Annotated in this window: 47 protein-coding genes and 1 pseudogene (1 of these 48 running past the window's edge); 14 read left to right on the top strand and 34 right to left on the bottom strand. The window is 73.8% G+C overall.

Going from position 1 to position 57,671, the window contains the following annotated elements; translation table 11 throughout:
- A protein-coding gene (locus ACZ6O5_RS14405; protein WP_465977324.1) for a CHAT domain-containing protein crosses the window boundary here: on the top strand, nucleotides 1-820 show its 3' portion. 2,621 nt of this gene lie to the left of the window's left edge; only the last 820 of its 3,441 coding nucleotides appear in the window; its start codon lies off the left edge, out of view; it ends in the stop codon at nucleotides 818-820.
- A gap of 47 nt (nucleotides 821-867) precedes the next feature.
- Here the strand turns inward: ACZ6O5_RS14405 and ACZ6O5_RS14400 are convergent, their stop codons facing one another.
- The 4 genes from ACZ6O5_RS14400 to ACZ6O5_RS14385 all read right to left on the bottom strand — a co-directional run bounded on the left by ACZ6O5_RS14400 (nucleotide 868) and on the right by ACZ6O5_RS14385 (nucleotide 4,082).
- Nucleotides 868-2,007 carry a tetratricopeptide repeat protein gene (locus ACZ6O5_RS14400; RefSeq protein WP_465977322.1) on the bottom strand — a complete coding sequence of 380 codons (1,140 nt, stop codon included), beginning with the start codon at nucleotides 2,005-2,007 and terminating at the stop codon, nucleotides 868-870.
- Nucleotides 2,008-2,136: 129 nt separating this feature from the next.
- A complete protein-coding gene (locus tag ACZ6O5_RS14395; RefSeq protein ID WP_465977320.1) occupies nucleotides 2,137-2,370 on the bottom strand; it encodes a DUF5522 domain-containing protein in 234 nt (77 codons plus the stop codon).
- Nucleotides 2,371-2,466: 96 nt separating this feature from the next.
- Nucleotides 2,467-3,444 (bottom strand): asparaginase, encoded by a 978-nt coding sequence (locus ACZ6O5_RS14390; protein WP_465977318.1) that lies wholly within the window; start codon nucleotides 3,442-3,444, stop codon nucleotides 2,467-2,469.
- Entirely contained in the window at nucleotides 3,441-4,082 is a 642-nt protein-coding gene (locus tag ACZ6O5_RS14385) for a class I SAM-dependent DNA methyltransferase (protein ID WP_465977316.1), read from the bottom strand. The genes ACZ6O5_RS14390 and ACZ6O5_RS14385 overlap by 4 nt, the downstream gene beginning before the upstream one ends.
- A 232-nt stretch (nucleotides 4,083-4,314) precedes the next feature.
- On the opposite strand from ACZ6O5_RS14385, the gene ACZ6O5_RS14380 reads away from it, so the two are divergent.
- The gene (locus ACZ6O5_RS14380; protein ID WP_465977314.1) at nucleotides 4,315-4,851 is read left to right on the top strand and encodes a hypothetical protein; all 537 of its coding nucleotides are present in this window, start codon (nucleotides 4,315-4,317) and stop codon (nucleotides 4,849-4,851) included.
- Nucleotides 4,852-4,875: 24 nt separating this feature from the next.
- Here ACZ6O5_RS14380 and ACZ6O5_RS14375 read toward each other — a convergent pair whose 3' ends face one another.
- From ACZ6O5_RS14375 to nrdR, 3 genes are all read right to left on the bottom strand, one after another.
- Entirely contained in the window at nucleotides 4,876-5,811 is a 936-nt protein-coding gene (locus ACZ6O5_RS14375) for a DUF2332 family protein (protein WP_465977312.1), read from the bottom strand.
- 209 nt (nucleotides 5,812-6,020) lie between these two features.
- Nucleotides 6,021-8,885, bottom strand: coding sequence for a vitamin B12-dependent ribonucleotide reductase (locus tag ACZ6O5_RS14370; RefSeq protein WP_465977310.1), 2,865 nt, complete (start codon nucleotides 8,883-8,885; stop codon nucleotides 6,021-6,023).
- 65 nt (nucleotides 8,886-8,950) lie between these two features.
- Complete coding sequence (gene nrdR, locus ACZ6O5_RS14365; RefSeq protein ID WP_465977308.1) at nucleotides 8,951-9,451, bottom strand: transcriptional regulator NrdR; 501 nt, start codon at nucleotides 9,449-9,451, stop codon at nucleotides 8,951-8,953.
- 465 nt (nucleotides 9,452-9,916) lie between these two features.
- Between nrdR and lexA the strand changes: the two genes are divergently transcribed.
- Nucleotides 9,917-10,699, top strand: coding sequence for a transcriptional repressor LexA (gene lexA / locus ACZ6O5_RS14360; protein WP_465977306.1), 783 nt, complete (start codon nucleotides 9,917-9,919; stop codon nucleotides 10,697-10,699).
- Between the two features lie 75 nt (nucleotides 10,700-10,774).
- Here the strand turns inward: lexA and ACZ6O5_RS14355 are convergent, their stop codons facing one another.
- Both ACZ6O5_RS14355 and hflX read right to left on the bottom strand, forming a co-directional pair.
- Nucleotides 10,775-12,532 carry a hypothetical protein gene (locus ACZ6O5_RS14355; protein WP_465977304.1) on the bottom strand — a complete coding sequence of 586 codons (1,758 nt, stop codon included), beginning with the start codon at nucleotides 12,530-12,532 and terminating at the stop codon, nucleotides 10,775-10,777.
- Nucleotides 12,533-12,581: 49 nt separating this feature from the next.
- Nucleotides 12,582-14,045, bottom strand: a complete 1,464-nt coding sequence (hflX, locus tag ACZ6O5_RS14350; RefSeq protein ID WP_465977302.1) for a GTPase HflX — start codon at nucleotides 14,043-14,045, stop codon at nucleotides 12,582-12,584.
- 200 nt (nucleotides 14,046-14,245) lie between these two features.
- Between hflX and ACZ6O5_RS14345 the strand changes: the two genes are divergently transcribed.
- Complete coding sequence (locus ACZ6O5_RS14345) at nucleotides 14,246-15,718, top strand: NAD-dependent malic enzyme (RefSeq protein ID WP_465977300.1); 1,473 nt, start codon at nucleotides 14,246-14,248, stop codon at nucleotides 15,716-15,718.
- A gap of 689 nt (nucleotides 15,719-16,407) precedes the next feature.
- Here ACZ6O5_RS14345 and dapF read toward each other — a convergent pair.
- From dapF to ACZ6O5_RS14330, 3 genes are read right to left on the bottom strand one after another with little or no spacing between them, the layout of a single operon-like run.
- Entirely contained in the window at nucleotides 16,408-17,253 is an 846-nt protein-coding gene (dapF, locus tag ACZ6O5_RS14340) for a diaminopimelate epimerase (RefSeq protein ID WP_465977298.1), read from the bottom strand.
- 7 nt (nucleotides 17,254-17,260) lie between these two features.
- The gene (gene miaA / locus ACZ6O5_RS14335) at nucleotides 17,261-18,166 is read right to left on the bottom strand and encodes a tRNA (adenosine(37)-N6)-dimethylallyltransferase MiaA (RefSeq protein ID WP_465977296.1); all 906 of its coding nucleotides are present in this window, start codon (nucleotides 18,164-18,166) and stop codon (nucleotides 17,261-17,263) included.
- Between the two features lie 49 nt (nucleotides 18,167-18,215).
- On the bottom strand, nucleotides 18,216-18,935 hold the full coding sequence (locus ACZ6O5_RS14330) for a class III extradiol ring-cleavage dioxygenase family protein (RefSeq protein WP_465977294.1): 720 nt from the start codon (nucleotides 18,933-18,935) through the stop codon (nucleotides 18,216-18,218).
- A 200-nt stretch (nucleotides 18,936-19,135) separates the two neighbouring features.
- On the opposite strand from ACZ6O5_RS14330, the gene ACZ6O5_RS14325 reads away from it, so the two are divergent.
- Together ACZ6O5_RS14325 and ACZ6O5_RS14320 are read left to right on the top strand one after the other, a co-directional pair.
- Nucleotides 19,136-20,344, top strand: coding sequence for a DUF349 domain-containing protein (locus ACZ6O5_RS14325; protein WP_465977292.1), 1,209 nt, complete (start codon nucleotides 19,136-19,138; stop codon nucleotides 20,342-20,344).
- Nucleotides 20,345-20,703: 359 nt separating this feature from the next.
- A complete protein-coding gene (locus ACZ6O5_RS14320) occupies nucleotides 20,704-22,335 on the top strand; it encodes a cellulase family glycosylhydrolase (RefSeq protein WP_465977290.1) in 1,632 nt (543 codons plus the stop codon).
- A gap of 101 nt (nucleotides 22,336-22,436) precedes the next feature.
- Here ACZ6O5_RS14320 and miaB read toward each other — a convergent pair whose 3' ends face one another.
- The 3 genes from miaB to selD all read right to left on the bottom strand — a co-directional run bounded on the left by miaB (nucleotide 22,437) and on the right by selD (nucleotide 25,678).
- Nucleotides 22,437-23,936 (bottom strand): tRNA (N6-isopentenyl adenosine(37)-C2)-methylthiotransferase MiaB, encoded by a 1,500-nt coding sequence (miaB, locus tag ACZ6O5_RS14315; RefSeq protein WP_465977288.1) that lies wholly within the window; start codon nucleotides 23,934-23,936, stop codon nucleotides 22,437-22,439.
- A 76-nt stretch (nucleotides 23,937-24,012) separates the two neighbouring features.
- A complete protein-coding gene (locus ACZ6O5_RS14310; protein WP_465977286.1) occupies nucleotides 24,013-24,492 on the bottom strand; it encodes a hypothetical protein in 480 nt (159 codons plus the stop codon).
- A gap of 202 nt (nucleotides 24,493-24,694) precedes the next feature.
- Entirely contained in the window at nucleotides 24,695-25,678 is a 984-nt protein-coding gene (selD, locus tag ACZ6O5_RS14305) for a selenide, water dikinase SelD (protein WP_465977284.1), read from the bottom strand.
- Between the two features lie 208 nt (nucleotides 25,679-25,886).
- Here selD and ACZ6O5_RS14300 point away from each other — a divergent pair, with 208 nt between their 5' ends.
- From ACZ6O5_RS14300 to ACZ6O5_RS14285, 4 genes are all read left to right on the top strand, one after another.
- The gene (locus ACZ6O5_RS14300; protein WP_465977282.1) at nucleotides 25,887-26,633 is read left to right on the top strand and encodes an amino acid ABC transporter ATP-binding protein; all 747 of its coding nucleotides are present in this window, start codon (nucleotides 25,887-25,889) and stop codon (nucleotides 26,631-26,633) included.
- 52 nt (nucleotides 26,634-26,685) lie between these two features.
- Nucleotides 26,686-27,552 (top strand): glutamate ABC transporter substrate-binding protein, encoded by an 867-nt coding sequence (locus tag ACZ6O5_RS14295; protein WP_465977280.1) that lies wholly within the window; start codon nucleotides 26,686-26,688, stop codon nucleotides 27,550-27,552.
- Between the two features lie 80 nt (nucleotides 27,553-27,632).
- On the top strand, nucleotides 27,633-28,307 hold the full coding sequence (locus ACZ6O5_RS14290) for an amino acid ABC transporter permease (protein WP_107159098.1): 675 nt from the start codon (nucleotides 27,633-27,635) through the stop codon (nucleotides 28,305-28,307).
- Complete coding sequence (locus ACZ6O5_RS14285; protein WP_465977278.1) at nucleotides 28,307-29,182, top strand: amino acid ABC transporter permease; 876 nt, start codon at nucleotides 28,307-28,309, stop codon at nucleotides 29,180-29,182. The genes ACZ6O5_RS14290 and ACZ6O5_RS14285 overlap by 1 nt, the downstream gene beginning before the upstream one ends.
- A 73-nt stretch (nucleotides 29,183-29,255) precedes the next feature.
- Here the strand turns inward: ACZ6O5_RS14285 and rny are convergent, their stop codons facing one another.
- From rny to ACZ6O5_RS14250, 7 genes and pseudogenes are all read right to left on the bottom strand, one after another.
- Nucleotides 29,256-31,022 (bottom strand): ribonuclease Y, encoded by a 1,767-nt coding sequence (gene rny / locus ACZ6O5_RS14280; RefSeq protein WP_465977275.1) that lies wholly within the window; start codon nucleotides 31,020-31,022, stop codon nucleotides 29,256-29,258.
- Between the two features lie 469 nt (nucleotides 31,023-31,491).
- On the bottom strand, nucleotides 31,492-32,205 hold the full coding sequence (locus ACZ6O5_RS14275) for a 3-keto-5-aminohexanoate cleavage protein (RefSeq protein WP_465977273.1): 714 nt from the start codon (nucleotides 32,203-32,205) through the stop codon (nucleotides 31,492-31,494).
- 72 nt (nucleotides 32,206-32,277) lie between these two features.
- Nucleotides 32,278-32,970: a regulatory protein RecX gene (locus ACZ6O5_RS14270; protein WP_425790637.1), complete on the bottom strand. Its 693-nt coding sequence runs from the start codon at nucleotides 32,968-32,970 to the stop codon at nucleotides 32,278-32,280.
- 11 nt (nucleotides 32,971-32,981) lie between these two features.
- A complete protein-coding gene (recA, locus tag ACZ6O5_RS14265; protein ID WP_107159085.1) occupies nucleotides 32,982-34,031 on the bottom strand; it encodes a recombinase RecA in 1,050 nt (349 codons plus the stop codon).
- 185 nt (nucleotides 34,032-34,216) lie between these two features.
- Nucleotides 34,217-34,417, bottom strand: coding sequence for a DUF3046 domain-containing protein (locus ACZ6O5_RS14260; protein WP_018785963.1), 201 nt, complete (start codon nucleotides 34,415-34,417; stop codon nucleotides 34,217-34,219).
- Nucleotides 34,408-35,726, bottom strand: a pseudogene (locus ACZ6O5_RS14255) (MFS transporter). The gene ACZ6O5_RS14260 and the pseudogene ACZ6O5_RS14255 overlap by 10 nt, the downstream one beginning before the upstream one ends.
- Nucleotides 35,727-35,793: 67 nt before the next feature.
- Nucleotides 35,794-36,936: an acyl-CoA dehydrogenase family protein gene (locus ACZ6O5_RS14250; RefSeq protein ID WP_465977270.1), complete on the bottom strand. Its 1,143-nt coding sequence runs from the start codon at nucleotides 36,934-36,936 to the stop codon at nucleotides 35,794-35,796.
- 91 nt (nucleotides 36,937-37,027) lie between these two features.
- On the opposite strand from ACZ6O5_RS14250, the gene ACZ6O5_RS14245 reads away from it, so the two are divergent.
- Complete coding sequence (locus ACZ6O5_RS14245; RefSeq protein ID WP_465977268.1) at nucleotides 37,028-37,684, top strand: 4a-hydroxytetrahydrobiopterin dehydratase; 657 nt, start codon at nucleotides 37,028-37,030, stop codon at nucleotides 37,682-37,684.
- A gap of 226 nt (nucleotides 37,685-37,910) precedes the next feature.
- Here the strand turns inward: ACZ6O5_RS14245 and ACZ6O5_RS14240 are convergent, their stop codons facing one another.
- Together ACZ6O5_RS14240 and ACZ6O5_RS14235 are read right to left on the bottom strand one after the other, a co-directional pair.
- The gene (locus ACZ6O5_RS14240) at nucleotides 37,911-38,609 is read right to left on the bottom strand and encodes a UdgX family uracil-DNA binding protein (protein ID WP_465977266.1); all 699 of its coding nucleotides are present in this window, start codon (nucleotides 38,607-38,609) and stop codon (nucleotides 37,911-37,913) included.
- An 85-nt stretch (nucleotides 38,610-38,694) separates the two neighbouring features.
- Nucleotides 38,695-40,032 carry an aminotransferase class I/II-fold pyridoxal phosphate-dependent enzyme gene (locus ACZ6O5_RS14235; RefSeq protein ID WP_465977264.1) on the bottom strand — a complete coding sequence of 446 codons (1,338 nt, stop codon included), beginning with the start codon at nucleotides 40,030-40,032 and terminating at the stop codon, nucleotides 38,695-38,697.
- A 38-nt stretch (nucleotides 40,033-40,070) separates the two neighbouring features.
- On the opposite strand from ACZ6O5_RS14235, the gene ACZ6O5_RS14230 reads away from it, so the two are divergent.
- Nucleotides 40,071-41,300: a bifunctional pyridoxamine 5'-phosphate oxidase family protein/GNAT family N-acetyltransferase gene (locus tag ACZ6O5_RS14230; protein ID WP_465977262.1), complete on the top strand. Its 1,230-nt coding sequence runs from the start codon at nucleotides 40,071-40,073 to the stop codon at nucleotides 41,298-41,300.
- A gap of 4 nt (nucleotides 41,301-41,304) precedes the next feature.
- Here ACZ6O5_RS14230 and ACZ6O5_RS14225 read toward each other — a convergent pair whose 3' ends face one another.
- From ACZ6O5_RS14225 to ACZ6O5_RS14180, 10 genes are all read right to left on the bottom strand, one after another.
- Complete coding sequence (locus ACZ6O5_RS14225; RefSeq protein ID WP_465977866.1) at nucleotides 41,305-42,231, bottom strand: sporulation protein; 927 nt, start codon at nucleotides 42,229-42,231, stop codon at nucleotides 41,305-41,307.
- A 137-nt stretch (nucleotides 42,232-42,368) separates the two neighbouring features.
- On the bottom strand, nucleotides 42,369-43,433 hold the full coding sequence (locus tag ACZ6O5_RS14220; RefSeq protein WP_465977260.1) for a hemolysin family protein: 1,065 nt from the start codon (nucleotides 43,431-43,433) through the stop codon (nucleotides 42,369-42,371).
- Nucleotides 43,430-44,788, bottom strand: coding sequence for a hemolysin family protein (locus ACZ6O5_RS14215; protein ID WP_465977258.1), 1,359 nt, complete (start codon nucleotides 44,786-44,788; stop codon nucleotides 43,430-43,432). The genes ACZ6O5_RS14220 and ACZ6O5_RS14215 overlap by 4 nt, the downstream gene beginning before the upstream one ends.
- Before the next feature lie 165 nt (nucleotides 44,789-44,953).
- Nucleotides 44,954-45,283, bottom strand: a complete 330-nt coding sequence (mnhG, locus tag ACZ6O5_RS14210; protein WP_465977256.1) for a monovalent cation/H(+) antiporter subunit G — start codon at nucleotides 45,281-45,283, stop codon at nucleotides 44,954-44,956.
- On the bottom strand, nucleotides 45,280-45,543 hold the full coding sequence (locus tag ACZ6O5_RS14205) for an MrpF/PhaF family protein (RefSeq protein ID WP_107156066.1): 264 nt from the start codon (nucleotides 45,541-45,543) through the stop codon (nucleotides 45,280-45,282). The genes mnhG and ACZ6O5_RS14205 overlap by 4 nt, the downstream gene beginning before the upstream one ends.
- Complete coding sequence (locus ACZ6O5_RS14200) at nucleotides 45,540-46,157, bottom strand: Na+/H+ antiporter subunit E (RefSeq protein WP_465977254.1); 618 nt, start codon at nucleotides 46,155-46,157, stop codon at nucleotides 45,540-45,542. The genes ACZ6O5_RS14205 and ACZ6O5_RS14200 overlap by 4 nt, the downstream gene beginning before the upstream one ends.
- On the bottom strand, nucleotides 46,154-47,659 hold the full coding sequence (locus tag ACZ6O5_RS14195; RefSeq protein WP_465977252.1) for a Na+/H+ antiporter subunit D: 1,506 nt from the start codon (nucleotides 47,657-47,659) through the stop codon (nucleotides 46,154-46,156). Before ACZ6O5_RS14195 ends, ACZ6O5_RS14200 begins: the two co-directional genes overlap by 4 nt.
- 114 nt (nucleotides 47,660-47,773) lie before the next feature.
- A complete protein-coding gene (locus ACZ6O5_RS14190) occupies nucleotides 47,774-48,241 on the bottom strand; it encodes a Na(+)/H(+) antiporter subunit C (protein WP_465977250.1) in 468 nt (155 codons plus the stop codon).
- Nucleotides 48,238-51,069: a Na+/H+ antiporter subunit A gene (locus tag ACZ6O5_RS14185; protein ID WP_465977249.1), complete on the bottom strand. Its 2,832-nt coding sequence runs from the start codon at nucleotides 51,067-51,069 to the stop codon at nucleotides 48,238-48,240. The genes ACZ6O5_RS14190 and ACZ6O5_RS14185 overlap by 4 nt, the downstream gene beginning before the upstream one ends.
- A 222-nt stretch (nucleotides 51,070-51,291) precedes the next feature.
- Entirely contained in the window at nucleotides 51,292-51,645 is a 354-nt protein-coding gene (locus tag ACZ6O5_RS14180; RefSeq protein WP_107156090.1) for a hypothetical protein, read from the bottom strand.
- A gap of 177 nt (nucleotides 51,646-51,822) precedes the next feature.
- Here ACZ6O5_RS14180 and ACZ6O5_RS14175 point away from each other — a divergent pair, with 177 nt between their 5' ends.
- The gene (locus ACZ6O5_RS14175; RefSeq protein ID WP_465977248.1) at nucleotides 51,823-56,478 is read left to right on the top strand and encodes an Lhr family helicase; all 4,656 of its coding nucleotides are present in this window, start codon (nucleotides 51,823-51,825) and stop codon (nucleotides 56,476-56,478) included.
- A 294-nt stretch (nucleotides 56,479-56,772) separates the two neighbouring features.
- Nucleotides 56,773-57,585, top strand: coding sequence for an SAM hydrolase/SAM-dependent halogenase family protein (locus ACZ6O5_RS14170; RefSeq protein WP_465977247.1), 813 nt, complete (start codon nucleotides 56,773-56,775; stop codon nucleotides 57,583-57,585).
- The last annotated feature ends 86 nt before the right edge of the window (nucleotides 57,586-57,671 follow it).

The raw sequence follows: 57,671 nt of genomic DNA, 5'->3' as shown, positions 1-57,671 counted from the left end.
GGTCGCCGTGCGGCCGGTCCTCGATCATCTGGGCTTCGACGCCGTCGCCGACGGGTCCGGTGTCCGGCCCCGGCTGTGGTGGTGCCCCACCGGCCCGACGGCGTTCTTCCCGCTGCACGCCGCCGAGCCCGCCGCCGCGGTCCGCGACGGCGCACTGGATCGGGTGGTCTCCTCCTACACCTCGACGGTCGAGGCGCTCCGCAGGCTGCGGTCGACCCCTCCGACGGGTCGGGGCGGGACCCGCACCTATGTGGTGGCCATGCCCGAGACCCCCGGGGGGTTCACGGCGTTGCCCGCCGCCTCACGGGAGGCGGCGACCGTCGCCGCCAACCGGCCCGACGTCGAGATCGACACGGGTGTGGCGGCGACCCGCGAGCGGGTGCTCCGCGGCCTGTCGTCCGCCACCCACGTCCATCTCGCCTGCCACGCGCTCGGCGACCCGCACGATCCCGCGATGGGCCGGCTGCTCGGTCACGACCACGCCGAGCATCCGCTGACCGTCGACGACATCGCCAACCTCGGGCTGGAACACAGCCAGCTCGCGTTCCTGGCCGCCTGCTCCACCACCCGGTCCACCCTGGAACTCGCCGACGAGGCGGTGCACATCACCGGCGCGTTCCAGATCGCCGGCTTCCGGCACGTGATCGGCACGCTGTGGGAGACCGACGACGCCGCCTCACTGGAGATCGTCCGGCGTTTCTACTCGGTGCCGGCGGGCCGGTCGCCGGCGTACGCGCTGCACGAGGCGGCACGCGCGCTCCGCGACCGGTATCGGCTCGCCCCCACGCTGTGGGCCACGCACGTCCACCTGGGCCCGTGACCGCCCCCGGGCCGACCACGCGCAGGGGGTCGTGCCCGGGAGCGTCGTCACCGGCCGCCGGCGACCGCCGCGACCAGTTCCCGCGCCTGCCCGGTCTGCGGGTGCCCGGGTCCGAGCGCCCGCTCGCAGGCGGCGAGGCACTCGCGGGCCTCCTGTCGGGCCCGCGCCCGCGGTCCTTCGTGCACGAGCAGCTCCACCAGCCCGATCCGGGCGGCGAGGGTCAGCGGATGCTCGGCGCCGAACGTCCGGACGAAGTCGGGTACCGCCGCGTCCAGCGTCCGTACCGCCTCCGCGGTCCGGCCGTTCCGGCTCAGCGCGTTGGCCAGCCCGTGCCGGGCGTGCAGGGTCGCCGGGTCGCGCGGACCGAGCGCCTGCTCGGCGTCCGCCGCCACCTCCGTGACGACGCGGAGCGCGTCGCGGACCCGGTCGAGGCTCAGCAGCAACGTGGCCTGGTTGCTGCGGGCCTGGAGGGTGACCCGGGCCCGCCGTCCCTCGGTGCGGCGCAGCCCGGCCACCACTTCGGCGCAGAGCCGTTCGGCCTCCGCCAGCTCGCCCAGCGAGTGCAACGCGCTCATCAGGCTCATCTTGCTGAGCAGGGTGCGGGAGGCGGTCGGCCCTTCGGACCGGACCAGGCTCTCGGCTACCGCGCGGTGGGTCCGCTCCGCCTCGCCCGGCCGGCCGAGCCGGTGCAGCATCTCCCCCAGGTTGGTGCCGCTGGCGAGCGTGTCGGGATGGTCCGGGCCGAGGACCTCGCGTCGGCGGTCGTACACCTCCCGCTGCACCTTCGCCGCCTCGGCGTCCCGACCGAGCGTCTGCAGGGCGAACCCGAGGCTGTGCTGGGTGGCGAGGGTGTCGGGGTGCTTCGGCCCGAGAGCGGCCCGCTGCACGCCGAGGACGGACCGGTACGCCGACACCGCCTCCGCCACCTCGCCCTGTGCCATCAGGGTCTGTGCGTAGGCGCGGCCGGCCGCGATGGTGCGCGGGTCGTCGTCGCCGTACTCCTCGGCGGCGTGGTCACGTCTCAGCGCCGAGCTGATCGTCGGCCCGAGCGTGATCTCGATGACGGGATGTCCGTCCGGCGCCGTCCTGGAGGTGACCGTGAACGGCTTGTCCGGGCCGTCGCGGCGCGGTGGTTGCCGGTCGTCCGCCCGGGCGGACGACCACAGCCGCCTCCAGAACCCACTCATGTGACGTCCCTCCGACAGCCCGGATCGGCCGGGTCTCGACGTCTCTCGATGTTCGCACGCGGGCGCAACCCCTGGTGTTCAGTCCGGCACGCTGCGGATCCACACCGTCCACGCGCCGGAACGGCGGCCCTAGTCGGCCACGTACGGGCAGTGCCGGCATCCTCGCCCGCAGCACGTGCCCCGGCGGGCCAGGAAGCCGGCGCTGAGCACGAAGAGGCCGGTCTCCGGGTCCGGGTAGCCGGCCTCCCCGGCGGCCAGCGCGGCGGCGTGCGCCGCCAGGATCCGCGCCCGCCCCGGGTGCGCGGGCGGCAGCCGCGACGGGTGCGGCTCGGTCAACGGACGGTCCGCCAGCTCGTCACTCACCGCTGGAGTGTAAGGAGGGGCCCCCGGTTAACGTCTCCCGCATAGGCGGGGCCCCTTGTTAACGGCAGGTGTTAAGAAGGGGCCCGGCCTTACACCTCAGCCGTGCCGCGCGAACGCCTCGGCGACGGCGCCGGAGTCCGCGCCGGCGGCGAGCAGCAGCCGCAGCAGCACCTTCGCCTTGTACGGGTGGAGCAGCCCGCCGTCGACCAGCCCGCGCCGCCGCAGGTCCCGCTCCGAGCCGACCGCGCCGTAGGTGTCCCGCAACACCGACCCGGCCCCGGTGCGCGAGGTCAGCACCACCGGCATCCGTCCGGCCAGTGCGCCCAGCGCCGGGGCGAACGCCGGCGGCACGTGCCCGACCCCGAACCCGGCCACCACCAGCCCGTCCCGACCGGCGGCGAGCGCGTCGAGCAGCGCCACGTCGTCGTCGAGCGTGACCGTGTGCAGCGCCACCCGGACGGCGGCCAGCCGGTCACGGCCCACCGCCGGCAGCGGCGCGTGCCGGGGCGGCCGGGTGAGCACGCGTACCCGCCCCTCGATCACGTGCCCGAGCGGCCCGGCGTCCGGCGAGGCGAACGTGGCCGTACCGGTGCTGTGGGTCTTGCGGACGAACCGCGCGGCGTGGATCTCGTCGTTCATCGCGACCAGCACGCCGAGGTCCCGCGCGGCCGGCGCGGCGGCGACCCGGGCCGCCGCGAGCAGGTTCGCCGGCCCGTCCGGGCCGGCCAGCGTCGGGTTGCGCATCGCGCCGGTGAACACCAGCGGCGCGGCGCGCGCCCAGACCAGGTCGGCCAGGAACGCGGTCTCCTCCAGCGTGTCGGTGCCCTGGGTGACCACCACGCCGGTCGCCCCGCCGTCGACCGCGGCGGCCGCCGCGTCCACCAGATCGAGGATCTGCCGGTACGCGAGCGCGGCGCTGGGCACCGCCTCGACGTCGCGCACGTCGAGCGGGATGTCGGCGAGCCCGGGTACGGCGGCGGTGAGGTCGGCGCCGGTGAGCCGGGTGACCACTCCCCCGGCGCCGGTGCCGGCCATCGCGATGGTCCCGCCGAGGGTGAACAGCGCGACGGTCATCCGTCGGCCCGCCGCGCGAGCAGGAATGCCTGGGGCTGGCGCTCCGCGCCGACCGGCGCCCGGAGCAGCGTGGCGGTCACCGCGAGCCCCGCGGCGGTGAGCTGCGCGGCCAGGCGTTCCGGCGGCAGCCAGTGCACGTCGTACGCGACCGCGTGCCCGTAGGCCTGTGCCCGCCGGTCGACCCGGTCGCCGACCTTCACCGCGAGCAGCAGGTGGCCGCCCGGGACGAGCGCCCGGTGGAAGCCGGCGAAGACCTCGGGCAGCAGCTCCGGCGGGAGGTGGATGATCGAGTACCAGGCGACGAGCCCGGCCAGGGACGCGTCGGCCGCGACCGGTTCCGTCATCGAGCCGATTTCGAAGCGCAGCTCCGGGTGGGTCCGGCGGGCCACCGCCACCATGCCGGGCGACAGGTCGACGCCGGCCACGTCGAGGCCGAGGCGGCGCAGGTGGGCGGTGACCCGGCCGGTGCCGCAGCCGACCTCCAGCACCGGTCGACCCGGGCCCACCGTCTCGGCGAACGCGGTCAGCACGGCCCGGTCCAGCGGCGGCTCCACCACGTCGGGCAGCAGCCGCGCGTAGTCCTCGGCGACGGTGTCGTAGGCGTCCCGGTTCTCCACCAGCCAGCGCGGTTCGACCACCCCGCGACCCTACCGGCCCCGCTCCGCCCCACCCCGTCCCTCCACCCCCACGCTCGCCTTCCCGGAAAGCGTGGCCATTCGGGCCCCGGATGACCACCCTTTCCGCGAAACAGGGCGGACGGGTGGTGGGGTGGTGGAGGTGGTGGTGGGTCGGGATGTGGACGGGGGCGGACCGCGAGATCCGGGGTGGCGTGGCGCTGTTACCGTCGCCGCGACCGTCCAAGGAGGACAGATGACGAGATCGGCCGCGGCGATCGTGGTTACCGGCGCGCTGCTGGCCGTCGCCGGCTGCGGCACCGACGAGACGGCGACGCCTGACGAACTGCGCGACCCCTGCGCGCTGCTCCCGGCCGACCTGCTGACCCGGCTCGCGCCGGGCGCGTCGCCCAGTGCCTCGGCGAACCTCGGTGACCGCAGCGGCTCCCGGGAGTGCGCGGTCGACCTGACCAGCGGCACCACCATGCGCGGCGACCTGGTCGTCACCGTGGCCGTCGACGCCGAGGGCATGTACGACGACCGGTGGCGACGGGACCGGTGCGCGCGGATCGGGAGCGACCTGACCGGCGACGGGCCGGGCGACAACTCCTGCGTGGCGGTGCGCCCGTGGGACGGCGGGGAGACCCGGTTCGACGGCTGGGCCTGGCGCGGTGACAGGTACGAGGTGCGCGTCGCGTACCAGGTGGTCGAGCCGAAGACGCTGCCGGCCGGCGCGGAGGCCGACCTGCGCGGGGTGCTCGCCGCCGCGGTCGACTCGCTGCCCACGGGCTGACCGTCGGGCCGGCCGCGGCGGCCGTCAGCCGAACCAGGTGGCCGCCTGCCCGTGGCCCCGCGTCCAGGCCAGCGGTCGGCCGTCGAGCGCGAGCAGGTTGTGGAAGCCGCCGTCCGGCGGGTCGGGGACGCCCGCCGGCGGCAGCACGGTCGGGTCCTCGTTGGCGAGCCAGTGCCCGGGCAGCGTCCGGACCAGCTCGGTGAAGGCCGTCCGGCGGACCGGCGGCACCTGGTAGAGCACCGAACTGTGGAAGATCACCAGCGTCGCGCCGGCCGGGGCGCGGGCCGCCAGCGCCGGCAGGTCGTCGACCAGGTCACCGCGGACCAGCAGCGGTGGGTCGGCCCCGGCGACTGCCGCCGCCGCGCGCAGCCGTTGGCGCCGGTGCGTGTGTTCGGGCCAGATCAACGCGTCCAGCCAGGCCAGGTCCGACGGGTCGGTGACGTCGAGCGGGTTCATGTCGAGCCCGGCCCGCCACACCACCTCCGGCCGCCGGTCGGGCGGGGCGACGCCGGTGAGCGTGCAGTCGAGCGCCGGCTCGCCGTCGCCGATCCGTCGGTCGCCGTAGCGGTAGGCGTACCGGTCCGGGTAGAGGCACAGGCCGGCGGAGGCGCCCACCTCCAGCAGCGCCAGCGGCTGCGGCAACGCGGCGAGCGCCGGCAGCAGCACCGCGCAGCGGCCGGCCTCGTTGGTCTGCGTGGCCCGGACCCGCATCTGCGCCGCGATCTCCGGCCAGTGCGCCAGCACGTGCGCGCGGAACGCCGCCGGGTCGTCCACCGGGCCGCCGCGCAACCGGACCACACCGAAGAGCAGGTTCGGCTGACGCTTCGCCGGCGGCAGCGTGTCGAGCATCGCGAGCAGTTCCGGGTCGCGCGCCACGGCCCGCGACAACCGTTCGTACGCCGGAGACACGCCGCGTGCCTCGCGGTCGGCGAACATCCGGTAGGTGTCGGCGGTACTCATCCCCCGAGCATCGCAGTTCGCCGCGCGCCCGGGGTCTGTGACGGTGCCCACTGCCGGGTGGGATCGGGCCGGGCGCCGGTGAGTCGTTTCCGCTCTCAGCTCGACAGGCGTCCCCGGCCAGGTGCTCCCCGACCGCGCGGGCGGGGCACGAACGCCGCGAGCGCGGCAGGGAAACCCCTGCCGCGCTCGCCGGACGTGCGGTGGAACTCTCAGCTACAACCGCTGGTGGAGCCGCAGCCCTCGCAGACGTAGCAGCTACCGGCCGGACGCATCTTGGTGCCGCAGGTGAAGCAGAGCGGCGCGTCCGCGGCCTTGCCGATCACGGCCTCCAGCAGTTCGGTGCTGGAACCCACCGCCGGCGCCGGCTTGGCGGCGGCGACACTCGCCGTCTCCTGTGCCGGCTGGGCCACCGGGCCGGTCTTCGGCTCGGGCGCCTCGACCGGGGCGGAGGCGGCCATCGCGGTGAGGTCCGCACCGCTCGCCTCCGCCTCCGCCTCGGCCCGGAGCTGGGCGGCCCGCTCCTTGGCGGTGAAGATGCCCAGCTCCGCGCGGCGCTCGTACGGCAGGAAGTCCAGCGCCAGGCGACGGAAGATGTAGTCCATCACCGAGGCGGCCATCCGCACGTCCGGGTCGTCGGTCATGCCGGCCGGCTCGAAGCGCATGTTGGTGAACTTGCTGACGTACGTCTCCAGCGGGACGCCGTACTGGAGACCGATGGAGATGGCCACCGAGAAGGCGTCCATCACGCCGGCCAGGGTCGAGCCCTGCTTCGACATCTTGAGGAAGACCTCGCCGAGGCCGTCGTCCGGGTAGGACGAGGCGGTGAGGTAGCCCTCGGCGCCGCCGACCGAGAACGAGACCGTCTGCGACGGGCGCTTCTTCGGCAGCCGCTTGCGCACCGGGCGGTACTCGACGACCTTCTCCACGACCTTCTCGGCCTCGGCCACCCGGGCCGGGGTCTCGGCGGCGCCCTTGTTCGGCTTGGCGACCGACAGCGGCTGGCCCACCTTGCAGTTGTCCCGGTAGATCGCCAGCGCCTTGAGGCCGAGCTTCCAGCCCTCGTAGTAGATCTTCTCGACGTCCGCGACGGTCGCCTGCTCCGGCATGTTGACCGTCTTGGAGATGGCGCCGGAGATGAACGGCTGGACCGCCGCCATCATCCGCACGTGCCCCATCGGCGCGATGGACCGCTCACCCATGGCACAGTCGAAGACCGGGTAGTGCTCCGGCTTCAGGCCGGGGGCGTCCACCACGTGCCCGTGGTCGGCGATGTGCTCGACGATCGCCTCGACCTGCTCCTCGGGGTAACCGAGGCTGCGCAGGGCGCGCGGCACGGTCTGGTTGACGATCTGCATCGAGCCGCCGCCGACCAGCTTCTTGAACTTGACAAGCGCCAGGTCCGGCTCGACGCCGGTGGTGTCGCAGTCCATCATCAGGCCGATGGTGCCGGTCGGGGCGAGCACGCTGGCCTGCGAGTTGCGCCAGCCGTTCCGGTCGCCGAGCTTGTTGCCGAGCGTCCACTGCTTCGTCGCCTCGCGCTGCACGGCGGTGCCCACGGTGCCGGTCGGCTTGATGCTGTCGTTGGCGGCGGCGTGCTTGCGCATGACGCGCTTGTGCGGCTCGGCGTTGCGGGCGTAGCCGTCGTACGGGCCGACAATGCCGGCCAGCTCGGCGGAGCGGCGGTAGGCGGTGCCGGTCATCAACGAGGTGATCGCCGCGGACACCTCCCGTCCCTGCTCCGAGTCGTACGGCAGGCCGGAGGCCATCAGCAGGGCGCCCAGGTTGGCGTACCCGATGCCGAGCTGCCGGTAGGCGCGGGTGGTCTCCCCGATCTTCTCCGTCGGGAAGTCGGCGAAGCAGATCGAGATGTCCATCGCGGTGATGACGAACTCGACCGACCGGACGAACTTCTCCACCTCGAAGCCGCCGTCGGCGCGGAGGAACTTCATCAGGTTCAGCGAGGCCAGGTTGCACGAGGAGTTGTCCAGGTGCAGGTACTCCGAGCACGGGTTCGACGCGGTGATCCGCCCGGTCTCCGGGCAGGTGTGCCAGTCGTTGATGGTGTCGTCGTACTGGAGGCCGGGGTCGGCGCACTCCCAGGCGGCCTGGGAGATGGTGTGGAACAGCTTCTTGGCGTCGATCGTCTCGATGGTCTGCCCGTCGAGCCGGCCGCGCAGGTCGAAGCCGCCGCCGTTCTCCACCGCGGTCATGAACTCGTCGGAGACGCGGACCGAGTTGTTGGCGTTCTGGTACTGCACGCTGACGATGTCGGCGCCGCCCAGGTCCATGTCGAACCCGGCGTCCCGCAGCGCGCGGATCTTGTCCTCCTCGCGCGCCTTGGTCGCCACGAACTCCTCGATGTCCGGGTGGTCCACGTCGAGGATGACCATCTTGGCCGCGCGCCGGGTGGCGCCACCGGACTTGATGGTGCCGGCGGACGCGTCCGCGCCGCGCATGAAGCTGACCGGACCGGAGGCGGTGCCGCCGGAGGAGAGCAGCTCCTTCGAGGACCGGATGCGGGAGAGGTTCACCCCGGCGCCCGAGCCGCCCTGGAAGATCCGCCCCTCCTCCTTGTACCAGTCGAGGATCGAGTCCATCGAGTCGTCGACGGCCAGGATGAAGCAGGCGCTGACCTGCTGCGGCGACGGCGTGCCGACGTTGAACCAGACCGGCGAGTTGAAGCTGAACACCTGGTGCAGCAGCATCCAGGTCAGCTCGTGCGCGAACACCTCCGCGTCGGCCGGGGAGGCGAAGTAGCCGTACTCCTCACCGGCGGTGCGGTAGGTGTCGACCACCCGGTCGATCAGCTGCTTGAGCGACCACTCCCGCTCCGGGGTCCCCACCGCGCCCCGGAAGTACTTCGTGGTCACGATGTTGGCCGCGTTGACCGACCAGGACTCGGGGAACTCCACCCCGCGCTGCTCGAAGTTGATCGAGCCGTCCCGCCAGTTCGTCATGACGACGTCGCGGCGCTCCCAGGCGACCTCGTCGTAGGGATGCACCCCCTCGGTCGTCCAGACGCGCTCGGTCTTCAGCCCCGCCCCGGCCTTGTTCCGTGACTTGCTGGTCGTCACGCCCTCGCCCCCTCGTCGGCACGGTCACCCACCGCGCCTGGTCGAACCTGTCAGAATCAGAGATGTCAGTTGATCGCGCCGGCGGTGTCGCCCGCCGGCATGTCCGCGCCCCCCCGGGCGCGCGCGGCGGCCCGCAGCGTCTCGATCTCCCGCTCGAAGTCGGCGAGCGAGTCGAACGACCGGTAGACGCTGGCGAACCGCAGGTAGGCCACCTCGTCGAGGTCACGCAGCGGGCCGAGGATGGCCAGCCCCACGTCGTGGCTGGGAATCTCCGCCGCCCCCTTGGCGCGTACGGTCTCCTCGACCTTCTGTGCCAGCAGCGCGATCGAGTCGTCGTCGACCGGCCGGCCCTGGCACGCCTTGCGCACCCCACCGATGATCTTGGTGCGACTGAACGGTTCGGTCACCCCGCTGCGCTTGACCACCGCGAGCACCGCCTCCTCGACGGTGGTGAACCGCTTGCCGCACTCCGGGCAGGACCGCCGCCGCCGGATGAGCTGGCCGTCGTCGGCCTCCCGCGAGTCGACGACCCGGGAGTCGGCGTGCCGGCAGTACGGACACCGCATCGCCCGACCTCCTCCATCGACCACGGGCACAGCTACCGACTCCCGGGCACGCGTCGACCCGGCGGAGCCATCGTGGATGGCCGTCGCCGGATGTGCGGTGCGGGAGTGCGTTCGGTAGTGGAAACCCAACCTGTAGGCAACTTACGCCCATGTGACTACTACATCTAGGGGTTGACCGTATGCCGTCCCCCCAGCGAGGTCAAGTTGGTCGGCGTGTCCGGCGCGTCACCCGTCGAGGAGACCAACGCCGACCCGGCACCCCCGGTCACGGGGCGTCGGGATGGAACACCCGTTCGAGTGCGGCGTACCATTTATCAGAACAAGCGTTCGGAAATCCAGGATTTCGGCGCGACACGCCGACAGCAGGTCGTACAGATGTTTGAAAATGGCCGATCTCACCTATACGGTCGGACCACACGCACCACGAGCCGACGAGGCACCCAGCGCCGACCAGGGAGGACGGACGTGACCGAGGACCGGGCCAGCCGGCAGAAGAACCCGCAGCCGATCGACGGGGCGGGGCCGCCGGCGACCCGCCGACCCCGCGCCGCGCGCAGTCGGGCCACCCAGCCCGCCGTGCGTCCGGTCACACCGGTGGTCAGCGCCTTCCCCGACCCGGCCACGGTCGACCTCACCGCCCGGCAGCGCCGGATCCTGGAGTTCATCCGCACCTGGGTCGAGCGCCACGGCTACCCGCCGAGCGTCCGCGAGATCGGCGAGGCGGTCGGCCTGGTCTCCCCGTCCAGCGTCGCCTACCAGCTCAAGGAGCTGGAGAAGAAGGGCTTCCTGCGCCGCGACCCGAACCGGCCGCGCGCGGTCGACGTCCGAGCCCCGAGCGACGTCGACGACGAGGCCGCCCGCGCGCAGCGTCCCGCCCCGGCGTACGTGCCGATGCTGGGCCGGATCGCCGCCGGTGGGCCGATCCTCGCCGAGCAGGCCGTGGAGGACATCTTCCCGCTGCCCCGCGAGCTGGTCGGTGAGGGCGAGGTCTTCATGCTCCAGGTCAAGGGCGACTCGATGCTCGACGCGGCGATCTGCGACGGCGACTGGGTGGTCGTCCGGCAGCAGCCCAACGCCGAGGTCGGCGACATCGTGGCGGCCATGCTCGACGGCGAGGCGACCGTGAAGACCTACCGCCGCCGCGACGGACACGTCTGGCTGATGCCGCAGAACCCGGCCTTCGACCCGATCCCGGGCGACGACGCCACCATCATGGGCCGCGTGGTGGCGGTGCTGCGCCGGATCTGACCGGCCGACTGACGCACGAGGGGTGACCGGTGGCCGGTCACCCCTCGTTCGCGTCGTGCTCAGGAGCGGTCGTGCTCAGTAGCGGTCGCCCCGGGGTTCCCGGCCACCGGGGACCGGCCCGTACTGACCGCGCTCGCCGTAATCGTCGTCGCGGCGCCCGCCGCGCGGATCCCGGGGATCGCGCCGCGGCGGCTCGGCCCGGCCGCCGTCACCCCGCCGGCCACCACCGGGCTGCCCGCGGTGACCCGCGCCACCCGGGCCGCCACCCCGGCCGGCCGGACGCGCACCACCCTGGCCGCCTCCTGCACCGCCGTAGACGCCGCCACCCGAACCGCCCCGCTCACCGCCGGTGCCACCGCCCGCGCCGCCACCGCCGTAGACGCCACCGCCCGGTGCACCGCCACCGCCCTGCGGCCGGCCACCCTGGGGACGGCCCCCACCCGACCGGCCGCCGCCGCCCGGCGCAGCGCCACCGCCCGGAGGCCGACCGCTGCCCTGGGCACCGCCTCCGTACACGGCGCCGCCCTGGGGCCGGCCCCCGCCGTACACCCCGCCGGCCGGGCGCTCCCCGGCCGGGGCACCGCCGTAGACGCCACCGCCCTGCGCGCCGCCGTAGACCCCGCCGCGTGGCGGTGCGTCCGGCCGGTTGCCGGGCGGGGCGCCGCCGCTCACCGGGAACTCGTCGCTGCGCTCGGACTCGTCGGCCGGCGCGACGGGCGCCGGCTTGCGCCGGGCCCGCAGGATGCCGAAGACGCCGGCGCCGACCAGCAGCGCACCGAGCACCCCGACCGCGGCGATCAGGTACGTGATCTCGTCGAGCGACAGCCCTTCCAGCCAGGACTTCTCGGCGGCCGGCCGGGTCTCGACCTTGCCGCCGTTGGGCAACGCCTCCACCCCGGTGGTGGCCGGCGTGTAGCCGAGGATGTCGATCGGGTCGGTCGGGTCGAGCGAGCCGCCGTCGGAGACGGTGACGAACGACTTGCCGTCGGAGGTGTAGGAGATCGCCTCGCCGAACGGGTCGGCCAACGGCGTCACCCGGGGCTTACCGCTGGTCAACGCCTTGAGGATGTCGCCGCCGGCCACGTCGAACTCGAACGCGTCGGCGTACGTGCGCAGCACGACCCTGGCGCCGTCCGGTGAGCGGGCGGCGCCGGTGACCAGCGCCCGCCCCGGCGAGCCGAGCTTGTTCTCGGTGTTGGTCTTCGGCAGCGTGACCTCGCCGACCTTCTTCATCGGGATCGGCTCGGGGTCGCCGCCGGCCTTCAGCTTCGCGGTCGGCGTGAACACCTCCGACTTGCCGGAGAGGTCCTTCGTGATCACCAGCGGCAGGTTGTCGTCGCCGACCAGCAGCGCCTCGGCGTCGTGCGGCTCCTTGCCCGGGTAGGCGAGCCGGTGCAGCACCGGATCCTTCGACCCGGACAGCGGCATCGTCCAGACCGCGACGCGTTCCCGCCGGGTCTTCTTCTCGATGTTGTCGCCGGTGTCGGCGACCCAGAGCGTCTTGCGGTCCGGCCCGAGCGCCAGGTCCTCGGTGTCTAGCGGGCCGTCCCCGGAGTATCGGATCTCCTTGTCGACCTTGCACTTGGCGTCCAGGTAGAAGACGCGCTTGCGACTCGGGTCGTCGGAGCCGTCGTTGATGACGACGTACCCGTTGCCGGTGGCGACCAGGCCGGACAGCTCGCGGAGCCGGTCGTCGGCGACCGTGCACTTCTTCTTGGGAGCCGCGGCCAGCACCGGAGCCGCGGCGGGGGCCGCCGGGGCCGGCCCGGCCGGCGCCACGACCGCGCCGACCAGGCCGAGCGCGAGCGTGACCGAGGAGACAACGTGCCGCATGGCGCTCAGTGTCGCACGAGCCGGGTTTCGGGCGGGTGACGCCGGACGGTCACCGCCCGGCGCCCACCCGATCGTCGTTGGTGAGCCGGTCACCCGCGCGGTAGGGCGCCAGCTCGGCGGCGAGCGCCTGACCCACCCGCACGTGCAGCAGCGTGCCCTCGGGCAGGTGCGCGGTGCTCAGCACCTCGCCCTGACGGTGCACCCGGGCCACCAGGTCACCCCGGTCGTACGGGAGCACCGCGCGGACCTCGACCGCCGGCCGGGGCAGCCGACGCTCGACCGCCTCGCGCAGCTCGTCGACCCCGCGCCCGTTGTGCGCGGAGACGAAGACCGCCTCCGGCCAGAGCCGCTTGAGCCGCAGCATCGTCTCCTCGTCGGTGGCGTCGGTCTTGTTGACCACCAGCAGCTCGGGCAGCCGGTCGGCGCCCACCTCGGCGAGCACCTCGCGGACCGCCCGGACCTGCTCCTCCGGATCCGGGTGGGTGCCGTCGACCACGTGCACCACCAGGTCGGCGTCGCCGACCTCCTCCAGCGTCGAGCGGAACGCCTCGACGATCTGGTGCGGCAGGTGCCGGACGAAGCCCACCGTGTCGGAGAGCGTGTAGAGCCGCCCGTCGGAGGTGGTCGCCCGGCGGGTGGTCGGGTCCAGCGTGGCGAACAGCGCGTTCTCCACCAGCACGCCCGCCCCGGTGAGGCGGTTGAGCAGGCTGGACTTGCCGGCGTTGGTGTAGCCGGCGATGGCCACCGCGGGCACCGCGTTGCGGGAACGCCGGGCGCGCTTCGTCTGGCGTACCGTGGTCATGCCCTTGATCTCGCGGCGCAGCCGCGCGATGCGGTGCCGGATCCGACGGCGGTCGGTCTCCAGCTTGGTCTCACCCGGGCCACGCAGACCCACGCCGCCGCCGGCGCCACCGCCACGACCGCTACCACCGGTCTGCCGGGAGAGCGTCTCACCCCAACCGCGCAGGCGCGGCAGCAGGTATTCGAGCTGGGCCAGCTCGACCTGCGCCTTGCCCTCCTTGCTCTTGGCGTGCTGGGCGAAGATGTCGAGGATCAGCGCGGTGCGGTCGACCACCTTGACCTTGGTGCGCTGCTCCAGGTTGCGGAGCTGCGACGGGGACAGCTCACCGTCGCAGATCACCGTGTCGGCGCCGGTGGCGAGCACCACCGCCCCCAGGTCGTCGACCTTGCCCCGACCGATGTACGTCGCCGGGTCCGGTCGGCTGCGGCGCTGGATCAGCCCTTCGAGCACCTGCGAGCCGGCCGTCTCGGCCAGCGCCGCCAGCTCGGTGAGGCTGTTGTCCGCGTCGGACTGGGTCCCCTCCGTCCAGACGCCCACCAGGACGACCCGCTCCAGCCGGAGCTGGCGGTACTCGACCTCGGTGATGTCGGTCAGTTCGGTGGAGAGGCCAGGGACCCGCCGCAGTGCCTGCCGCTCCGACAGCTCGTACTCACCGGTGGTGGTGTCGAGCTCGTCGTCCTCGTAGGGGTGGAAGGTCTCCTGCTCGCGCAAACCGCGTCTCCTGTCCGTTATGTGCATCGCCGAGCACTTTCGGCGCGTGACAGCAATCCTGACACGTGTCAACGCCGGGCGCACCCGCGTTATGCCCGTGGCGCTACCCACCGGTAGTGGGGCCGGATGCCGGTCGGCCCGGGTGGGCGGGTAGAAATGCCAGTCGAGCCGCTCAGCGTCGACGGAGGAGTTGTTTTCTCGTGGCCATCACCCGACTGCCGAGTGCCGGATTCTCGATCACGATCCGGATCGCGGTGCCCGCCGACGCCTCCTCCATCGGTCGACTGACCACCGCGGCGGGCGAGGCCGGCGCCATCGTCACCGCGCTGGACGTGGTCGACTCCGACCCGACCAACGTGATCGTCGACCTCACCTGCGACACCGCCGACGCCGGCCACGCCGACCAGGTCGTCGACGCGCTCACCGCGCTCGACGGGGTGGACGTGCGCAAGGTCTCCGACCGGACGTTCCTGCTGCACCTGGGCGGCAAGATCGAGGTGACCCCGAAGGTCGCGCTGCGCACCCGCGACGAGCTGTCCCGGGCGTACACCCCGGGGGTGGCCCGGGTCTGCATGGCGATCGCGGAGAACCCGGCCGACGCCCGACGGCTCACCATCAAGCGCAACACGGTCGCCGTGGTCAGCGACGGCTCGGCCGTGCTCGGCCTGGGCAACCTCGGGCCGGCCGCCTCGCTGCCGGTGATGGAGGGCAAGGCGGCGCTGTTCAAGCGCTTCGGCGGCGTGGACGCCTGGCCGGTGGTGCTGGACACCCAGGACACCGACGAGATCGTGGCGATCGTCAAGGCGATCGCGCCGGCGTACGGTGGGATCAACCTGGAGGACATCGCCGCGCCGCGCTGCTTCGAGATCGAGGCCCGGCTGCGCGAGGCGCTGGACATCCCGGTCTTCCACGACGACCAGCACGGCACCGCGATCTGCGTGCTGGCCGCGCTGACCAACGCGCTGCGCGTGGTGGGCAAGCAGCTCGCGGACGTCCGGGTCGTGGTCTCCGGCGCCGGCGCGGCCGGGACCGCGATCATGAAGCTGCTGCTGCGTCAGGGCGTGGGCGACATCATCGCGTACGACCGGCAGGGCGCGCTGCACCGCGGGCTGCCCGACCTGAACCCGGCCTGGCAGTGGCTGGCCGAGAACACCAACCGGGAGAACTACACCGGTGACCTGGCCGGTGCGGTGCGCGGCGCGGACGTGTTCATCGGGGTGAGCGCGCCCAACCTGCTCACCGGCGACGACGTGGCCGCGATGGCGAAGGACGCGATCGTCTTCGCGCTGGCCAACCCGGACCCGGAGGTGGACCCCCGGGAGGCCCGCAAGCACGCCGCCGTGGTCGCCACCGGCCGCTCGGACCAGCCGAACCAGATCAACAACGTGCTCGCCTTCCCGGGCGTGTTCCGCGGCATGCTCGACGCGCACGCCGAGGAGTTCACCGAGGAGATGGCGATCGCGGCGGCCCGCGCCATCGCCGACGTGGTCGGCGAGGAAAAGATCAACCCCACCGTGATCGTGCCGAGCGTCTTCGACTCGCGGGTCGCCCCGGCGGTGGCCGCCGCGGTACGCGCCGCCGCGCAGAACCCGGCCGTCACGCCGCCGCCCGCCGCCGACCCGGGCCCGGCCGACCTTCCCGAGATCGCCGCCAACGCCAGCGCCACTCCCTGACGGCGCCACCCGACCGCGGGCCCACCGCCCGCCTTAGCTGCCACCCACCCTTGGCCGCCCGCCTCCGCCGCCGCCCCCACCGCCTCGCCACCCGCCTTCGCGGCATGCCACGCCCGCTCGCTGCATGCCGCGCCATCTCTGGCCGCCCGCCCTTCGCGCCGCCGCCCTCACCGCCTGGCCGCCCGCCCTCGCTGCATGCCGCGCCATCTCTGGCCGCCCGCCCTTCGCGCCGCCGCCCTCACCGCCTGGCGGCCCGCCCTCGCTGCGTGCCGCGCCATCTGGCCGCCCGCCTTCGCTGCATGCCGCGCGCTGTCTGGTCGCTTGCCTAAGCTGCCGCCGGCGTGTCGCGGGCCGGCGTGTCGCGGCCGGCAGAGGTGCGACTGTGCAGCGATATACCGCTGCGTCATAAATATGACCAGGTGGTATATCGCTCCTGAGCCCATCCGTCTCCCGGGCCGTTACCCGGCGTCACCAATGCCGCCCCCAGGGGGCGACGCAGCCGAGGGCGACGCCCCGGCGGGCGACACACCCTGGCTGGGGCGACGCCCCCTGGCTGGGGCGACGCACCCTGGCGAGACAGACGCTCCCGGCTGGGCAACGCCCCGTGCGAGGCAAGCGCCCCGGCTGCGGCGACACCCCGCGTGCGGGGCAACGCCCCGTGCGACCGGCGCCGGACGGCGAGGCGCGGGTCAGGGACGCAGTGCGGCGCGGGTCAGGGTGCCGGTGGCGACCAGCACGGCAGGGCCGGCCAGCCAGCAGGAGTCGGCGGTCACGGTGACCGTCAGGCGGCCGCCCGGGACGTCCACGGCCACGACGCCGTTCTCCCGACCCATGTCCCGCAACGCCACCGCCGCCACCGCGCACGCGCCGGTGCCGCAGGAGAGCGTCTCGGCGGAGCCCCGCTCGTGGACCCGCATCAGCACGTGCCCGTCGGTGCCGTCGACCGGCTCGCCGGGCGTGGTGAACTCGACGTTGACGCCGGCCGGGAACGTCGCGGCATCGACCTCGGGGGCGCGGGTGAGGTCGAGGGCGGCCAGGTCCAGCGCGGCGTGCAGCGCACACACCAGGTGCGGGTTTCCGACGTCCACCGCCGCGCCGGTCAGGGTCAGCCCGCCCAGTGTCGCGGTGGCCGCGTCGTGCAGGCGTGGCCGGCGCATCTCGACCGCCACGTCCGCGCCCTCGACGCGGGCCCGGACCAGACCGGCCCGGGTGGCGATCGGCAGCGTCCCGCCCGACGGGGCGACAAGTGACCGCTCCAGCAGGTAGCGCACGAAGACCCGGGCCCCGTTGCCGCACATCTCCGCGAACGAGCCGTCGGAGTTCCAGTAGTCCATGAACCACTCGGCCTCGCCGGCAAGCGCGGCGCCGTCGGGGTGCTTCGCGGCGCGCACCACCCGCAGCACGCCGTCGCCGCCCAGCCCGCGTCGTCGGTCGCAGAGCGCGGCGACCAGGCCGGGCGTCAGGTCGAGCGTGCCATCCGGGTCGGGCAGGATGACGAAGTCGTTGCCGGTGCCGTGCCCCTTGCTGAACTCCACGGTCCCATCATCCCCGATGCCCGTCGGCGATCCGCAGCGCCGTGTCGACGAACCCGGGGGCGGCCGAGTCGAGCCAGTGCACGCGCGGATCGCGCCGGAACCACGAGCGTTGCCGGCGGACGAAGCGGCGGGTGGCTCGGATCGTCTCCTCGTACGCCTGCGTCTCGGTCAGCTCACCGGCCAGGAACCGCAGCACCTGCTGGTAGCCGAGGGCCCGGCTGGCCGTCCGGCCCGCCGGCAGCCCCGCGCCGACCAGCGTGCGCACCTCGTCGACCAGGCCGTCGGCCCACATCCGGTCCACCCGCAGCGCGATCCGCTCGTCCAGCGTCGCGGTGTCCAGGTCCACGCCGAGCTGCACGGACGGGTAGTACGGCGTGGGCGCCGGCAGCGACGCGGTGAACGGCGCGCCGGTCAGCTCGATCACCTCCAGCGCCCGGACGATCCGCCGGCCGTTGCCGGGCAGGATGCCGGCCGCCGCCACCGGGTCCGCCGCGGCGAGCCGGGCGTGCAGCGGGGCCGGGCCGACCTCGGCCAGCTCCGCCTCCAGCCGCTCCCGCAGCGCCGGGTCGGTGCCGGGGAACTCGAACTGCTCCAGCACCGCCCGCACGTAGAGCCCGGAGCCGCCGACCAGCAACGGCACCCGCCCCCGGGCGAGGATGTCGTCGACCGCCGCGCGGGCCAGCTTCTGGTACTCGGCGACGCTGGCCGGCTCCGTCACCGGCCAGATGTCCAGCAGGTGGTGCGGCACGCCCTCCCGCTCGGCCGGGGTCAGCTTGGCGGTACCGACGTCCATACCCCGGTAGAGCTGCATCGAGTCGGCGTTGACCACCTCGCCGTCGAGCGCGTGCGCCAACGCGATGCTCAGCGCCGACTTGCCGGCCGCGGTCGGCCCGACCACCGCGACGACGGTCACGACAGCTCCCCGTTCCCGACTGCGGGGCTCGCAACCTCACTCCTCGCGCTCACACCTGCTCCCAGTTCGCCACGAAGTACGCGACGCCGTAGGGCGCCCGGTGGTAGCTCAGCTCGCCGCGCCAGTCGCCGCCCGCCGCGCCCACCGCGCCGGCCAGCGCCTGCCAGGGCGCCCGCCCGGCGACCCGCAGCTCGGCGGAGAGCACCGGGTCCAGGCCGCGCAGGGCGTCGGCGTCCGCGCCGGCCAGGGCCGCGGCGACCACCTCGTCGTACGCGGGCGCGCGCGGGTCGTCGTACCCCGGCGCGGTGACGCCCCGGCAGGCGGACCCGTCGCCGAGCACGAGCAGCGCGACCCGCGGATCGTCGTCGGCGATCAGGCTCGCGCCGAACGCCGCGCACTCCGCCGGTGCGGCGTCGTGGGCCACCGACCGGGCCAGGCGGGGCAGCCCGGTGCCGGAGCGGTTCAGCAGCCAGGCGCCGATGGTCAGGCTCAGCGGCAGGATCTCTCCGCCGGAGCAGGAGATCTTCCACAGCCGCACCGGCCTGTCGAGCCCGAAGCCGCGCAGAGAGCCCGAGTCGGCGGCGTTGAACCGGACGGTCCCCGGTCCCCCGCCGACGAGCAGGATCGCGTCGGGCTCGGCGGCGAGCAGCCGGGCGACCGCCGCGTCGGCGGCGGCCCGCAGGTCGTCCAGCTCGGGCGCGGCGGCGCCGGCCAGCTCGGGCACGAGCAGCGGCGGATGGGGGCAGACGGCGGCGGCGACCAGGGGCACGACCCCAACCTAGCGGGACACCCCGGTGCGTCCCGCGCCGATCCGGTCATCGAGGGCGTACGACACCGTATGGTCACGGTCGACGACAGGCGCTCGACACGGACGGGGGCGGACCTGTGACAATGCCGGGAGAAAGTTTGCTGCGCCGTGGCGGCGACCGAGGGCTGTTCCCTCGGCGCCGGGAGAACGAGGATGGGCACATGAGCGACTGGACTGCCTTCGGACGGGTCGACGAGGACGGCACCGTCTACGTCAAGACCGCCGAGGGCGAGCGGGTGGTCGGATCCTGGCAGGCGGGGGCCCCGGAGGAAGGGCTCGCCCACTTCGCCCGGCGCTTCGCCGACCTGGTGACCGAGGTGGACCTCACCGAGGCCCGGCTCAACTCGGGCGCGGCCGATGCCGGCCACTCGCTGACCACGATCCGCCGGATCCGCGCGTCACTTCCCGAGGCGCACGTGGTCGGGGACATCGACGCCCTGGCCGCCCGGCTGGACAAGCTGGCCGCCGTCGCCGAGGAGAAGGCCGACGAGGCCAAGGCGGCCCGGGAGGCCGCCCGGGGCGAGGCGCTGACCCGCAAGACCGCCCTGGTCGAGGAGGCCGAGAAGCTGGCCGCCGAGTCGACCGGCTGGAAGACCGCGGGCGACCGGCTCAAGGAGATCCTCGACGAGTGGAAGACCATCCGCGGCGTCGACAAGAAGACCGACGGTGAGCTGTGGAAGCGGTTCGCCGCCGCGCGGGACGGCTTCACCCGGCGCCGGGGCGCCCACTTCGCCTCCCTCGACCAGCAGCGCAAGCAGGCGCAGACGGTCAAGGAGGAACTGGTCGCCGAGGCCGAGAAGCTCAAGGAGTCCACCGACTGGGGCGTCACCGCCGGCCAGCTCAAGGACCTGATGGCCCAGTGGAAGGCCGCGCCGCGCGCTGCCAAGGAGGCCGAGCAGAAGCTCTGGGAACGGTTCCGGGCCGCGCAGGACGAGTTCTTCACCCGCCGCAGCGAGGTCTTCTCGGCGCGGGACAACGAGCAGAAGGTCAACCTGGAGCGCAAGCAGGCGCTGCTGGTCGAGGCCGAGGCGCTCGACGTCGACGGCGACCCGAAGGGCGCCCAGGCGAAGCTGCGGGAGATCCAGGCGCAGTGGCACGAGGCCGGCCGGGTGCCCCGCGAGGCGGCCGCCGGCCTGGAGCGCCGGCTGCGGACGGTGGACGAGAAGGTCCGCCAGGTGATGGACTCGGCGTGGCGGCGCACCTCCAAGGAGGACAATCCGCTGCTGGCGCAGATGCGCGCCCAGGTGGCCGAGGCCGAGGAGCGGCTGGCCCGGGCCCAGGCGGCCGGCGACGCCCGCCGCGTCAAGGAGGCCGAGCAGGCCCTGGCGTCCAAGCGCCAGTTCCTCCAACTAGCCGAGCAGGCCGGCTGACCCCCCCTCCCCCTCCCCCTCCCCCTCCCCCGCGCGCACATTCACGGAAAGAGTGCCTATTCCACGCCGAATAGGCACTCTTTCCGTGAATCAGCGTGGAAAGGGGGGCGGGGTGCGGTGGTGTGTTGACGCATCGAGGTGGGCTGATCAGAATGGGCGGCGGAGTCAGGTTGTGATGCCGGCGCAGGGCGTCGACGGGTGATCGTGCCGTCGAGGAGCGCCGGTGTTTCCCCGCGGGTGGCCGTCCACGTGACCGGCCCGGCGGACGCTGTCCGCGTACTCGATGACGAGCGGGTCGGGCCTCCTGGTCCTGCCGCCCGCGGCGCCCGAGCGGCGCGGGCATCCGAAGTGGAGCTCCCATGCACCGACGCACCGCCCTCGGCGGCGCCCTGACGGCGCTCGCCACCGCCGCGGCCGGCATCCTCGTCGCCGCGGCCGTCAGCACCACCCCGGCCGTCGCCGCGGCCGGCGGCACCGGCACCGGTTACCTGCACACCAACGGCAACAAGATCGTCGACAGCACGGGCGCGACCGTCCGGCTGACCGGCATCAACTGGTTCGGCATGGAGACCGACAACAAGACGTTCCACGGCCTGTGGTCGAGCAACCCGTGGCGCGGGCAGCTCGACACCATGGCCCGGTTGGGCTACAACACGCTGCGCATCCCGTTCTCGAACGACTCCATCAAGCCCGGCGCGACGGCGACCGGGATCAACGACTTCGTCAACCCGGACCTGATCGGGCTCTCCCCGTTGCAGATCCTGGACAAGGTCATCGACTACGCGGGCAGCAAGGGGATGCGGGTCATCCTGGACCGGCACCGGCCGACCTCGGCCGGGCAGTCGCCGCTCTGGTACACCTCGGGCGTGTCCGAGGCGACCTGGATCGCCGACTGGAAGACGATGGCCCAGCGGTACGCGAACAACCCCACGGTGATCGGCGCGGACCTGCACAACGAGCCGCACGCCGAGGGCACCAACCCGGCCGCCACCGGCGCCTGCTGGGGCTGCGGCGACACCGCCCGGGACTGGCGGCTCGCCGCCGAGCGGGCCGGCAACGCGATCCTCGGCGTGCAGCCCAACTGGCTGATCTTCGTGGAGGGGGTGAGCTGCCCGAGCGGCGGCCTGTCGAACGTCTGGGACAACGACCCCAGCAACGACGAGGACTGCGGCTGGTGGGGCGGCAACCTGTCCAAGGCCGGGCAGTTCCCGGTGCGGCTCAACGTGGCGAACCGGCTGGTCTACTCGCCGCACGAGTACGCCACCTCGGTCTACCGGCAGGCCTGGTTCGACGACCCGAGCTACCCGGCGAACATGCCGGCGATCTGGGACAAGTACTGGGGTTACCTCTACAAGCAGAACATCGCGCCGATCATGATGGGCGAGTTCGGCACCACGCTCCAGGACCCGAAGGACAAGGTCTGGCTGGAGAACCTGATGGCCTACACCGGCACCGGGGTCAACGGCATGTCGTTCACCTACTGGTCGTGGAACCCGAACTCGGGTGACACCGGCGGCATCGCCAACGACGACTGGACCACCGTCAACCAGGCCAAGCAGGCCATCCTCCAGCCGTACCTGATCCCGCCGACGGGTGGCGGCAGCACCAGCAGCCCGTCCCCGACCGGCACCCCGAACACCTCGCCGGCACCGACCACGCCGGCACCGACGACGCCGGCGCCCAGCGGCGGCTGCACCGCCAGCTACAAGCAGACCAACGCCTGGGCCGGCGGGTTCCAAGGCGAGCTGACCGTCAAGAACACCGGCACCGCCGCGCTGAACCCGTGGTCGGCCACCTGGACGTGGCCGTCCGGGGTGACGCTGGCCAGCGGCTGGAACGCCACCGTCACGCAGTCCGGCACGACGGTTACGGCCGCCGCGCCGAACTGGGCGTCGTCGCTGGCACCGGGTGCCTCGGTGACCGTCGGCTTCACCGCCAACGGCACCGCCGCCGCCCCCGCCACCGTCAAGCTCAACGGCACCGCCTGCTGATGGTGCAAGGAGGGGCCCCCTTTTAACGCATTCGGTAGAGGAGGGGCCCCTTCTTAACACCTGGTGTTAAGAAGGGGCCCCTCCTTCCGAGCGGGGGTGGGTCAGTGGGCGGCGCAGCCGCCGGTGGGAGCGGGCGACTCGGCCGGCGCGCCGACCGTCGGCAGCCCGAGCAGCACCCCGGGCGTACGCGGGGCGCGTCCCGCCTCGGCCGCGTCGCCGGCCCGGGTACGCCGGTGCGCCACCGGTGCCCCGTCCGCGTTGAGGTGGTGCGGGGCGGCGTACGTGACAGTGGTGTGCACGATGTCGCCGGGGCGGATCCGCCCGGCCAGGTCACCGGTCGCGAAGTGCACGAGCCGGCCGTCGCGGGCCCGGCCGGACATCCGGCCGGTGCGCTCGTCCTTGCGCCCCTCGCCGACGGCGACCAGCACCTCGACGGTCTCCCCGACCAGCTTCTTGTTCTCCGCCCAGGTGATCTCCTCGACACAGGCGATCAACCGCTCGTAGCGCTCCTGCACGACCTGCTTGGGGAGCTGGTCGGCCATGGTGGCGGCGGGGGTGCCGGGGCGCTTGGAATATTGGAAGGTGAACGCCGACGAGAACCGGGCCTCCCGGACCACGTCGAGGGTCTGCTGGAAGTCCGCCTCGGTCTCGCCGGGGAAGCCGACGATGATGTCGGTGGTGATCGCCGCGTCCGGCATCGCCGCCCGGACCTTGGCGATGATCCCCAGGTACTTCTCCGACCGGTACGAGCGGCGCATCGCCCGCAGCACGTCGTCGGAGCCGGACTGCAACGGCATGTGCAGCGAGTGGCAGACGTTCGGCGTCTCGGCCATCGCAGCGATCACGTCGTCGGTGAAGTCCTTCGGGTGCGGGCTGGTGAACCGGACCCGCTCCAGACCGTCGACGTCGCCGCAGGCGCGCAGCAGCTTGCCGAACGCGTACCGGTCGCCGAACTCCACGCCGTAGGAGTTGACGTTCTGCCCCAGCAGCGTCACCTCCAGCACGCCCTCGGCGACCAGCGCGCGCACCTCGGAGAGCACGTCGCCGGGGCGGCGGTCCTTCTCCTTGCCGCGCAGCGACGGCACGATGCAGAACGTGCAGGTGTTGTTGCAGCCGACGGAGATGGAGACCCAGCCCGCGTACGTCGACTCGCGCCGGGTCGGCAGCGTGGACGGGAAGACCTCCAGCGACTCGAGGATCTCCACCTCGGCCGCCGCGTTGTGCCGGGCCCGGTCCAGCAGCGCCGGCAGCGAGCCGATGTTGTGCGTGCCGAAGACGACGTCCACCCAGGGCGCCTTGCGGACGATCTCGCCGCGGTCCTTCTGGGCCAGGCAGCCGCCGACCGCGATCTGCATCCCGGGGTGCTTCGTCTTGACCGGGCGGAGGTGGCCGAGGTTGCCGTAGAGCCGGTTGTCGGCGTTCTCCCGGACCGCGCAGGTGTTGAACACCACCACGTCGGGCTGGTCGGCGGACTCGGCGGCGCGCACGTAGCCGGCGTCTTCGAGCAGGCCGGAGATGCGCTCGGAGTCGTGCACGTTCATCTGGCAGCCGTACGTGCGCACCTGGTAGGTGCGCGGGCTGCCCGCGGCTGCGGTAGTCATGACCCGGACAGCGTATCCGGGCCACCCGGACCGCCCCACCCCCGTGTCCCGCCCGGCGGGTGGGGGTGGGGGCCGGTCAGGCGGCGGCCAGCGCGGGGGCGACCGAGTCGGGGGCCCACCGGGAGCGGTGGCACTGCGACCAGCCCCGGCAGCCGGGATCGGCGAGCGTGCAGAGCCGCTGCTCGCTGAGCACCTCGCCGTCGTCGGTCTCGACCACGTCGAAGTGCACCGGGCGGATCGTGCCGTCCGGGGCGACCAGCAGGTGCCGGCCGGCGTCGAGCGTGTCGTCGCGCATCAGGCAGTTGCGGCCGAGCACCCGGGCCAGGGCCGCGATGGCGGGCAGCTCGGGCAGGCGTTCGGGCACGCCGTAACAGTCGACCACGGTGCCGTACGCCCCGGGCGCCTCCCACACGTCGCAGACCACCGCGTACGCGGGCAGCCGGACGGGGTCGGCGACGGCGAGCGGCATCACCACCCGGCCGAGTGCCTCGGCCAACGCCGGGTAGACCTCCACCGGCGCGCCGCCGTCGATTCTCCAGTTCCACAGCTCGGTCATGCCGCCTCCTCGCTGCGCTCGTCCCACCGGCCTCCGGATCGGGCCTTACTGACGATGGTGGGGGGCATTTGACCTCGACCGGGGGCAAGTTACCGGTCTGTGACCATTCCGGGCAAAATTTCCCTGGGCGACGTTGCCCTGAGTAGCGGGAAGATGACAGTTTATCGGGTACGGTGTCGCGTCGGCACCGCTGCCACGCCGGTCAGCGCAGCCGGATCAACGCGTCGGAGACGGGCAGCAGCTCGCCGACCACCGTGCCGCCCGGCACCTCGCCGGCCACCAACAGCCCGCCCGACGTCTGCGCGTCGGCCAGCAGCAGCCGCTCGGCCTCGTCGACGTCGCCGAAGTCGGTCCACGGCGTCACCCACTCCAGGTTGCGCCGGGTGCCGCCGCTGACGTACCCGTCGCGCAGCGCCTCCCGCGCGCCCTCCAGGTACGGCACCGCGGCGGTGTCGATCACCACCGTGAGCCGGCTGGCACGGGCCAGCTTCGAGGCGTGCCCGAGCAGCCCGAAGCCGGTCACGTCGGTGCCGCAGCGGATGCCGGCGGCCACCGCGGCGCGGGCGGCGTCCCGGTTGAGCCGGGTCATCGAGTCGACCGCCGCCGCGAAGCGCTCCCCGGTCTGCTTGTGCCGGGTGTTGAGCACGCCGACGCCGAGCGGCTTGGTCAGCGACAGCGGCAGCCCGGCCCGGCCGGCGTCCAACGTGATCAACTCGTCCGGGCGGACCAACCCGGTGACCGCCAGGCCGTACTTCGGGCCGTCGTCGTCCACACTGTGCCCGCCGGCCAGGTGGCAGCCCGCCTCGCGGGCCACGTCCTGCCCGCCGCGCAGCACCTCCCGGGCCAGCTCCAGCGGCAGCACCTCCCGCGGCCAGCACAGCAGGTTGAGCGCGACGAGCGGGGTGCCGCCCATGGCGTACACGTCGGAGAGCGCGTTGACGGCGGCGATGCGGCCCCAGTCGTACGCGTCGTCGACGACCGGGGTGAAGAAGTCGGCGGTGGTCACCAGGCCGGTGCGCTCGTCCAGCCGGACCACCGCGGCGTCGTCGCCGTTCTCCAGGCCGACCAGCAACTCGGCGGCGCCGCCGCTCGGGCCCAACCCGGCGACCATCGCCTCCAGCTCACCGGGTGGGATCTTGCAGGCGCAGCCGCCGCCACGGGCGTACTCGGTGAGCCGGAACGTCATCGCTCCATGATCTCCGCGAGACGGCGGCGTCGCCACTCGGACGCCCCGGCGGGGGACGGAATTGGGACCCGCCGGCACACCGGTGACCGGTGTTACCGCTCCGTGACCAACTGAGTTGCGTTCCGCCACATCACCCCGCCTACAGTTGCCCAACCGGGGGTCGACCGACCCCCTGTTCCGGCACGGACGACAGGGACGGTGGACGATCGTGACGACGGGCGACCCGCTGATCGTGCTCGACGGGGTCAACAAGTGGTTCGGGCCGCTGCACGTGCTCGACGACGTGTCCCTCTCCGTCGGCCGGGGCGAGGTGGTCGTGGTGATCGGCCCGTCCGGCTCCGGCAAGTCGACGCTGTGCCGCGCCATCAACCGGCTGGAGCCGATCGACAACGGCACCATCACGTTCGACGGGCAGCCGCTGCCGGCCGAGGGCAAGCCCCTGGCCAAGCTGCGCAGCGAGGTCGGCATGGTGTTCCAGTCGTTCAACCTCTTCGCGCACAAGAGCATCCTGGAGAACGTCACGCTCGGGCCGGTCAAGGTCCGCAAGGAGAAGCCGGCCGCCGCCCGCGAGCGCGGCCTGGCCCTGCTCGACCGCGTCGGCATCGCCAACCAGGCGGACAAGTACCCGGCCCAACTCTCCGGCGGCCAGCAGCAGCGGGCGGCGATCGCCCGCGCGCTGGCCATGCAGCCCAAGGCGATGCTCTTCGACGAGCCGACCAGCGCGCTCGACCCGGAGATGGTCGGCGAGGTGCTCGACGTGATGACCTCGCTGGCGCGCGACGGCATGACCATGGTGGTGGTCACGCACGAGATGGGCTTCGCCCGGCACGCGGCCAACCGGGTCATCTTCATGGCCGACGGCAGGCTCGTCGAGGACGCGCCGCCGAACGAGTTCTTCGCGAACCCGCGCAGCGAGCGGGCCAAGGACTTCCTCTCCAAGATCCTCACGCACTGAGCGTCCGTAGTGGAGTCGTCCCCGGCGGCTCCGTCGAAGAAGGAGATTGAGTATGCGTATGAAGCGCGTGGCGGCGGTAGCCGCGGCGGCGACCTTGGCGCTCGGCATGAGCGCCTGCGGCGGCGACGGGGACAGCGGGTCCGGCAGCGGCGGGGCCAAGGGCATCGTCGGCAAGGCCCAGAACCAGAAGAAGCTGGTCATCGGCGTGAAGGCCGACCAGCCGGGTCTCGGCATCCAGACCGGCAGCCAGTACGAGGGCTTCGACGTCGAGATCGCCAAGATCGTGGCCAAGGGCCTCGGCGTGGACGCCGGCAACATCGAGTGGAAGACCACGGTCTCGGCCAACCGCGAGCCCTTCATCCAGCAGGGCACCGTCGACCTGGTGGTGGCCACCTACACCATCAACGACGAGCGCAAGCAGAAGATCAACTTCGCCGGGCCGTACTACATCGCCGGCCAGGACCTGCTGGTCAAGGCCGACTCCACGCTGACCGGCCCGGAGGCGCTCGACGGCAAGACGGTCTGCTCGGTCACCGGCTCGACCCCCGCCAAGCGGATCCAGACCGAGCACCCGAAGGCCAAGCTCCAGCAGTTCGACTCGTACTCGAAGTGCCTGCCGCTGCTGGAGAGCGGCAAGATCGACGCGGTGACCACCGACGACATCATCCTGGCCGGCTACGCCGCGCAGTCCCAGTACGCCGGCAAGTTCAAGGTGGTCGGCAAGCCCTTCTCCAGCGAGCCCTACGGCATCGGCCTGAAGAAGGACGACAAGGACGGCTGCGAGAAGGTCAACGAGATCCTCAAGACCGCCGCCTCGGACGGCTCGTACAAGGCCGCCTGGGACGCGACCCTGGGCAAGAGCGGCACGGCCGCGCCCGAGCTGGACACCACGAAGCTGACCAACTGCGGCAGCGTCTGACCTGATCCGGGGGCCGGCATCCGCAGGGGTGCCGGCCCTGGTCTGTCACGACGCCGACGACGTGCCCCGGGAGTCGACGCATGCACGTATTCGCTGATCCGACCAACCTCGACGCGTACCTGTCGGGTTTTCTCTGGATCCTCAAGCTGACCGGCGCGTCGGCGGTCCTCGCGCTGGTGCTCGGCGTGCTTCTCGCCGCCTTCCGGGTCTCCCCGGTGCCGGTGCTGCGGGGCGTCGGCGCGGCCTGGGTCAACATCTTCCGCAACACGCCGCTGACGCTGATCATCTTCTTCTGCTACTTCGGCCTCTTCACCACGCTCGGGCTGACTCTCTCCGACGACCTCGACCAGAACAACTACTGGCTCGGCGTGGTCGGCCTGTCGGTCTACACCGCCGCGTTCGTCTGCGAGGCGGTCCGGTCCGGGATCAACACCGTCCCGCCCGGTCAGGCGGAGGCGGCCCGCGCGATCGGGCTGACCTTCTTCCAGACCCTCCGGATCGTGGTGCTCCCGCAGGCCGGCCGGGCCGTGGTCGCCCCGCTGGGCAGCGTGCTCATCGCGCTGTGCAAGAACGCGACGATCGTCGGCACGATCGGCCTGATCGAGGCGTCCAGCGTGATGAAGGACCTCATCAACAGCAACGGCGACGCCGTGATCGCGATCTTCGCCGTCTTCGCCGGCACCTTCGCCGCGCTCCTCATTCCGACCGGCTACTTCTTCGGCTGGCTGGCCAACCGACTGGCGGTGAAGCGCTGATGAGCACCAGCACCGTTCTCTACGACCACCCCGGGCCACGGGCCCGCGTCCGCAACGCGGTGCTCAGCGTTGTCTTCGCCGTCGGCCTGGTGGCGTTGCTCTGGTGGCTCTACGCCAAGTTCGACCAGGCCGGGCAGTGGGAGGGCAGCCTCTGGCAGCCCTTCACCGAGGCATCCACCTGGACCCAGTTCATCTGGCCCGGCCTGCGGCAGACCCTGTTCGCCGCCGCCACCGGCATGGTGCTGTCGCTGGCCTTCGGCATCCTGTTCGCGGTCGGCCGGCTCTCCGACCGCTGGTGGGTCCGGATTCCGGCCGGCGCGATCGTGGAGTTCTTCCGCGCCGTCCCGCTGCTCCTCATGATCTTCTTCATCTTCTACGGTGTGCCGTTCCTGATCCAGGGACCGGTGTCGGCCTTCTGGTCCGTGGTCGTCGGCCTCACGCTCTACAACGGTTCGGTGCTCGCCGAGGCGTTCCGCGCCGGCATCCGCTCGATCCCGGCGGGCCAGGCCGAGGCGGCCTACGCCGTCGGTATGCGGAAGAGCCAGGTGATGCAGTTGATCCTGGTGCCGCAGGCGGCCCGGGCCATGCTGCCCGTGATCGTCAGTCAGCTCGTGGTGCTGCTCAAGGACACCGCGCTCGGCTACATCGTGGCCTTCCCCGAACTGCTCCAGCGAGGCGTCAACGACCTGTCCGCGAACCGCGGGAACGTGGTCGCCGCGGCGATCGTGGTGGCCGTCATCTACATCGCCATCAACTCGCTGGTGACCGCGCTGGCGAACTGGCTCGACCGGCGTACCCGGCGACGCGGGTTCCGGGTCCCGAAGCAGGCGACGGCGCCGCGGGACGACGCTCAGGTGACCGAACCACAGGGTTGAGCGACGGCGACCACAGGCACCGAAAGCAGCGTGGGGATGGCGGCCGGCACCGGCCACCATCCCCACGCGTCGGTCAGCGGGCGATCTCGGTGACCCGGGACTCGCGCACCACTGTCACCCGGATCTGCCCCGGGTAGGTCAGCTCCTCCTCGATCTGCTTGGCCACGTCGCGGGCCAGCACGGCCGCGCCGATGTCGTCCACGTCGTCCGGCTTGACCATCACCCGGATCTCCCGGCCCGCCTGCATGGCGAAGACCTTCTCCACGCCGAGCTTGCCGGCCGCGATCTCCTCGATCCGCTCCAGCCGCTTGACGTACGCCTCCAGGCTCTCCCGCCGGGCCCCGGGCCGCCCGCCCGAGCAGGCGTCCGACGCCTGGGTGAGCACCGCCTCGATGGTCTGCGGCGGCACCTCGTTGTGGTGCGCCTCGATGGCGTGCACCACGTCCTCGGCCTCGCCGTACTTGCGGGCCAGGTCGGCGCCGATGATGGCGTGGCTGCCCTCCACCTCGTGGGTGAGCGCCTTGCCGATGTCGTGCAGGAACGCGCACCGCTTGATGGTCGCCACGTCCAGGCGCAGCTCCGCGGCCATGGTGCCGGCGATGTGCGCGGTCTCCACCAGGTGCTTGAGCACGTTCTGCCCGTACGACGTCCGGTAGCGCAACCGGCCCAGCAGGGTGACCAGCTCCGGGTGGATCTCGGTGATGCCCACCTCGACCAGGGCGTCCTCGGCGGCCCGGTGACACAGCTCCTCCACCTCGTGGCGGGCCAGGTCGTAGACCTCCTCGATCCGGTGCGGATGGATCCGGCCGTCAAGCACCAGCTTCTCCAGCGTCAGCCGGCCGACCTCCCGGCGGACCGGGTCGAAGCAGGAGAGCAGCACCGCCTCGGGCGTGTCGTCGATGATCAGGTTGACGCCGGTGACCGACTCGAAGGCGCGGATGTTGCGCCCCTCCCGCCCGATGATCCGGCCCTTCATCTCGTCGCCGGGCAGGTGCAGCACGCTGACCACGCTCTCCGCGGTCTGCTCGCTGGCCACCCGCTGGATGGCGTCCACCACGATGTGCCGGGCGCGCTGCTCGGCGGTGCCCCGCGCGTCCGACTCGATCTCCCGGACCAGCAGCGCGGCCTCCCGCTTCGCCTGTCCCTCGATCGACTCGACCAGCTCGGCCCGCGCGGCGTCGGCGGTCAGCCCGGCCACCCGCTCCAGTTCGCGGCGGCGCTGCTCCTCCACCTCGGTCAGCGCCCGCTCGCGCTCGGCCAGCGCGGCCTCCCGGGCGGCGAGCGCGGCGGTGGCGGCGGTGAGCTGCCGCTCCCGTTCGGCGAGCCGCTCCACCTCCTCGGTGTGCAGCCGCTCCCGCTCGTCCATCCGGGCGGCCCGGCGCTCCACCTCGGCGGCCTGCTCGCGGGTGGTGGCGGCGAGCACCGCGACCTCCCGCTCGCCGCTGCGCCGGGCGGTGGTGCGCAGTTGCTCGGCGTCCGCCTCGGCCTGCTTGTGCGCCCGCTCCAGCACGGTGTCGGCCTCGGCGCGGGCGTCGTCGAGCACCCGTCGGGCCTCGGCGCGGGCGGCCTTCGCCTCGGCCTTCGCGCCAGCCGCCTCGGCCCGGGCCGCGGAGGCCGCCGACTTCGCCACGTCGATGGTGCTGTTGACCTCGTCGGCGGCGGTCCGCAACGCGGCCAGGGACTGTTCCTGCCGGTCCTTCTCCGCGATGAAGGCCGGGTCCTCCGGCGCCGGGGCCAGGCTGAGCCGCTGGAGCGCCCGCACACCGAACAGCACGGCGCCCGCCACCACCACGACCAGCAGCAGCACCACCACGAGGAGGACGACGTCGAAGGCGCTCATCGCAGACCGCCGGTGAACCTGTGCCGCCGCGCCATGGCCGCCTCCCCTGAACGTCGGCGCCGCAGGACACGCGCCGACGGGCACGCGCCTGCGACTCTGGACGCCCGACCGGAGCGGCTGGCTGTGGGCAGCTTTCCGTCGGCGGTGCCCCTTCGGGGGGAACCGCCAGCGGCCGGTTGCAGTTGTCGGACGCTCCGGACCGGGTCCGGAGCTGCCGTCAAGGGCCGGTGAAGCTGGCCAAAGTGATGCTGTTCTGTTACGCGATCTATGTTGTGCGCTTAGCCTGCGCTGGTCGGGCAAAGTGAGCCTGTATGGCGAGGCTAGGTCGCGAGGACCCGTTCGGTCAAGGAGTCATGATCAAACCACCCGGACGGAGAGAAGTTGAGCCGTCACGGATTGCTGAGAATATGCCGGACAGGGCCGGACAAACCTCGCCGCCTGTCATCCTAGCGTGACGTTTCCCGGCTGCTCAGACCCCATCCCTCGGGGCGTGATGCCGGGCGGCGGCGACCAGGGCGGCGTTGTCCGGCGCGCGGCTGCCGTCCGGGAGCAGCAACGTGTCCTCCAGGCCGATGCGGGTGTGCAGGCCCCGACGGACCGCCTCGGCGAACACCGGCCAGGTGGCCGGACCCTCGCCGTGCAGCAGCACCGGCGGGCACCCGGTCGGCAGCGCGGCGAGGATCGCCACCGCGTCGGCGAGCGCCGCCTCCGCCGGTTCGGCCATGCACTCCACGAGGACCCGGCCGGTCGGAGTCGGCCAGCGACGCCACGCGTCGACCGCCGCCACCGTCCAGAGGCCGGCCTCGACCATGACGCCGCGCTCGTGCAGGGCCGCCGCGACCGCCGCCGCGCCCGGTTCGTGGGCGTTGACCGAGGCGAAGTCGGGCCGCACCGTCCAGGCGCGTACCGCGGCCACCCGCTCGGCCGGGTCGGGCACGATCCAGGCGCCGGTGCTGACCCCGACCGGCAGGCCGGGACAGGCGGCCCGGACGGCGTCGACCGCAGCGGCGACCCCGGCCGGGTCGAGGGACTCGACGCCGCTGTCGTCACGCGGGTGCACGTGCACCGCGGCCACCCCGGCGGCCGCGCAGCGGGCGGCGTCGGCGGCCAACTCGGCCGGGGTGAGCGGGACGGCGGGGTGCTCGTCCCGTCGCCGCCCGCCGTTCAGACACGCCTTCAGCACCGGTGTGCACCCCTTCTGCCATGGTGCCCGCGACGCCGCCGGCGCCGGACCGTCGCGTCCGGGACCGGACGGTCAGTCGTGCCGGCGGGCGTCGAGGTCGTTCTCCGCGTCGGCCAGGGCGTCGGCGTCGATGTGCTCGGCGAACTCCGCCGCCTCGGCGCTCTGCGCGGCCAGCGCGTCCTTCACCGCGCGGATCGCCACGCCGGCCGGGTAGCCCTTACGCGCCAGCATGCCGACCAGACGCCGGAACACCGCGTCGGGCTCGCCCCGGGCGGTGCGCAGCTTCCGGTCCACCAGGGCGCGGGCGGTCTCCGCCTCGGCCTCCTCGTCGATCCCGTCCAGCGCCGCGCCGGCCAGCTCGTCGTCGACGCCCTTGCGGCGCAGCTCGTTGGCGAGCGCCCGGCGGGCCAGCCCACGGCCGGTGTGCCGGCTGCTCACCCAGGCCTGGGCGAAGGCCGCGTCGTCGACGATGCCGACCTCGTCGTAACGGTCGAGGACCTGCTCGGCCACCTCCTCGGAGATGCCGCGCCGGGCGAGCGCGCCGGCCAGCTCGGCCCGGGTGCGCGGTCGGGTGGCGAGCTGCCGCAGGCAGATCTCCCGAGCCAGCTCGGCCTCGTCGCGCGGCGGAGCCGGAGCCTCCCCCGGATCGGACTCCGCCGCGCGACCACGGCGGCCACGGCGGGGCTGGGGCGCGCCGGTGGCGTCACCCGTACGGGGTGGGCTGGCATCCCAGCCCCGTCCCGTACGGGCGCGTCGTCCTGCCACTGGTCAGCGGATCAGAAGTCGACCGGCGGCAACTCCGGGCCGCCGGCGGCGTCGCCCGCACCACCGGTGCCGACGCCGAGCTTCTCCAGGATCTTCTTCTCGATCTCGGCCGCCACGTCCGGGTTCTCGCGGAGGAACTCGCGGGCCTTCTCCTTGCCCTGGCCGAGCTGGTCGCCGTCGTAGGTGTACCAGGCGCCGGACTTGCGGATGATCGCCTGCTCCACCCCGACGTCGATCAGGGAGCCCTCACGGGAGATGCCCTTGCCGTACATGATGTCGAACTCGGCCTGCTTGAACGGCGCGGCGACCTTGTTCTTCACGACCTTGACCCGGGTGCGGTTACCGACCACGTCGGTGCCGTCCTTGAGGCTCTCGATGCGGCGCACGTCGAGCCGGACCGAGGCGTAGAACTTCAGCGCCCGACCACCGGTGGTGGTCTCCGGGCTGCCGAACATCACGCCGATCTTCTCGCGGAGCTGGTTGATGAAGATCGCGGTGGTGCCGGTGTTGTTGAGGATGCCGGTGATCTTCCGGAGCGCCTGGCTCATCAGCCGGGCCTGGAGGCCCACGTGGCTGTCGCCCATCTCACCCTCGATCTCGGCGCGCGGCACCAGGGCCGCGACCGAGTCGATCACGATGATGTCGATCGCGCCGGAGCGGACCAGCATGTCGGTGATCTCCAGCGCCTGCTCGCCGGTGTCCGGCTGGGAGACCAGCAGGGCGTCGGTGTCGACGCCGAGCGCCTTCGCGTACTCCGGGTCGAGCGCGTGCTCGGCGTCGATGAACGCGGCGATGCCACCGGCCCGCTGGGCGTTGGCCACCGCGTGCAGGGCGACGGTGGTCTTACCGCTGGACTCCGGACCGTAGATCTCGACGACCCGGCCGCGCGGCAGACCGCCCACGCCGAGCGCCACGTCGAGCGCGATGGAGCTGGTGGGGATGACCGCCGTCTGCACGACGGGCCGCTCCCCCAGCCGCATCACCGAACCCTTGCCGAACTGCTTGTCGATCTGAGCGAGAGCAAGGTCTAGCGCCTTCTCCCGGTCAGGACCTGCCGCCATCGTTGCCACCCCTGCCTTCGCCGGCGTCTTTCCTGAGCTTCGCGTCACGCGGGACACGCTAGGCGCTGGGTCCGACAGAAAACCAGCCGACGGGCCGTGAGCTGTGGACGAGCACCCAGCTGTGGACAATAGCCGAACAGGTGTACGACTGGGCAAGCGACACGCGGAACCAGAGAAAAGGCTGCTCAGCGTAGCCGTGCGGGCACGCGGTCGGGATACGCGGCGACCACCGCGCGCCACACCACGTGCGTTTCCTCACCGGCCGCGAGCGCCTGCTCGACGGTCCGCCCGCCGAGCTGCGACAGCACCTGGTCGCTGGCGATGCTGGCCGCGTAGCCCGGCCCGAACGCCTCCTCCAGACGCGTCCAGAAGTCGGTCAGCCGCACGTGTTCAGTCCTCCTCGTCGAGTGGTTCCGCGCCGGGACGCCGCACCGCCAGCGCCACCAGCGGCACCACCGCGATCGCCGCCAGCAGGGTGAGCGTCGGGTACCCCACGGCCCGCATGACGAACCCGCTCACCGCCGCCGCGCCCGCCCCGGCCAGCCCCATCAGCAGGTCGGACAGGCCCTGCACACCGGGCCGGTCGGCGGCGGGCACCGACTCCGACAGCAGCGTCGAGCCCGCCACCATGGTGCCCGACCAGCCCAGCCCGAGCAGCGCCAGCCCCACCGAGAGCGGCGGGGTGTGGTGCCCGGCGGTGCCGGCCACCGCGCACGCGGCCAGCAGCAGCGCCACGCCGCCGAGGATCACCGGCCGCCGCCCCAGCCGGTCGGTCAGCCAGCCCACCACCGGCGAGAACGCGTACATGCCGGCGATGTGCAGGCTGAGCACGATGCCGACCACCCGCAGCACGTCCGCGTCGGAGTGCCACTCGCCGAGATGCACCGGGGTCATCGACATCACCGCGACCATCACCAGGTGCCCCACCGCGACCGCGGCGATGCCGAGTCGGGCGGCCGGCCGCCGGCGTACCGTCCGCCACGCGGCGACCATGCCGCCGCGGCGGGTGACCGCCCGGTCCGGGCCGGCGGGAGCGGCCGGTTCGGCCGCCGCCAGCCGGCGCGCGGTGCGCAGCGGGTCCGGCCGGAGCAACGCGAAGAGTACGACGGCAGCCAGCACGAACGCGACGGCGCTGAAGACGAACGGCCCGGCCAGCGTCGGCACGCCCCAGCCCCGGGTGGCGTCGTCGGCGAACGACGCGAGGTTCGGCGCGGTCACCGAGCCGATGGTGGTGGCCCACACCACAAGCGACAACTGCCGGCCCCGACGCGCCGGCTCGGCGAGGTCCACCGCCGAGTAGCGGGCCTGGAGGTTGGCCGCCGTGCCGCCGCCGAACAGCAGCATGCCGACGAAGAGCAGCGGCACCAGCCGGGTCACCGCGGCGGCCACCACCAGCACGCCGCCTGTCGCGCCGATCAGATAGGCCAGGACCAGCCCGGGGCGCCGCCCGCGCGCCGCCATCAGCCGGGTCACCGGCACGGCGAGCAGCGCCGCGCCGACCACCCCGGCGCTCTGCGCCAGCCCGGCCAGGGCGGTGCCGGCGATCCGGGCCGCGAGCAGCGCGCCGACCGAGATGCCGATGGCCACGCCGAGGCCGCCGACGATCTGGGTGAGGAAGAGCAGCCGGAGGGTACGCCGCTGGATGGCGGCGACATCGGGCCGGGGCGGGGCCGGCGCGGTCAGGTCGGTGGCCATGGCGCTCCTGGTGGGGACGGGTGCCCCATCCTTCCGCACCGGACCGACCGGCCGGCACCCGGTTTCGCTACAGGCCGAGACCGCGGCCGATGATCTCCTTCATGATCTCGGTGGTGCCGCCGTAGATGGTCTGCACCCGGCTGTCCAGCCACGCCTTCGCCACCGGGTACTCCGCCATGAAGCCGTACCCGCCGTGCAGTTGCACGCACCGGTCGGCGACCCGGTTCTGCAACTCGGTGGTCCACCACTTCGCCTTCGCCGCGTCGGTCACCGAGAGCCGGCCCGCGTCGTGCTCGGCGACGCAGTGGTTCACGAACGTCCGCGCGATGGTGACCTCGGTGTCCAGCTCGGCCAGGAGGAACCGGTTGTGCTGGAACGAGCCGATCGGGCGGCCGAACGCCTCCCGCGAGCGGGCGTACTCCAGCGTCAGCGCGAGCAGCTTCTCGCAGGCCGCCACCGCGGCGACCGCGATGCTCAGCCGCTCCCGGGGCAGGTTGGCCATCAGGTGGTAGAAGCCCTGGTTCTCGGCGCCGATCAGGTTCTCCGCCGGCACCCGGCAGTCGTCGAAGAACAGCTCGGCGGTGTCGTTGGCCTTCAGCCCGACCTTGGCCAGCCGGCGCCCCCGGCCGAAGCCCGGCGTGTCGCGTTCCACCACCACCAGGCTCACGCCGTGCGCGCCCTGCTCCGGGGCGGTCTTCACGACCACCACCACGAGGTCGGCCAGCTCGCCGTTGGTGATGAACGTCTTCTGGCCGTTGAGCACCAGCGAATCGCCGTCCCGGACCGCGGTGGTGCGGATGCCGGCCAGGTCGCTGCCCGCGCCCGGCTCGCTCATCGCGATCGCCGTGACCAGGTCACCCGAACAGAAGCCCGGCAGCCAGCGCTTGCGCTGGTCGGCGGTGGTCAGCTCGGTCAGGTACGGCGCCACCACGTCGTTGTGCAGGCCGAAGCCCAGACCGGTGCAGCCGGCCGCGATGATCTCCTCGTCGAGCACCGCGTTGAACCGGAAGTCACGCTGCCCGCCGCCGCCGTACGCCGGGTCCACGTCCGGACCGAGCAGCCCGGCCGCGCCCGCCTTGCGCCACACCGCGCGGTCGACGACGCCCTCGGCCTCCCACCGCTCGTGGTGCGGCACCGCCTCCCGGGCGAGGAACCGACGGCACAGGTCCCGGAACTCGTCGTGCACGGGCTGGTAGAGATGCTGCTCCATGGCGGCCAGTCTGGCACCGCTCACCCGCCCTGGACAGGGGCGATGCGCCCCCGGGGTGGCGGGGCGGCGGGACGCGCGTCAGGATGACCAGATGGCCACGCTGACCGGAGCACAGATCGCCGACGCCGGGCTGGACGGGTGGACGTACCTGCTGGGCGCGTTGCACACCCGCATCCGTACCCCCGACTTCGCGGCCGGGCTGGCGTTGGTGGCCGCGGTCGGCGCGGAGGCCGAGCGGGTGGACCATCATCCCGACCTGGACCTGCGCTACACCTTTGTGGACGTGCGGCTGTGGTCGCACGACGCGGGCGGCGTCACCGGGCGGGACGTGCGCCTGGCCCGGACGATCTCGGCCCTCGCCGCCGACGCCGGCCTGTCGCCGTCCCCGGCCGGGCTGTCCCGCCTGGAGTTCGCGCTGGACAGCCCGGAGCACGCCGCCGTCGCGCCGTTCTGGCGGGCGGTCCTGGCGTGGGAACGACCGGGCGGCGCGGACGCCACCGACGACGAGGTACGCGACCCGGCCGGCGCGCTGCCCACGATCTGGTTCCAGGCGTCCGGCCGCGAGGAACCCCGGCAGCGCTGGCACCCGGACGTGTGGGTCGACCCGGCCGCTGTCGCGGCGCGCATCGAGGCGGCGCTCGCGGCCGGTGGCACGCTGGTCAGCGACGCGGAGGCCCCGAACTTCTGGATGCTCGCCGACCCGGACGGCAACCGGGTCTGCCTGTGCACCTGGCAGGGACGCGCCTGACCCGTCGGATCTTCACCGGGCGGGGAGCCGCACCCGGCCGTCACCCACGGCTCGATGCGCCACCCGGAGCCCGCTCGACCGCACGAAGATGCGCCGCCGCCGGACCGCCTCACCCTTCGCGTCCAACTCGTAGCCATGGCGCGGCTCGTGCGGTCAGCGTGTCGGGAGACCGCATGTCCAGGCCGGGGACGCCGCTCGGATCGGAACGGGAGGAACGCCGCCCGCCTCAGCGCAGCACGCCGGCCGCCACCTTGAGGTCGGCGACCAGGCCCTCGTACGCGATGTCCTGGTTGTCGGCGCGCAGCACGGCGGACGGATGGATGGTGGCGAGCAGCCGGGTGTCCGGCGCGTCGGCGACCGCGCCGGACCGGTCCACCGGCACCCGCGCGAAGTCCTCCGGATGCTGGGCGGCGGCCGGCCAGGGCAGCAGCTCGCCGCGTTGTCTCGTCACCCGGAACGTCGGGCCGAGCAGCGCCTTGGCGGCGGTGGCGCCGAGCACCACCACGAGTTCCGGGCGCAGCCGGGCGAACTCGGCGACCAGCCAGGGCCGGCAGGCGGTGATGTGCACCCGGTCCGGGGTCTGGTGGATGCGCCGCTTGCCGCGCAGCTCGAAGCGGAAGTGCTTGACCGCGTTGGTCAGATAGATCTGGCCGGGGTCCAGGCCGGCGTCGTCCACGGCCTTACGCAGCAGTCGGCCGGCCGGGCCGACGAACGGCAGGCCCTGCTGGTCCTCCACGTCGCCCGGCTGCTCGCCGACGAAGACCAGCCGGGCGCTCTCGTCGCCCCGACCGAAGACGGTCTGCGACGCGTCCCGGTACAGCTCGCAGCCGCGGCAGCCGGCCGCCGCGGTCCGCAGCGCGTCGATGGTGTCCGCCGACGGCGGGATGAACTCCTGCGCGCCGGGCGCGTTCTCGGTCTCGGCCATGCGGACCGTTCTACCCTTTCCGCCGGCCGGCACGCGGCACCTGCCGGCGCGCGTGTTAAAAGGGGGCCCTGCTATACCGGAGGCGTTAATAGGGGGCCCGGCCTTTCGCGGGCCGCACCGCGTGGGCGAGTGCGTCGGCAAGCGGCGGCAGGTCGGTGTCGTCGAGCGTGCTCACCGTGATCCGGACGGCGGGCGCGGCGGCGATCCGGTAGAGGCTGCCGGGCGCCACCGACCAGCCGGCGTCGCGCAGGGCGGTGACCGCGACCGTCTCGTCCGGCACCGGCACCCAGACGTTGATCCCGGTGCGCCCGTGCGCGGCCAGCCCGCGCGCGGCGAGCGCGGCGACCAGCCCGTCCCGCCGCCGGTCGTAGCCGTCCGCCGCGCGCCGCACCAGCTCGGCGGTGGCCGGATCACGCCAGAGCGCCAGGACCAGGTGTTGCAGCACGGTGGAGACCCAACCGGCGCCGACCTGCGCCCGGCCGGCCACCCGGGCCACCGTGGCCTCGTCGCCGGCCAGCACGGCGAGCCGCAGGTCGGGCCCGTAGGGCTTGCTCACCGACCGGACGAGGGCCCACGCCGGGGTCACCCCGGCGAGCGGGTGCAGGGGTACGCGGGCCAGCTCGGCGGCGTGGTCGTCCTCGATCAGCAGCAGGTCGGCCCGGTCGGCGAGCAGCGTGCGCAGCGACTCGGCCCGGTCGGCGGAGACGGCCGCACCGGTCGGGTTCTGGGCCCGGCTGGTCACCACCAGCGCCCGGACGCCGGCGGCCAGCGCGACCCGCACCCCGGCCACGGTCGGGCCGTCGTCGTCCACCGGCACCCCGACGGTACGCAGCCCGAGCGCGGCGATCAGGTCGAGCAGGTTGGCCCACCCGGGGTCCTCCACCGCGACCGCGTCACCGGGCCGCAGGTGGGCGGCGAGCAGCCGCTCGATGCCGTCCAGCGCGCCGCCGGTCACGGTCAGCTCGTCGGCCGGCACCCCGTCGGCGGCGAGCCGTTCCCGGGCGGCGGCGGCCAGTTCGGGCAGGACGGCGGCGTCCGCGTACCCGGCGGCGGGCCCGAATCCGGCGGCGAGCGCGGCCAGGTGCGGCCCGAGCGGCGGCAGCAGCCGGCGGTCGGGGTGGCCGGTGGCGAGGTCGCGGGTGTCGGGGCGCGGTGGCGGCAGCAGCGCCGCGCGGCGGGCGGCCACCGGCGGGCGGGGTCGGACCCGGGTGCCGAGCCGGCCGGCGGTGACGACCAGGCCACGCTGCCGCAGGTCCTGGTACGCCCGGGCGACGGTGGCCGGGCTGACGCCCAACTCGCCGGCGAGCGCCCGGACCGCGGGCAGCGGGTCGCCCGGGGCGAGCGCGCCGGCGCGGACGGCGGATTCCACGCTCGCCGAAATGGCCACCGACGTGGCACCGCTGATCTGATAACGTGCTGACACAGTTCGGAGATTGTACTAGAACAAAATCGGGAGATCGCATGTACCCCCGGACCGAGCGCACCACCGCCACCCGCACCCGCGACCGGATGCACTACGACCGGGCCACCGCCCACGCGCTGCTCGACGAGGCGTACCACTGCGCGCTGGCGTTCACCTCCGACGGCGAGCCACGCGTCCTGCCGACCCTGCACGTCCGCGTCGACGACACGCTCTACCTGCACGGCTCCACCGGCAGCCGGCCGCTGCTCGCCGCCCGGGGCGCGGACGGGCTGCCGGTCAGCGTCGCGGTCACCCACCTCGACGGGCTGGTCTACGCCCGGTCCCAGTTCCACCACAGCGCCAACTACCGCTCGGTCGTCGCGCACGGCACCGCCCGGCTGGTCACCGACGAGCGGGAGAAGGCCGCCGTGCTGACCGCGCTGGTGGAGAAGGTGGCCGCCGGCCGCTCCACCGAGAGCCGGCCGCCGAACCGGCGCGAGCTGGCCGAGACCGCGGTGCTGGCGCTGCCCCTGCGGGAGGTGTCGGTGCGGATGCGCACCGGTGGCGTCAACGACGAGCCGGCCGACGCGGAGCTGCCGTACTGGGCCGGGGTGCTGCCGCTGCGGCTGACGCCGGGGCGGCCCGAACCGGACGCCGGCGTCGTCGCGCCGGTGCCCGCGTACCTGCGGTCGGCCCGCTCGCCCTGGCACGATGCGGTGGTGCTGCGCGGCGAGCACGTCGTGCTGGAACCGCTGGACCTCTCCCACGCCGAGGAGCTGCACGCCGCGAGCGAGGACCCGGAGGTCTGGCGGCACCTCGGCAGCCGGCAGCCGGCCGACCCCGCCGGGATGCGGCAGATCATCGCCGGCTACCTCGACGCGCAGCAGCGCGGCGAGCAGGTGTGCTGGGCGCAACGCTGCGCCCGCACCGGCGCCGTCGTCGGCACCACCTCCTGGTACGAGATCGACCCGGCCCGCCGGTCGCTGGCGATCGGGTACACCTGGCTGGGTCGGCCGTGGTGGCGGACCGGCGTCAACACAGAGGCGAAGCTGCTGCTGCTCACCCGGGCGTTCGAGGAGCTGGACGCGGTTCGCGTGGTCTGGCACACCGACATCCGCAACGAGCGCTCCCAGCGGGCCGTCGAACGGCTCGGCGCGACCCGGGAGGGCGTGCTGCGGCACCACAAGCAGCGCCCCGACGGCTCCTGGCGGGACACCGCGCAGTATTCGATGCTCGCGCCGGAGTGGCCGGACGCACGGGCCCGGCTCCGTCCGGCCGTTTCCGCCTGACACCTCAGGTGCCGTCGCCGCCGCCACCGCCGCCGACGCCCCCGCTGCCGGCCGTGCCGCCGAGGCCGTAGCCGGGTGCGACCGGCTGGTCGGGGTGGCGGCTGACGTGCGCCGACTCCCGGATCGTGGCCGACCAGTCCGCGTGCGCGGCGGCTGCGGCGTGCCGGTCGATGGCGTGCCGCAGCCAGCCGTCCACGGTGGCCACCCAGTCCCGCCGGTCCGCTCCGGCGTGCCAGACCCGGAACCGGCTGATGCTCTGGTGGGTCACCCCGGCCAGGGACAGCCGCCGGTCCAGCCAGAACAACACCTCCATGCCGGCCGAGTCGGTCAGCATGATCACTTCCAGCTCGGTCATCGGGCCGGCGTAGAGCGGGGCGGCCCAGAAGCCGAGCCGCTGCTGGAACGGCAGCGGCTGCGCCACCCCGGGCAGCCGGCCCTGCTGGAGTCCCGCCTGTCGCATCACGAAGCCGAGCGTGTCCAACGCGGCGAGCAGGTGCTGCTGGGTGGGCAGCGGGTGGACCAGGACCGGCACCATCTCGCCCTGGTCGAGGTCCGGGTCGACGGACACCTCGGTCCGCAGCCCGGTGCGCAACGTCATCAACGGCACCCCGCCGAACACCGTCACCGGCGTCGCCCAGGGCAGCGGCACGGCGAAGTCCACCGCCCGCCGCCGCCCGCCCGGCACCACGAACCGGCCCGCGATCGGCCACTGGTGGTACTGCACCAGCCGGCGCGGCGCCCCCGGGTCCTCCGGCTCGACCTGGGTGACCAGCCCGAGGCGGATGTGCCGGACCAGGACGTCCTCGCCGTCGGCGGCCAACGTCACCCGGCCCGGCAGGCGCAGGCCCGGCCGGGTGCTCGGATTGGGCAGCGTGGTGGTGACCGAGAGCCCGGTCCAGGCCGACCCCCGCGACACCCCGGTGAGCCGCACACCGGGGCATTCCCCCTCCCCACCCACCCACACCCGCCCTCCCCCTCTCCTCCCCCGCCCTGTTTCCCGGAAAGAGTGGCTATCCGAGGCCGGATAGCCACTCTTTCCGGGAATCCGCGCCCGGGGTGGGTGGGGGGTCAGCGGAGGCGGCGGCCCCTGGGGACCGGGTCGGTCTCGTCGTCGAACTCGCCGATGACCTCCTCCAGGAGGTCCTCCAGCGCGACGAAGCCGATCGGCCGGGTCGGGCCACCACCGTTGCGGACCAACGCGAGCTGCGCCTGGCGGCCCCGCATCGCCGCCACCGCCTCGGACACCGACGACTCGGCCGGCAGCGTGAACGCGTTCGTCATCAGCTCCTCGGCGGTCGCCGTCCGGCCGGTGGTCACCGCGCGCACCGCCTCCCGCACGTGCACCAGGCCGCAGACCTCGCCACCGCTGTCGACCACGGCGAGGCGGGACCGGCCGCTGTCCCGGGAGACGTGCTCGATCCGTTCGGCGGTGTCCTCCCGGCGGACCGTGACGATCTTGTCGAACGGCTCCATCACCTGGGCCACCGTGGTGCCCTGCAACTCCAGCATGCTGGTCAGCAACTGGTGCTGCTCGGCGCCGAGCAGCCCGTGCTCCCGGGACTGCTCCAGCAGGATGCGCAGCTCGTCCGGGCCGTGCACCTGGGCGAGCTGGTCCTGCTGCTGCACGCCGACCAGCCGCAGCATCGCGTTGGCCAGCCCGTTCAGCAGCGACAGCACCGGGCGGGCGATCCGGGCGAACGCCCGGAACGGCAGCGCCAGCAGCATCGCCGAGCGCTCCGCGTCGGTGATCGCCCACGACTTCGGCGCCATCTCGCCGACCACCAGGTGCAGGAACGTCACCAGGCCCAGCGCGAACACCAGCGCCACCACGTGGCTCGCCGCGTCGGGCAGGCCGACCGCGTGCAGCAGCGGGCTGAGCAGGTGCTCGATGGCCGGCTCGGCCAGCGCGCCGAGGCCCAGCGTGCACAGCGTGATGCCGAGCTGCGCGCCGGCCAGCATCAGGCTCAGCTCGCGGACGCCGTCCAGCGCCGCGCGGGCCGCCCGGCCGCCACCGGCCGCGGACTGCTCCAGCCGGTACCGCTTGGCGGCGACGAGCGCGAACTCGGCCGCCACGAAGAATCCGTTGAGCGCCAGCAGCACCACGGAGAAGATCAACGCGAACCCGGGGCTCATGCGGCACCCTCCCCGGCCACGCCGGCGGTCGTCCGGAGCCGGACCGAGTCGGCGACGTGCCGGTCCACGGCCAGCACCTCCACCAGCACCCGGGGCCCGGACGGCGGCGGTTCGTCACCGTCACCGGCGAGCGCGATCTCCAGCCGGTCGCCCACCTCGGGCACCCGACCCAGCTCCCGCATGACCAGGCCGGAGAGCGTGTCGTACTCCGGCGCCTCGGGCAGTTCGATGCCGGTGCTGTCGGCGACCTCGTCGATCCGCCAGCGGGCCGGCACCACCCAGGAGCCGTCATCCTGCCGGGCCGGCGCGCGGTCCGGCGGGTCGTCCTCGTCGCGGATCGGCCCGACCAGCTCCTCGGCGAGGTCCTCCAGCGTGATCACGCCGGCGAACCCGCCGTACTCGTCGACCACGCAGGCCAACTGCCGGTGCCCGGACCGGAGCCGGTCCAGCACCGTCGGCAGCGGCAGCGTCTCCGGCACCAGCAACGGGGGTACGGCCACCGCGTCGATCCGGGTACGCGCCCGCTCGGCCGGCGGCACGCCCAGCACGTCGGCGATGCCGACCACGCCGATCAGGTCGTCGACGCCCTCGGCGCCGCGCACCGGGAACCGGGAGTGGCCGGTGTCGAGCATCTCGACGATCCGGCTGACCGGCTCGTCGGCCCGGACGGTGTGCACATCGACCCGGGGCACCATGGCCTCACCGGCGGTCAGCCCCCGGAAGTCGAGCCCCCGGTCCAGCAGGTCGGACATCTCCGCGTCGAGATGCCCCTCCTCGCGGGACTCGGCGATGATCTGTTCCAGGTCGGCCGGGGTGGCGCCGCTGGGCAGCTCCTCGATCGGCTCGATGCCGACCCGGCGGAGCAGCCGCACGGCGGCCCGGTCGAAGAGCGTGATCAGCGGACCGGCGAGCCGCAGGTAGATCAGGGTGGACCGGGACAGCGCCCGGGCCAGTGGCACGGCCCGGGCGATGGCCAGGTTCTTCGGGGCCAGCTCGCCCAGGACCATCTGCACCACGGTGGCGATGACCAGGGCCAGCGCCACCGACAGCGGCAGCGCCACCGCGCCGGACACGCCGGCCACGCCGAGCAGGCCGGCCAGCCCGGCGCCCAGGTACGGCTCGGCGACGTAACCGACGAGCAGGGCGGTCACGGTGATGCCGAGCTGAGCGCCGGAGAGCATGAAGGAGAGCCGCCCGGTCACCTCCAGGGCGCGGGCGGCGGCGCGGTCGCCACCGTCGGCGAGTTGCTTGAGCTTGCCGCGGTCCACGGCGACGTAACCGAACTCCTGCGCCACGAAGTAACCGGTGGCGGCGGTGAGCACGGTGATGAGAAGGAGACCGACGAGGATCAACACGGGAGGTTCAGGGCTCCCGGGGTCGTCGGGGAGGGAAGATGCCGGGTACGACCCGGCCGGCTACTGCTGCCCTCCGGGGCAGGAGAGTCGATCATGCGGCCCATTTTATCGGTGCCCGCTGGATGCTCGCTGAAGGTGCCGAAAAGCCTCCCCCGCGTCCGGTTCTCAGCGTCCGGCCAGCTCGTCGACGTCGAGCAGCGACCGGTCGACCCGCCCGGACCGGTAGGCGGCCCGTCCGATCATCTGCGCGGCGACCGGCGCGGTGGAGAGCTGGAAGATCGCCACCAGCGCCAGCATGCCCAGGTCCGAGCCGGTACGCAGCCGCAACGCCAGCCCGCCCAGCAACAGCAGCACGCCGAGCACCTGCGGTTTCGTGGCGGCGTGCATCCGGTCCAGCGTGTCCGGGAAGCGCACCAGCCCGATGCCGGCGACCAGGCTCAGCAGCGCGCCGCCCAGCAGCAGGAACCCACCCACCCAGTCCGCCACCGCGCTCACGATTCGGCCCGGACGGCGAAGCGGACCAGGGAGACCGAGCCCACGAAGCCGAGCAGTGAGAGCACCACCAGCACGGGCAGCGTGGTGGCGTGCCGGTTCACCGCCGCCTCCGCCCCCACCGCGCCGAGCATGGCGGCGAGCAGCAGGTCGGCGCCGACGATGCGGTCGAGCAGGGACGGGCCACGGTAGATCCGGGTCAGGGCGAGCAGCGCGGTGGCCGAGAGCAGCACGGTCAGCGCGACGGCGAGCAGGACGGTCACGGGTGGTTCCTCCGTTCGACGGGTTCGGTGTCGAGCTGGCGTACCTCGGTGGGAGCGCCGACGGCGCGGACGATGCGCCGTTCGACGGCGAGCACGCGGTCACGGCTGCCGGTCAGGTCCTCGGGGCCGCGCACGTCGAGCACGTGCACGTAGAGCACCCCGCGCGTGCGGTCGATGTCGAGGATCAGGGTGCCCGGCACCAGCGAGATCACCTCGGCGGTGAGCGCCAGGTTGAGGTCGGTGCGGACCCGCAGCGGCACCGCGATGATCCCGCCGCGCGGCCGGTAGCCGGGGCGCAACGCGACGGCGGCGACGTGCACGCTGGCGCTGACCAGCTCCCCGACGAACGTGCCGGCGAGCACCAGCAGGGGCCCCGGCCGCAGCCGCCCGCCGAAGGTCACCGACGGCAGCGGGAAGAAGAACAGCACCGCCGCGCCGATCGCCAGGCCGGTGAGCAGGTTGCCCCAGGAGACGTCGCCCCAGAGCAGCAGCCAGACGACGACCAGCCAGCAGAGCGCCACGGCCTGGTCACGCCGACGGCCGCCGCGCCCCACCGTCGGCGGGTCGCCGCCCGGCGCTGCGCCGGCCCGGTCCGGGCCCGGGTCGGTGGTCACGGCACGTCCCGGGGCAGCACGGCCCGCACGTACGGGGTGCGTTGGCGCAGGTCGGCGGCGGCGTCCGCGGTGACCTGGAACAGCGGCCCGGCCACCAGCGTGAGCAGCACGCCGAGCCCGACGAGCGCGGCGGTGGCGCCGACCATCAGGCCGGGCAGCCGGGCGTCCGGCGTGGTGGTGGCCAGCCGCGGCGCCCGCCAGAACGCGATGTTCCACACCCGGGACGCCACGTAGAGCGTCAGCAGGCTGGTCAGCGTGCCGGCGCCGACCAGCACGGCGGGCAGCGCGCCGCCGGCCGCCACGCCGGCCTGGAGCAGGCCGAGCTTGCCGAGGAAGCCGGAGAACGGCGGGATGCCGGCCAGGTTCATCGCCGGGACGAAGAAGAGCACCGCGACCACCGGGGTGACCCGCGCCAGACCGCCGAGCCGACGCAGGTCGGTGCTGCCGGCGCGTTGCTCGACCAGGCCGGCGACCAGGAAGAGCGTGGTCTGGACGGTGATGTGGTGCACCACGTAGAAGATCGCGCCGGACAGACCGGCGACGCTGCTCAACGCCACCCCGAAGATCATGTAGCCGATGTGGCTGACCAGCGTGAAGGAGAAGAGCCGCTTCATGTCCGACTGCGCCACCGCGCCCAGGACGCCCACCACCATGGTCAGGCCGGCCACCACCATCAGCAGCCCGTCGACCTGGCCGCCGGGGAAGAGCAGCGTCTCGGTGCGGATGATCGCGTACACGCCGACCTTGGTCAGCAGGCCGGCGAAGACCGCGGTCACCGGCGCGGGCGCGGTCGGATAGCTGTCCGGCAGCCAGGCGGAGACCGGGAAGACCGCCGCCTTGATGCCGAACGCGAGCAGCAGCACGAGCTGCAACGCCAGGCGTACGCCGGCGGGCAGCGCGTCGAGCCGGCCGGCGAGCTGCGCCATGTTCAGCGTGCCGGTGGCCGCGTACACCAGCCCGACGGCGGACAGGAAGAGCAGCGACGACAGGATGCTGACCACCACGTACGTCGAGCCGGTGCGCAGCCGCACCTCGGTGCCGCCCAGCGTGATCAGCACGAAGCTCGCGGCCAGCAGGATCTCGAAGCCGACGAACAGGTTGAACAGGTCCCCGGCCAGGAACGCGTTCGTCACGCCGGCGGTGAGCACCAGGTAGGTGGGGTGGAAGATGCTCACCGGCGCGGTCTCGCCGGTCTCCGCCCGCCCCTGGCCGATCGAGTAGAGCAGCACGCACAGCGTGACCGCCGAGGAGACCACCACCATGAGCGCCGCCAACTGGTCCGCGACCAGCACGATGCCGACCGGCGCCGGCCACCCGCCGACGCGCACCACCACCGGCCCGTAGCGGTACGCCTGGACCAGCAGCACCACCGCGACCAGCAGCACGCCGGCCAGGCAGAGCACGCTGATCGAGCGCTGCAACCGGGGCCGGCCGGACAGCATCAGGGTGAGCGCCGCGCCGAGCAGCGGCACCACCACCGGCAGCGGCACCAGCCCGCTCACCGCGCCGCCTTCCGTCGCGACTGCGGGGCTCGCAAGCCCGGCTCACTCCTCGCGCTCACCGCGCCGCCTTCCGTCGCGACTGCGGGGCTCGCGAACCCGGCTCACTACTCGCGCTCACGACTCCTCGTTCCGCCGTAGCCGGCGGCGGGCCGGCTCCGGGTCGACCTGTTCCGGGTCGCCGTCCGGGCCGTCGCCGCCGAGGTCCGCGGTGGCCACCTCGTTGCGTTCGGCCAGCCGGACGGTCTGCCGGTCCTCCAGGTCGTCCTGCACCTCGTCGTCGCCGCTGGTGTACCAGCTCCGGTAGGCGACCGCGAGCAGGAACGCGGTCAGCCCGAACGTGATCACCACGGCGGTGAGCACCATGGCCTGCGGCAGGGCGTCGCTCATGTCGCCGGTCGGCGCGGTGCCGACCAGCGGGGCGGCGCCGGACCGCCCGCCGAGCAGGATGAGCAGGTTCACCCCGTTGCCGAGCAGGATGACGCCGAGCAGGATCCGGGTCAGGCTGCGTTCCAGCACCAGCGTGACGCCGGTGGCGACGAGCACCCCGACCGCCAGCACCAGCACCAGCGTCGGCCCCGTCACGCGCCCGGCCCCTCACGCCGGACCGTCAGGCCACGGCCCGGCTCGCCGGCCGCCTCGACGTGCCGGTCCACCTCGGCGCCCAGGCTGCGCAGGATGTCCAGCACCAGCCCGACCACCACCAGATAGACACCGATGTCGAAGAAGATCGACGTGACCAGGTAGAAGTGGCCGATCAGCGGCAGCCACAGGTCCACCTTGACGCTCTGCAGCACCTCGCCGCCGAGCACCAGGCCGAGCACGCCGCTGCCGACCGAGACCGCCAGGCCGGCGCCGAGCACCGTGCCGGCCCCGACCGGCGCGGCCTCGGCCAGCTCGTACCGCCCGCCGGCCAGGTAGCGGAGGGTCAGCGCGAGGCCGGCGACCAGCCCGCCGGAGAACCCGCCGCCCGGCGCGTTGTGCCCGGAGAAGAGCAGGAACAGCGAGAAGAGCAGCACGGTGTGGAAGATCAGCCGGGTGACCACCTCGAACACGATCGACCGCCGCCGCTCGTGCAGTGTCTGCCCGCCGCGCAGCCAGACCGCGCGGCCGGGGCGCGGCACCGCCGGGCGGGGGCGGCGTGGGCGTGGCCCGGTGCGGGAGCGCTCGAAGATCAGGCTGGCCACCCCGGTCGCGGTCACCACCAGCACCGAGATCTCGCCCATGGTGTCCCAGGCCCGGATGTCCACGAGCGTCACGTTGACGACGTTGCGGCCGTACCCCTGCGCGACCGCGAGGTCGGGGAACGCCGCGGAGATCGACGGCGCCCGGCGGGCCCCGGCCGCGGTCAGCGCCAGGCCGGCCAGCACCAGGCCGGCGGCGACGCCGATGCCCCCCCGCAGCCACCGGCTGCGGCGCAGCGGACGGGCCGAGAAGCGTTCCGGCAGCCGGCGCAGCACCAGCACGAAGACGGCGATGGTGGCGGTCTCCACCAGGAACTGGGTGAGCGCCAGGTCCGGCGCGCCGTAGAGGACGAACATCATCGCGGTGCCGTAGCCGGTCACGCCGACCAGCAGCATGGCGGTGAGCCGGCGGCGCGCGCCGACCGCGAGCACCGCCGCGACCGCGATCACCACGCAGACCACCAGTTGGGTCGGGGTGTCCCAGGGCGCCAGCTCGACCCGCCACGGCGCGGTGGCCACCATCGCCCCGCCCGGCACGACCACCAGGACGAGCAGCACGGTGCCGAGGTACTGCGGCAGCGAACCACGCTGGGTGGCGCCGGTGACCTCGATGGCGAGCCGGTCGAACCGGTGGATCAGCCACTCGTAGCCCTGGTTGCCGCTCACCGGCGAACGCAGCCGGGCCAGCGCGGGGGCGAGCGGGCCACGGAGCAGGTGCAGCAGCACGCCGCCGGCCAGCACCAGCGCGGAGAGGCCGAGCGCCACGGTGGGCCCGTGCCAGAGCGCCAGGTGCTCCTCGACCGGGCCGAACAGCTCGGCGTACGGCTGGAGCAGGCCGCCCACCCAGCCGGCGGCCAGGCCGGCGGCGAGCCCGGCCACGGCCAGCAGCGCCGGGGGTACCACCATCGCCACCGGCTGTCGGTCCAGCACGGTGTCCCGGACCCCGGGTCGGGTGCCGAACGCGCCCCACAGGAAGCGGATGCTGTAGCCCGCCGTCAACGCGCTGCCGGCGACCAGCGCCACCAGCACCCACGGCCGGTCGGTGAACGCGGCGAGCACGCCCTCCTTGGCCACGAAGCCGAGCAGCGGCGGGACGCCGGCCATCGACGCGGCGGCCAGCGCGGCGACGGCGGCCAGCAGCGGCGCGGCCCGGCCCACGCCGGACAGGTCCCGCAGGTCCCGGCTGCCCGTGGCGTGGTCGAGGATGCCGACGACGAGGAAGAGCGCGGCCTTGAACAGCGCGTGCGCGGCCAGCAGGGCGACGCCGGCCAGGGCCGCGGCCGGGGTGCCCGCCCCGAACGCCACCGCCAGCAGGCCGAGCTGACTGACCGTCCCGTACGCCAGCAGCAGCTTCAGGTCGCACTGCCGCAGCGCCGCCCAGCCGCCGCCGACAAGCGTGACCAGCCCGGCGACCACGGTGACCGGCCGCCACGGCCCGGCCGGGGCGAGCGTCGGGCCGAGCAGCCCGATCAGGAAGATGCCGGCCTTCACCATCGCCGCCGCGTGCAGGTACGCGCTGACCGGGGTCGGGGCGGCCATCGCCACCGGCAGCCAGGCGTTGAACGGGAACACCGCGGACTTGGCCAACACGCCGGTCAGGATCAGCAGCACGGCGGTGGCCAGGTAGCCGCCGCCGGGCAGCGGCGCGGCGGCCACCGCCGACCAGCGGTAGCTCCCGGCGTGGTGGCCGAGCAGCAGGAAGCCGACCAGCATGGCCAGCCCGCCCAGCGTGGTGACGGTGAGCGCCTGGGCGGCGGCCCACCGGCTGGCCCGGCGTTCGGTGCTGTGCCCGATCAGCAGGTAGGAGAAGACGGTGGTCAGCTCCCAGAAGACGTAGAGCAGCAGCAGGTCGTCGGCGACGACGAGGCCGAGCATCGCGCCGGCGAACGCGACCAGCACGGCGGCGAACCGGGCCAGGCCCACCGAGCCGGGCGGGAAGTAGCGGGCGGAGTAGACAAGCACCAGCGCACCGACGCCGCCGACCAGCAGCAGCATCAGCCAGGACAGCGTGGTGACCCGCAGGGCCAGGTCGAACCGGAGCTGCGAAATCCAGGGGTACGTCTCGACCACCGCGCCGCCGTGGCGTACCGCGCCGGTGTGCGCCACCGCCCAGCCGGCCGTGGCCGCCGGGGCGAGCGCCAGCAGCAGGCAGGCGCGCGGGCCCCACCTGCGGACCAGCAGCGGGGCGAGCAGTGCCGCCACCAGGTGCAGGATCAGCAGGACGAGCACGCGTACTCCCGGTCGAGGTACAGCGCGGCGGCACGCTGCGGGTACGACCGATCACACGCCACTTCCCCACCCGCCGCGCCGTTTTCCCCGAAACCCACCCCGCCGTCCCCCACCTCCCCGCCCGCCCGCTTCCGCGGTGATCAAGGAGTTCGCGTCACCGCACCGCGAGACCGCGGACACGAACTCCTTGATCACCCAAGAAGGGGGTGAGGGGTGAGGGGGTCAGGGGAAGCGGGCCGGGTTTCGGCGGGGGTCGCCGGGCTGGGTCGGGTGGTTGAGCTGGCGGGCGGCCCGGTCCACCACGCGCTGGGCGGCGGCGAGGGAGCGGACCGGGAGCCGGGTGTCGCGGCTCTCCCGGCGCAGCACGAAGTAGTGCACCGCGGCGCGGACCAGCGCGCGGTCGGCGGCGCTGGACCGGGCGGTGGCGACGACGAGCTGACGCAGGCGCTCGGCCAGCTCCTCGGCCAGCTCCAGCTCCGGGCCGTGCAGACCGGCGCGAAGCGAGGCGAGCCGGCTGTCGACCTTCCGGATGAGCACGTCGGTGCCGGGTCGAGAGCCTCGCTCCTCAACGGTCATCCACGCCTCCACCCACGCCACGTTGCGAGTGAAGTTACTTTGTGTTGCATGCCGCAAGCAAGCAGTTAAGTGAGACTTAACGGAACAAATCCCTTATTCGTCGCGTCAATTGCCCGCCCGGTACCGAACCTCCCCGGCGACGGGCCGGATGTCGTACCGGCGGGGCAGGATGGTGCCGTGGCGAACGAGGTGGCCCCGGCCGACGGGGTGCTGGCGGAGTTCGGCGCGGCGACCCGGGAGTGGTTCACCGCGGCGTTCGCCGCGCCCACGCCGGCCCAGGCGGGCGCCTGGCGCTCGATCGCCGCCGGTCACCACGCGCTCGTGGTCGCCCCGACCGGCTCCGGCAAGACGCTCGCGGCGTTCCTCTGGTCGCTCGACCGGCTGGGCAAGGAGCCACCGCCGGCCGACCCCCGGCGGCGGTGCCGGGTGCTCTACGTCAGCCCGCTCAAGGCACTCGCCGTCGACGTGGAGCGCAACCTGCGGACCCCGCTCATCGGCATCCGGCAGGCCGCCACCCGGCTCGCGCTCGCCCCGCCCGACATCACCGTCGGCATGCGCACCGGCGACACCCCGGCCGACGAGCGGCGGGCCTTCGCCCGCACCCCGCCGGACGTCCTCATCACCACGCCCGAGTCGCTGTTCCTGCTGCTCACCTCCGCCGCCCGCGACTCGCTGCGCGGGGTGGACACGGTGATCGTCGACGAGGTGCACGCGGTGGCCGGCACCAAGCGCGGCGCCCACCTGGCGCTCTCCCTGGAACGCCTCGACGCGCTGCTGGAGCGGCCCGCCCAACGCATCGGGCTGTCCGCCACGGTGCGCCCGATCGACGTCTGCGCCCGCTTCCTCGGCGGTGCCCGCCCGGTCGACGTGGTGCAGCCGCCGGCCGACAAGACCATCGAGGTCAGCGTCCAGGTCCCGGTGGAGGACATGACCCGCCTCGACGAGCAGGAGCCCCCGGAGGACGAGCTGGGCGGGCTCGGCCCGCGCCGGCCCTCGATCTGGCCGGCCGTCGAGGAGCGGGTGCTCGCGTTGATCCGCGCGCACCGGTCCACGATCGTGTTCACCAATTCGCGGCGGGGGGCGGAGCGGCTCTGTGCCCGCCTCAACGAGCTGGCCGCCGAGGAGGCGGAGGCGGCGTCCGCCCCGGAGGGCAGCCGCGTGGCCCGGGGCGGGGAGCCGGTGCGCGTATCCGAGCTGTTGCCCGGCGTCGACGGCCCGCCGGCCGGCGACCGGGCCGGGCCGGTGCGCGCGCCCCGGCAGCCGGCCGAGGTGATGGCACAGTCCGGGGCCGCGACCGGGGCGCCGTCGGTGATCGCGCGGGCACACCACGGCAGCGTCTCCCGGGAGGAGCGCAAGCACATCGAGGAGGCGCTCAAGTCCGGTCAGCTCCCCGCCGTGGTGGCCACCTCCAGCCTGGAGCTGGGCATCGACATGGGCGCGGTCGACCTGGTGGTGCAGATCGAGGCGCCGCCGAGCGTCGCGGCCGGGCTGCAACGGGTGGGCCGGGCCGGGCACCAGGTCGGCGCCGTCTCCCGGGGCGTGGTCTTCCCCAAGCACCGCGGCGACCTGCTCTCCTGCACCGTGGTCGCCGAACGGATGGGCGAGGGCGCGATCGAGGAGCTGCACTACCCGCGCAACCCGCTCGACGTGCTGGCCCAGCAGATCGTCGCGATGGTGGCGTTGGAGCCGTGGCCGCTCGGCGACCTGGCCGTGCTGGTGCGGCGCGCGGCGCCCTTCGCGGAGCTGCCCGACTCGGCGCTGCACGCGGTGCTCGACATGCTCTCCGGCCGCTACCCGTCCACCGCCTTCGCCGAGCTGCGCCCCCGGCTGGTCTGGGACCGCGCCACCGACGTGCTGACCGGCCGGCCCGGCGCCCAGCGGCTCGCGGTGACCAGCGGCGGCACCATTCCCGACCGAGGGCTGTTCGGCGTCTTCCTGGCCGGGGCCGAGCGGGCCGCGCGGGTCGGCGAGCTGGACGAGGAGATGGTCTACGAGTCGCGGGTCGGCGACGTGTTCCTGCTCGGCTCGTCGTCCTGGCGCATCGAGGAGATCACCCCCGACCGGGTGCTGGTCTCCCCCGCGCCGGGGCAGGCCGCCCGGATGCCGTTCTGGAAGGGCGACCAGCTCGGCCGGCCGGTCGAGCTGGGCCGCGCGATCGGCGCCCGGGTCCGGGCGCTGCTGCGACAGTCCGACGCCGACGCGGTGGCGGCGCTGCGCGCCGGCGGGCTGGACGACTGGGCCGCCAGCAACCTGATGACGTACCTGCGCGAACAGAAGGCGGCCACCCGGTCGCTGCCCGACGACCGGACGGTGGTGGTCGAGCGCTTCCGCGACGAGCTGGGCGACTGGCGACTGGCCGTGCACTCGGTGCTCGGCGCCCGGGTCAACGGCCCGTGGGCGCTCGCCATCGGCCGCCGGCTGGCTGAACGCTACGGCGTGGACGCCCAGGTCATGCCCTCCGACGACGGCATCGTGGTGCGACTGCCGGACACCGCCGAGGAGCCGCCCGGCGCGGACGTGGTGGTCTTCGAGCCGGACGAGATCGCCCAGCTCGTCGAGGAGTCGGTCGGCACGTCGGCGTTGTTCGCCGCCCGGTTCCGCGAGTGCGCGGCCCGGTCGTTGCTGCTGCCCCGCCGCGACCCGCGCCGCCGGCAGCCGCTCTGGGCGCAACGCCAGCGCGCCGCGCAACTGCTCGACGTGGCCCGCGAGTACGCCGACTTCCCGGTCACCCTGGAAGCCGCCCGGGAGTGCCTCCAGGACGTCTTCGACCAGCCGGCCCTGGGCGGGCTGATGCGCGACCTGGCCGCCCGCAGGGTGCGCCTGGTCGAGGTGGAGTCCGAACGCCCGTCCCCGTTCGCCAGGTCGCTGCTGTTCGGGTATGTCGGGGCGTTCCTCTACGAGGGCGACGCGCCGCTGGCCGAGCGGCGGGCCGCCGCGCTGGCGCTCGACTCCGGGCTGCTCGGCGAGCTGCTCGGCCGGGTCGACCTGCGGGAGCTGCTCGACCCGGCGGTGCTCGCCGAGACCGAGCGGCAGTTGCGTTGGCGCACCGAGCAGCGGCGGCCCCGCGACGCCGAGGACGTGGTCGAGCTGCTCCGGGTGGTCGGCGACCTGAGCCCGGCCGAGCTGGCCGAACGCGGGGTGCCGGAGGCGTGGCCGGTGGAGCTGGCGGCGGCCCGCCGGGTGCTCCGGGTCCGGGTCGCCGGCGAGGACCGCTGGGTGATCGTCGAGGACGCCGCCCGGCTGCGCGACGCGCTCGGGGTGGCGCTGCCGGTGGGGGTGGCCGAGGCCCACCTCGCGCCGGTGGCCGACCCGCTCGGCGACCTGGTCGCCCGGTACGCGCGCACCCACGGCCCGTTCGCGGCGGCCACCTGCGCCGCCCGGTTCGGGCTCGGGGTGTTCGTGGTCGAGCAGGCGCTGCGCCGGCTCTCGGCGACCGGTCGGGTGGTCTCCGGCGAGTTCGCCCCGGACAGCGTCGGCACCCAGTGGTGCGACGCGGAGGTGCTGCGCCTGCTGCGCCGCCGTTCCCTGGCGGCACTGCGCCGGGAGATCGAGCCGGTGCCGCCCCGGGCGCTGGCCGCGTTCCTGCCCCGCTGGCAGCAGGTCGGCTCGTCGGCCCGGGGCGTCGAGGCGGTCGCCGCCGCCGTGGAGCAGGTGCAGGGCACGACCGTGCCGGCGTCCGCGCTGGAGCGTCTGGTGCTGCCGGCCCGGGTCGCCGACTTCTCGCCGGCCCAGCTCGACGAGCTGTGCGCCAGCGGCGAGGTGGTCTGGGCCGGCGCCGGCGCGATCTCCGGCGGCGACGGGTGGGTGACGCTTGCGTACGCCGACGTCGCGCCGTTGCTGCTGCCGCCACCGGACGAGGCGTTGACGCTCACCCCGCTGCACGAGGCCGTGCTCGACGCGCTCGGCGACGGGCAGGCGCTGTTCTTCCGTTCGCTCTCCGATCGGGTCGGCGCCACCGACGACGCCGCGTTGTCGGCCGTGGTGTGGGACCTGGTCTGGGCCGGCCACCTGACCAACGACACGCTCGCGCCGCTGCGGGCCGCGTTGGGCGCGGGTGGGGCACACCGGTCCCGGCCGGCGGCGCCGCGCACCCGCTACCGCCGGCCCGGTCGGGTGGCGCTGCCCAGCCGGGGCGGCCCGCCGACCATGGCCGGCCGCTGGTCCCGGCTGCCGGAACGCGACCTGGACCCGACCCGTCGGGCCGCCGCCCTGGCCGACCTGCTGCTGGAACGGCACGGGGTGGTGACCCGGGGCGCGGTGGTGGCGGAGCAGGTGACAGGTGGTTTCGCCGCCGTCTACCCGGTGCTGTCGGCGTTGGAGGAGCGCGGGGCGGCCCGACGCGGCTACTTCGTCGAGGGCCTGGGCGCGGCCCAGTTCGCGGTGCCCGGCGCGGTCGACCGGATCCGTGCGTTGGCCGACGACAGCCGGGACCGGGGCGGCGGCCCGACCGTGGTGCTGGCCGCCACCGATCCGGCGAACCCGTACGGCGCGGCGCTGCCCTGGCCGGACCGCGTCGTCGACTCGGGCGACGGGGCGGCACCCGCCACCGGTCACCGGGCCGGGCGCAAGGCGGGCGCGCTGGTGGTGCTGGTCGGCGGTGACCTGGTGCTCTATGTGGAGCGGGGCGGGCGGACGATCCTCTCGTTCACCGACGACACCGACGCGCTGGGGGCGGCCGGCAAGGCGCTCGCCGACGCGGTGCACTCCGGCGCGCTCGGCGCGATCTCGGTGGAGCGCGCCGACGGCGAGGCGGTGCACTCCTCCCCGCTGCGCGACGCGCTCACCGCGGCCGGGTTCCGGGCCACCCCCCGGGGCCTGCGCCTGCGCGGCTGACCGCGTCCGGACCGACCGGCACCGCACGGCTGACCCCGCCCGGACCGGCACCGCACGGCTGACCCCGCCCGGACCGGCACCGCACGGCTGACCCCGCCCGGACCGGCACCGCACGGCTGACCGCGCCCGGACCGGCCGACGCCGCACGGCCGGCTCAACCCGGACCGGCCGGCGCCGCAGGGACCGGCCGGCGGCACGACCGGCTCCCGTTCGGGCCGGGCGGTGCCGTGCGGCCACGGCGGGAGGGCGGGGCGACGTCCCGCTAGGGTGGCCGGAGACGACGAGGAGGAGCCGATGGCGAGTCATCCGGACGGACCACCGGTGACGCGCCGGCCGTGCGTCTCGCTGACCACCGACTACGGGCTGGCGGACGGTTTCGTCGCGGCCTGCCACGGGGTGCTCGCGCGGCTCGCGCCGACCGCCCGGCTGATCGACGTGACGCACCTGGTGCCGCCGGGCGACGTCCGCCGGGGCGCTGCGGTGCTGGCGCAGACGGTGCCGTACCTGCCGGTCGGGGTGCACGTCGGGGTGGTCGATCCGGGGGTCGGCACCGAGCGGCGCGGCATCGCGCTGACCACGCCCGGCGGGTTGCTGGTCGGGCCGGACAACGGCCTGCTCCTGCCCGCGGCGGAGGCGCTCGGCGGGGTGACCGCCGCAGTGGAGCTGACCAACCCGGCGTGGCTCGCGCCCACCGTGTCCCGCACCTTCCACGGGCGGGACGTGTTCGCGCCGGTGGCCGCCCGGCTGGCGCTCGGCGCGCCGCCGGCCGGGGCCGGGCCGGCCGTCGACCCGGCCACCCTGGTCCGGCTGCCGGAGCCGGTCATCCGGGCGGCGGCCGCCGGCTTCGACGCCGAGGTGCTGACCGTCGACCACTTCGGCAACGTCCAGCTCGCCGCGCCGGGCCCGCTGCTCGACGGCCTGCCGTCCCGGGTGCTGGTGAACGGGCGCGAGGCCGTGCACGGCCGCACGTTCGGCGACGCCACCCCCGGCGGACTGGTCGCCTATGTCGACTCGGCCGGCCTGGTGGCCGTGGCCGTGCACACCGGCCGCGCCGCCGACCTCCTCACCCTCTCCCCCGGCGACCTGGTCACCGTCACCACCCCCTGACAGTGATGATGTGGGAGCGGGTCACCCGGCCGGTCTGACTCACCCTCTGACTGACCGTGGTGTCTTCTAGGGGATTCGTCGGCTTG

It is taken from the genome of Micromonospora sp. NPDC049201, from assembly GCF_055586805.1.
This window is presented reverse-complemented; position numbering and strand designations above follow the sequence as displayed.

Excerpts from the sequence above, each read along its gene's own strand:
- ACZ6O5_RS14325 (WP_465977292.1), top strand. The coding sequence starts at position 19,136 with ATGAGCGACTGGACTGCCTTCGGACGGGTCGACGAGGACGGCACCGTC.
- ACZ6O5_RS14180 (WP_107156090.1), bottom strand. The coding sequence starts at position 51,645 with ATGACCGTTGAGGAGCGAGGCTCTCGACCCGGCACCGACGTGCTCATC.
- ACZ6O5_RS14380 (WP_465977314.1), top strand. The coding sequence starts at position 4,315 with ATGACGAGATCGGCCGCGGCGATCGTGGTTACCGGCGCGCTGCTGGCC.
- ACZ6O5_RS14355 (WP_465977304.1), bottom strand. The coding sequence starts at position 12,532 with ATGCGGCACGTTGTCTCCTCGGTCACGCTCGCGCTCGGCCTGGTCGGC.
- ACZ6O5_RS14245 (WP_465977268.1), top strand. The coding sequence starts at position 37,028 with ATGGCCACGCTGACCGGAGCACAGATCGCCGACGCCGGGCTGGACGGG.
- ACZ6O5_RS14290 (WP_107159098.1), top strand. The coding sequence starts at position 27,633 with ATGCACGTATTCGCTGATCCGACCAACCTCGACGCGTACCTGTCGGGT.
- ACZ6O5_RS14310 (WP_465977286.1), bottom strand. The coding sequence starts at position 24,492 with ATGACCGAGCTGTGGAACTGGAGAATCGACGGCGGCGCGCCGGTGGAG.
- ACZ6O5_RS14390 (WP_465977318.1), bottom strand. The coding sequence starts at position 3,444 with ATGACCGTCGCGCTGTTCACCCTCGGCGGGACCATCGCGATGGCCGGC.
- ACZ6O5_RS14400 (WP_465977322.1), bottom strand. The coding sequence starts at position 2,007 with ATGAGTGGGTTCTGGAGGCGGCTGTGGTCGTCCGCCCGGGCGGACGAC.
- ACZ6O5_RS14230 (WP_465977262.1), top strand. The coding sequence starts at position 40,071 with ATGTACCCCCGGACCGAGCGCACCACCGCCACCCGCACCCGCGACCGG.
- ACZ6O5_RS14170 (WP_465977247.1), top strand. The coding sequence starts at position 56,773 with ATGGCGAGTCATCCGGACGGACCACCGGTGACGCGCCGGCCGTGCGTC.
- selD (WP_465977284.1), bottom strand. The coding sequence starts at position 25,678 with ATGACGTTCCGGCTCACCGAGTACGCCCGTGGCGGCGGCTGCGCCTGC.
- rny (WP_465977275.1), bottom strand. The coding sequence starts at position 31,022 with ATGAGCGCCTTCGACGTCGTCCTCCTCGTGGTGGTGCTGCTGCTGGTC.
- ACZ6O5_RS14240 (WP_465977266.1), bottom strand. The coding sequence starts at position 38,609 with ATGGCCGAGACCGAGAACGCGCCCGGCGCGCAGGAGTTCATCCCGCCG.
- ACZ6O5_RS14220 (WP_465977260.1), bottom strand. The coding sequence starts at position 43,433 with ATGAGCCCCGGGTTCGCGTTGATCTTCTCCGTGGTGCTGCTGGCGCTC.
- ACZ6O5_RS14320 (WP_465977290.1), top strand. The coding sequence starts at position 20,704 with ATGCACCGACGCACCGCCCTCGGCGGCGCCCTGACGGCGCTCGCCACC.
- ACZ6O5_RS14250 (WP_465977270.1), bottom strand. The coding sequence starts at position 36,936 with ATGGAGCAGCATCTCTACCAGCCCGTGCACGACGAGTTCCGGGACCTG.
- ACZ6O5_RS14285 (WP_465977278.1), top strand. The coding sequence starts at position 28,307 with ATGAGCACCAGCACCGTTCTCTACGACCACCCCGGGCCACGGGCCCGC.
- nrdR (WP_465977308.1), bottom strand. The coding sequence starts at position 9,451 with ATGCGGTGTCCGTACTGCCGGCACGCCGACTCCCGGGTCGTCGACTCG.
- ACZ6O5_RS14375 (WP_465977312.1), bottom strand. The coding sequence starts at position 5,811 with ATGAGTACCGCCGACACCTACCGGATGTTCGCCGACCGCGAGGCACGC.
- miaB (WP_465977288.1), bottom strand. The coding sequence starts at position 23,936 with ATGACTACCGCAGCCGCGGGCAGCCCGCGCACCTACCAGGTGCGCACG.
- recA (WP_107159085.1), bottom strand. The coding sequence starts at position 34,031 with ATGGCGGCAGGTCCTGACCGGGAGAAGGCGCTAGACCTTGCTCTCGCT.
- ACZ6O5_RS14295 (WP_465977280.1), top strand. The coding sequence starts at position 26,686 with ATGCGTATGAAGCGCGTGGCGGCGGTAGCCGCGGCGGCGACCTTGGCG.